We start from the raw sequence: 57,671 nt of genomic DNA, 5'->3' as shown, positions 1-57,671 counted from the left end.
GGCCTGCGCGACAAGATCGTCAGTCAGACCCGCGATCCGATCCCCGGGCTGCCGACGGTTGTGATGATCCCCACCACCGCCTCCGCCGCCGAATTCACCACCGGTGCAGGCGTCTTCGACCCCGAGAAGAAACACAAGAACGGCCTGAACAACCCTTCGCTGGTCCCTGATCTCGTCGTGCTGGACCCGGACCTGATCGCCCATACCCCGCCCTTCCTCTGGCTCTCCTCCGCCATTCGCAGCGTCGACCACGCGGTGGAGGCCCTGGGCGGTTGGCGGGCGACACCCTATACCGACGCGCTGGCGGAAAAGGCGCTGGAACTGCTCTTCGACGCCCTGCCGCGCTGCCATGCCGACCCCGCTGACACCTCGGCCATCGGTGACGTGCAATCCGCAACCTGGCTGGCGGGCACGGCCTGCACCGGTGCCGGGACAGGGATCAGCCACGGCATCGGATACCTCTTTGGCGCGAATTTCGGGGTGCCGCACGGGGTCTGTTCCTGCATCACGCTGCCTTACGTGATGGCGTGGAATGCCGAAGCTGGCGGCAAGGCGGATCGCGTCCTGTGCCGGGTGGCCGGGGCCTCCGGTCCCGAGGCGGTGGACCGGCTGATCCGCACCCTCGGCCTGCCGCGCGCCCTGTCGGAGGTGTCGGATGTCAGCTTGGCGGAGGCACAGGCCCTTGCGCCCAAGGCGTTGGCCCTGCCGCATGCGCCGCGCAATCCGAAGGTTCTGGACGACGAGGCGAAGGCGCGGGAGTTGCTGGAGCGGATGTACTAAGTCCTTCCGTCGCGGTCGTCATCCACGGATCAAGTCCAAGGATGACGCCGCCCGGATGTCGGTTTGCCCCCCGGAGGAGGGACCTGCGCCGCCTTAGGCCCCTTTGAAGACCGGCTGGCGCTTCTCGACGAAGGCTGCCGCAGCTTCCTTGTGGTCCGCCGTTTCGGAGGAGTTGGTGTGGTTGTCCGCTTCCAGGTCCATCACCTCGACCAGCGACCCGCCCCCGGCGGCGAGGTTGAGGTTGCCTTTCATTCGGCCGATCGCCAGCGGTGCGCCCGAGGCCAGGGGTGCGGCGAACTCCAGCGCCGCTTCCAGCGCGGTGCCTTCGTCCACGGCGCGGTTGGCCAGGCCGATACGCTCCGCTTCCTTGCCGGAAATGATGGGCGACAGAAGATAAAGCTCCTTCGCCTTTGCGGTGCCGAGGATCTGGGTGATGAAATAGGTCCCGCCGAAATCGCCCGACAGCCCGACCTTGGCAAAGGCCGTGGTGATCTTGGCCGTGTCCGAGGCGATGCGGAAATCGCAGGCCATGGCCAGCGACAGACCGGCCCCCGCCGCCGCGCCTTCGATGGCGGCGATGGTCGGCTTGGGCATCTCGTGCAGCATCCGGCTGACCTCCATCCGGTCGCGCAACCCCTTGCGCTTGGCATAGAAGGACATATCCGGATCCTGGCCCTCGCTCATCGCCTTGACATCGCCGCCCGCACAGAACGCCCCGCCAGCCCCGGTCAGGACAACGGCCCGGACCTCGGGATCGGCGGCGGCCTTTTCCAGGGCCTCTTCCAGCGCGTAGAGCATGGGCCGCGTGAAGGCGTTCTTCCGCTCCGGCCGGTTCATCGTCAAAATCTGCACGGCGCCGCGGCGCTCGCTCAGCAAAACTTCACTCATGTCATCCTCCCTGATTTGCGGAACATACTTTCGCAGATCGGAACAAGTGTCCAGAGACTCAGGGCAGGATGGTCAGCCAAAGCCAGACGGTCAGCAGCGAACCGGAGGTCGTCACCAGCACCGAGGAGGCCGCCACCCGCTTGGCCCTGTTGTAGAGATTGGCGAAAACATAGGTGTTGATCCCCGGCGCCACGGCGGCCGTGATCAGGGCGGAGCGGAACTGCGCCACGTCCAGCGCGGCATAGCGGCCGAAGCCCCAGACCAGCGCGGGATGCACCACCAGCGTGATCAGACAGATCATCAGAACCACGCGCAGGTCGCCCTCGATCCGGTATTGCACCAGCACCCCGCCAACCGCAAAGAGCGCGGCCGGGACGGAGGCGGCCACCATCATGTCCACCGCATCCGCGATCGGCAGGGGGATGGTGATGCCGCCCAGGTTGACCACGAAGCCCAGCATCAGCGCGATGACCAGCGGATTGCGCGCCAGCTGCCGTGCAATCTGCGCCATGATGCCGAAGGGGTTCAGCCCCGACCCGCGCGCCCGCACGACCTCCATCATCGCGATGCCGAGCGTGTAGCAGAAGGGCGCATGGATCGCGATGATGGCAAAGTTCGCCTCCAGCGCGTCAGGGCCAAAGGCGCGTTCCGTGATCGGCAGTCCCAGCATCAAGGTATTGGAGAAGAGGCAGCAGAAGCCGATCACCACTGCGTCCTCGAGGTCGCGTTTAAAGATCAGCAGCGCCGCCAGAAAGCCGAGAACGAAACAGATCAGCGCGGCGGAATAATAGCTGAGCAGCAACGGCGCATGGAACTGTTCGCCTATGTCAAAGGTGCTGACCGCGCGGAACAGCAGGCAGGGGAAGGCGTAGTTCTGCGTGAACCGCATCAGCCCGTCGATCCCAACCTCGGGGAAGCGGGCAAATCGGGTCGCGGCATATCCGGCCCCGATCAGCAGAAAGACCGGGAGGATGACCGTAATCAGCGATCCCATCAGATCTGGTACACGATCTGCATGCCGTCATAGGCGGGTTCGATGTGGTCCGGGGTTTCCTCGGCCACGGTCGCATAGTCCAGGTCGATATGCATGTTCGTCAGCACCGCCCGTTTCGGCGCGGCGCGGTCGATCCAGGCCAGCGACTGTTCGTAATGCGAATGGGTCGGATGCGGATCGCGCCGCAACGCATCCAGCACCCAGCAATCCAGCTCCGCCACCGCTTCCCAGGCCTCGCCGGTCATCTTGGCCACGTCCGGCAGATAGGCGAAATCGCGAACCCTGAAGCCGAGCGCATCGATGGAGCCATGGTTGACCCGGAAGGGGGTAAAGGTGATTTCGCCCCCGTCACCCGGAATGATGAAGGGCCCGTCGATGGTTTTCATGTCGAGGATGGGGGGATAGGGCGAGCCCTCGGGCTGGACAAAGGCATAGGCGAACCGGTCATAGAGCGCGGCCTGCGTGGCGCCATCCGCCCAGACGGGTAGGCGCTTGCGCATGTTGAAAACGATCATCCGCAAGTCGTCCAGCCCATGCACGTGGTCGGCGTGGGCATGGGTGTAGATCACCGCGTCCAGCCGCCCCACTCCCGCATCCAGCAACTGCATGCGCATGTCCGGCCCTGTGTCGACCAGCACACGGGTCGTGCCGCCGTCCTTCTCCTGCTCCACCAGCAGGGCGCAGCGGCGGCGGGTGTTCTTCGGGTTCTCCGGATCGCAGGCGCCCCAGTGCCCGCCCAGGCGCGGCACCCCGCCGGAGGAGCCGCTGCCGAGAATGGTAAACCGCAATTCGCCCATCACGCGGCCTCCGCCCATTGTGCCGCCTTGGTGAAAAGCCGGTCGAAATTCGCCTGTGTCGCCGCGGCGAAATCTTCGTAGGACAGGCCAAAGACCTCTGCCCCGACCTTGGCCGTATGCACGGTATAGCCCGGCTCGTTCCGTTTGCCGCGATAGGGCGGCGGGGCGAGGTAGGGACTGTCGGTTTCCACAAGCACCCGGTCCAGCGGCGCATCGGCAAAGATGTCGCGCAGCTCCTGCGATTTGGGAAAGGCCGCGATGCCGGACATCGACAGGTAGAAGCCCAGATCCAGCGCCGCCCTTGCCAGGTCCGCCCCGGAGGAGAAGCAATGCATTACGCAGGCAAAGGGCGCGTTGGCGTGTTCTTCGGCCAGGATGCGGGCCATGTCTTCATCCGCCGCCCGGGCGTGGATGATCAGCGGCAGGCCCGCCTCCGCCGCCGCCGCGCAATGCAGGCGGAGCGAGGTTTTTTGCGCCTCGGCGCTCTCGGACGTGTAGTGGTAATCCAGCCCGGTTTCGCCGATGCCGACGAACTTGGGGTGTTTGGACAATTCCACCAGCTGATCCACGGTCACCGGCTCATGATCCGCCACCGACATCGGGTGGACGCCGAAGGTGTGAAAGACCTGCTGATGCGCCTCGGAAATCGCCTGCACCTTGGGCAGGGCGGGCAGCTTGGTGCAGATCGTCACCATCCGCGTCACACCCGCGGCGATGGCGCGCGCGATCACGGCGTCGCGTTCCTCATCAAAGTCGGGAAAGTCGAGGTGGCAATGGCTGTCGGTAATCTGAACGGAGGTCATTCGGCCCTGTAATCAGGCGGCCTGACCGCCCGCAATGCTCTGGAGTTTGAAGACGGTATCAAGGATCAGCGCGGCAGGGTCAAGGTTGACCGCCTCGCCATGTCTCAGCCGCGCGCCGACCTCCTCTGCCGCCTGCGCCCAGGTGCGGCCGGCAACGGCGTTTGGCGACAGCCGCGCCAGCACCTCCGCCTCTCCCGGCGCGGCCTCGACCGCCGGGGTCTGGCCGGTCACGCCAACCCGCGCCAGCCGCGACAGGGCCAGATCGATCAGGTGATGCAGCAGCACGCGCCGCTCCTCCGCACCACGGGCTGCGGCGGTATCGGCCAGGGCCTGGGCCCGGGCGGCATCAAACCGGGGCAGGGTGCCCAGAAGGGCGATGAGGTCGGCATAGAGTTGCAACCCGTCCAGCGTCATCAGCCGCACGGCTTCGCCGACCGATCCCCCCGCCAGTTCGGCCAGCGCGGGGGTATTGGCACCGGGCTCGATGTCGGCCTGCGCCAGTGCCTGTTCCAGTGCCTCGGCGGGCAGGGGGGCCAGGCGCAATTCGCGGCACCGCGACCGGATCGTTGGCAAAAGGCGCGACGGCTGATGCGAGATCAGCAGCAGGACGGTCCGTGCGGGCGGTTCTTCCAGCAGCTTGAGGATCGCATTGGCGGCGTTGGTGTTCAACTCGTCCGCGCTGTCGATGATGACGACCCGGCGTCCGCCGTCGACCGAGGAGAGCGAGAAGAAGTTCTTCAGCGGCCGGGCCTCCTCGACCCGGATCACCTTGGAAAACTTGCCCTCGCGAAAGTTCTTCTCCCGGTCCTTGTCGGTCGTCCCCATGCCGCCCCGGCGCAGCAGGAAAAGCGCAGGTTCCGCCCCCGCCGCAACACGCCGGGACACCGGGTGATCGGCAGGGATATCCAGCGTCTCGGGCGGTGGTGGCGCGCCGAAAAGCCCGTCCACTTCCGCAGGCGGGGTGGCGATCAGGAACCGGGCGATCCGCCATGCCAGCGTCGCCTTGCCCACGCCCTGCGGCCCGGTGATCAGCCAGCCGTGGTGCAACCGACCGGAGGTATAGACATCCAGAAACGCCTTCTCCGCCGCATCCTGTCCGATCAGGTTGACGGTGTCGCGCGGATGCGGGACGCCTTCGATACGGTCTGGTTCGGGGATTTCGTCGGTCATCGGGTCCGGTCAATGGCAGCGCGCGAAGTATGAGGGCCATGCGCGGGGAAGGAAAGGGGGCGGTTATCCCGTTGTGGCGGGCAGGGCGGCCTCCACCGCCGCGCGCACGGCGCGGGCCACGACGCCCGGTTCTGCATCGCCGTCGATCACCCGGAACCGGTCGGGAAACTCTTTGGCCAGGTCCAGAAAGCCCGCCCGCATCTGCCGCTGCAGATCGGCCCCGAAATCTTCGAACCGTTCCTCGATCCCCTGCCGCCCCTTGGCGCGGGACAGGCCAACCTCCGGATCCATGTCGATCAGCAGGGTGAGGTCCGGCTCAACTCCGATCATCAGCCTATGCAGTTGATCCACTACGCCGCGCAGGTCGCCGCGGGACAGGCCCTGATACATGCGGGTGCTGTCGGCGAACCGGTCGCAGATCACCACCGCCCCCCGCTCCAGCGCGGGCCGGATGGTGCGTTCCAGATGATCGCGCCGCGCGGCGGTGAACAGAAGGATCTCGGTCTCCGCCGACCAGCGGTCTGGATCGCCCTGCAACACAAGGGCACGGATTTCCTCCGCCCCGGGCGAGCCGCCGGGTTCACGGGTGTGGACGACATCGCGGCCCTCGGCCTGCAGCGCCTCGGCCAGCAGGCGGGCCTGGGTGGATTTGCCAGACCCGTCGATCCCTTCGAAACTCAGGAACAGGCCCGGACCGGTGCCTGCCGCCATCAGGAGGCGGCCTCCGCCTCGGTTTCCCCTGCGGGCTCTGTCACGGGCTCGGCCTCCGGATCGCTGCCCAACTCGGTCAGCAGGTGATCCAGCGCCGTGGTGATCCGCACCATGAAGCCCCCCTTGGCGACACTCTCGGCCGCGACAAGCGGCACCCGCGTCTCGGGCAGCCCGTCCGGGGAGATGATCAGCTCTGCCACCTGGTCGCCCTTGGCCACCGGCGCGGAGATCGGGCCGTTGTAGACCACCTCCGCCGGGATCTCCTTGGAATTCAGAACCGGCACCAGCGCGATCAGGTCGTCCCCGGTGGTCAGCGCAACGGTCGGGGCCTGGCCCATGAAGACCTCGGCCTTCATCACCGTTTCGCCCGCCTTGAGCAGGGATTTCTGCGTGAACTGGCGGAAGGCCCAGTTGACGATCGCTTCCGACTCCTGTGCCCGCGCCGCCTGTGTGTCCAGCCCGGACAGCACGAAGACCACGCGCCGGTCGCCCTGCTTGGCCGACCCGACCAGCCCATAGCCCGCCTCTTCGGTATGCCCTGTTTTCAGACCATCCGCGCCAATTCCGAGCCCCAGCAAGGGGTTACGGTTGGAACTGTTCTGCGGCGCCCGCCCGTCAAAGGCAAAGGTCCGTTCGGCAAAGAGCGGATAGAAATTCGGGAAATCCTCGATCAGATGTGTGGCCAGCAGGGCCAGATCCCGCATCGACATCCGATGACCGGCCGCCGGCCAGCCATTGGAATTGGCAAAGGTCGAATTGGTCATGCCCATCTGCTGCGCCCGCTGCGTCATGTAGCGCGCAAACCCGGCCTCCGTCCCGTCGGGCGACAGGGCCTCGGCGATCACGGCGCAGGCGTCATTACCCGACAGCACGATGATACCCCGGATCAGGTCCTCCACCGACACGCGATCGGTCGTGTCGAGGAACATGGTCGACCCGCCATAGCTCATTGCATGGGCGGACACCGGCAGTTCCTCGTCCAGCTCCAACCGCCCGTCGCGCAGCGCCTCGAAGGCGATATAGAGCGTCATCAGCTTGGACATCGAGGCCGGGGGCAGGGGCGTGTCGGCGTTCTTGTCCAGCAGCACCGTGCGTGTGGTCAGATCGACCACATAGGCCGCCTTGGCCTGCGTGTCGAAAGCCCAGGCCTGACCTGCGACCGTAATACTGAGAACGAGGCCCAGGGCCTGTGCGAAACGGCGCAGCAGCGCGCCGGGGCGAAAGGATCGCGTCATCTGTCCTCCTTCAGGCGGTGCGCCTGACCGCCCGGCGGGGGTCAGTTCGTGACCGCATAGGCATCGGTGAAGCCCGCCGCCTTGACCTTCTTCAGAAGCACGGCACGCTCATCGCTGTTGGTAGCGGGTCCGACGATGACCCGCCAGAATGTCTTGCCCTTGGAACTCTGTTTCAGAACCTCGGGGATGATCCCTGCCTGCCGCATCGCGACAGCAGTATTCTTGGCGTTCTGCTCGACGCTGAAGATGCCGATTTGCAGATAGGGTTTGTCAAGCGTGGAGACCGGCCTCGGCGAAGGCGCGCTGGCCACGGGGGCGGGGGCAGGGTTTGCCGAAGGGGCCAGGGCTTCGGTCGTCACTTCGGCCGCGGCAAGATTGGCTCCCGCGCCCGTACTCATGCCCGCATCCATGGTCTCGACGGGTTTGTCCTTCTTCTGCCAGAACCAGCGGCGTTTCTTCTGTGCCGGTTCGTCTTCGGCCCCGGCGACGGGCGTGGCGGTCTGCTGCGCCTCGACCTTGTCCAGCGCGGACGACGCCGTGTCGACGGGATCCAGCGCGGCGGTCTCGACCGCCTCCGGTGCGGGCATTTCCGTGGCCGCGACAGTGGTTTCGGGCGCGGGCTCCGTCGCGGGGGGATTTTCCGCGACCTCTTCGCGGCGCAGCGCGGTGACGTTGAGGGTCTGCGGTTGACCCGCCAGCATCGACAGGGCCTCCGCCGCATCGGAGGAAACCTGGAAGCGCGGCCCGGACCGTTCCAGCGAAGGACGGAACAGAGCGCCGATGACGAACTTGCCGTTGGCTTCATTGCGGATCAACGCGCGCTCGGGTTCGGTCACATCGGGATGCGCCACCCAGACCCCGCCAAGCGAGGGGCGCCCGTCCCAGAGACCGGCTTCGGTGGCCTGAAAGACCTCCGGTGCCTCGACATCCCGCTCGACCAGCCGGGTCGACGCCCCGGCCCCGCCTGAGGACGGCGCGGACTTGAACAGTTCTCCGCCATTTTCCATGCAGCCCGCCATCAGCGCTATCGCTGACACGGCCAGAACCGCACGTGCCGCAGCCCCGCCGGTTCGATAAACCTCGATTGCCATCTTTCGCCCCTTTATCGGCGCGCCCTGCGCGCGGCCGGAATTCCGACCCTGCCCTTTGTTTTGGCGCATCCTATCCTTTGCGAGGCGTTGTGAAAAGTCTGCCGAAGAGAATAGGCGAATTTTCCCACTCACGTCTGAGCGAGTGGGCCTCACGTCTCAGACGCAACAGCGCTTCCAGAATCGCAAAGCCCCCGCTAGACCACCCCGACCGGAGGAGTGGCAGAGTGGTCGAATGCACCGGTCTTGAAAACCGGCGTGCGTGAAAGCGTACCGTGGGTTCGAATCCCACCTCCTCCGCCACTTGCCCCTGCGAAAGCGTTCTCTCGATCCGGCTGCGGCCGGATTTTTTCGCGTTTTCAAAGGGGTTTGCAGAACCGGCTGAACACCACCGTGCCAGCAATCGGCACAAAATCCGTTCTCTCGGCGAGCTTTTCTCTGAATCTCATGACTTCTGCCATTTGGTGAATTTCTTAGGGTGCGTTGAAAAGGAAGCATTTTCTGGAGCCATGACCTGAGCACTTCGACGCAGGTGGCGTTCGGCGAGAAAGAACAGAAATCGAACCTTCGCTTCTTGCTGACCAGGCCGAAGCGATCAAGTTTCGGAGTTATTTTGTATTCCACCGCACCAGAAGAAAGGGCGGATTGGGCCAGACTCTAGTTCCTCGTGGAGGAGAGATTCCGGGAGGCACAGCAAAGTCCGCGTAGTGATCAACAGACCGTTGGACATACCACATGAAGTGGGGCTATGTAAATAATTGAGCAAATCATGAGAAATCTCGCCCAATCAGGCAGAGACGGAGGAGGCAAAAATATGGGAACCAGTGAAGAGGCATTTCATTTTGTCGACCTCTTCGCTGGGCTGGGTGGCTTTCACGTCGCGCTCGAGGAGTTGGACGGGCGTGGTGTGTTCGCTGCAGAGAGGGAGCCTAAACTGAAGGCCCTCTATAAGGTCAATTTCGGTGTCGATGCTTGGGGTGACCTCAATGAGTTGAGCAGCGACGAAATCATAGCCCTCAATGTGCCCGATCACCACGTACTTACTGCAGGCTTTCCTTGCCAACCGTTCTCTAAAGCAGGAGACCAACTGGGCTTTAAAGACACAAATCAGGGTAATCTCTTCTTCAAGGTGCACGACATTTTGCGCGTCAAGCGGCCACTCAATTTCATCTTGGAGAATGTTCCAAACATCCTAAAGCACGACGGCGGTCGCACTAAGACTACGATCATTCGCTTGTTGGAGGAACTCGGCTACTCCGTCGCTGTTGAGCACTTCTCGCCCCACGATTTCGGCATTCCACAGGTGCGAGACCGCGCATATTTTGTAGGGTCGCTACAGGGTCTCGATAATTTTGATTGGCCCACGAAGCATAGAGGTCCAACCGAAATCCAATGGGTGCTGCGCCAAGAAGGGCATTCCGGGCGCGCCATCCCGGAACAGACGCTGCGAGCCATTGACATGTGGGGCGACTTCCTAAGGTGCTCTCCGGCTTCGCTGAAGCTGCCTTCTTTCCCAATCTGGTCGATGGAATTTGGGGCAACCTATCCCTACTTGGACGAGACACCGGCAGGGGTTTGGGTTCGCAGACCTGTCCGAGGTCTTAGCCGGATGGGTTTTAAGGGCAGCTTCGGCCAGTCTCTCGACTGCTCGCTCGACGAACAACTTACGAGGATACCTAGCCACGCTAACCGCCCAGGCGACTTGAATTTCCCGCAGTGGAAGCGGACTTTTATCAGGCAAAACCGCGAATTCTACCTAGCCAACCGCCACTGGATCGACCCTTGGATCTCAAGATGGAGCCCACAAAGCTTCTCGTCTAGCTTCCAGAAGATGGAGTGGAACGCGCAAGGTGAGAACCGTGACATCGACGACTTCGTGCTGCAGGTGCGTGCGTCAGGACTACGGATCAAGCGTCCCACTACCTCCCCAAGTCTTGTCTCCTTCACGCAGACCCAAGTGCCCATCCTCGGTGCCAACCTGGCCGGTGAACGTCGTTACATTACGCCAGCCGAATGCGCTGAACTTCAGAGCCTCGGGGGTATCCAACTGCCAGCGTCCGACGTCGACGCGTACAAAGCTTTGGGGAACGCAGTGAACGCTCGCGTTGTCAAAGCAATTGCCGAACGGTTGTTGCACGGGGTCATCCGGCCCACGTCGAGCATAACCTCTGACCTCGAACCCTTAAGAGCTGCTGAATGACAGATCACATCGAACAAGAAAACGACTTCGACGAGGAAGACCAACGGGTTCTCTTCCTGGAGAGCATCGCCAACGGGCTGGCAACCCTATCCGAGGCTTCTGACACGCCCGACGGCGTTCGCTCGGTTTCGTCAATTTTCAGCAGCAGTGACGTCGACTTCGCCTCTGCCTCGTGGATGAGCAAACTGGCTGAGGTTCAAGGCTGGCTGAGCCTAAGCGAGGACCTTCCGCTAACAGGCGGCGAACGATTCCTTCAGGCACTAATCGCTGAGTTCAACCTTGAACCGACCGACCTCCTTGCTCCCGGAAGTGTCAACCCGCCGCTGAGTCTTCGCGCGCTTGAGCGCCTAAACGAGCGTGTCGAAAAAGCGGTACGACTCCAGGGAAATTTTCTCGAAGAAATCGAGGCCAAGGGCACTAACCGCGCAACGGCAACCCAGTCATGGGCTGACGCTTGGGCCGAGATCGACGGGATCGAGGAAGTGGTAAGCCCAGAGCCTGTCACGGCAAAGGCCGACGTATGGCCGATCTACCAACTCACCATGAGGGCGCCCAACCTAACGCCGTCGTACCAGCGTGGTGATGTATGGACCAACAGCGACCGTCAGTCGTTGCTGGAGTCCATCCTGCGTGGCGTACCTTTGCCATCCATCATTTTGCTGCGAACCGGACCTTCGACACCGCATGAGGTCGTTGACGGCAAGCAGAGGCTCACGGCCATTCTCCGGTTTGTAGGAAAGCACCCTGTCGCAAAGCAGAAGGTTGCGGAGGTCACAGCTCGGCACAAAGACAAAAGATTCAACGAACAAGGACGTCTTGATGACCTGGGTAAGAGGAATCTGACAGATCTTTTCAACGACGATTACCCTGCGTTTCGCCGTGCCTGGAAAGCGCTAGAAGGCAGCCCACTTAAATCCGCAGATGAGAACGAATACTACTTCCCATTCAAGCTGCGAACGACAGGAGACGGCGGGCTGGTTGGCTCCTACCTTGAGCCTCTCCGCGGAAAGTACTACACGCAAATCAAGGCGCAGGTGATCGACGTCGCTGGTGAGCAAACCACCATTGAGTACCTGTTCGAGGGAACGGCACAGTACAAGATTCCCGTCATCGAATACACTAAGGCCAGTCAAGCCCAGATCCATGAAGTCTTTCGCCTCTACAACAAGCAGGGTGTGCACCTGAATGCTGAAGAGATCCGTAACGCCGTCTACCACGAGGTTGAACTTACACGCGCGACCCTAGCCGCCGCCGGCGACGCCGACCCAAACACTGATGTAGCCAAAATCTCCGGGTCGCTTGCCGGCATCCACGATCTTGACCGCCTTGGTGAGGCGCTGACAGACTACGGTTTTGGCGGTACGCGCTACAAGCGCACTAAGGTTCTCGCATGGGTCATCTCTGTCTTGGTGCATGACACCAAAGAAAAAGACTTGGCATCGACTAGCCGTAACATCGACCAGTTGCTGATCGCGATCCAGAAGAACAAGCAGCACCCGCTAGCCGACTCATCGACATTAAACAAGCTGTTCACGCTGCTGCTACACGCTGTCGAACTCCACTCAGCGCACGATGAGTTGTGGTCTGATCAGTTCAAGGATGGCGGCAAGGGCGCCAAGTGGCAGGAACTCCAACTCGTAGGTTCACTGGTCGGCATTGCCATGGCCTTAGCGGCCTCGCCAGACGACATCGAGGATCGCATCGAGGCTAACGCTGATACTATCCGAACAGCGAGCGAGCAAGCTGAGGACTGGGAACGTCCCGAAAAGACGCAGACGAAAACCCAGTGGGATTACATCGCCAAGATTAGCAAAAGTCTCCTCGAACTATTGGAAATCGACCCTGATCAAGCAGCTGAGGCAGTGCGTCTGCAGTTTGGAACCTCTGGGTACGCGTCGTTGCAGCGGATGCGCATCGAACCGAAGAGTTGAGAGCGGTGCCAGGACATTCCCCACTCGTCGAGCACGTCTACTTCAATCCACCCGCTCCCCAAGAGGTGGACTCTTGGTGGGCAAGGTACAAGGCTCAACTCGCCGGCTTGACCGACACAGCGCGTGCCGCAGTTGAGGCAGACTCTCGCTACATTTTGCAGCGCGGAATATTGGCGGCCGACACCGCGAAGCCCGACGAGTGGTCATTCCGCCGCTCGCGCACGGGACTCGTCATGGGCTCAGTTCAGTCTGGCAAGACCGCTTCAATGCTGGGCGTCTCAGCCTTGGCCATCGACAACGGTCTCGACATTATCGTTGTACTCGCCGGGACCCGCCTCTCCTTGTGGCGCCAGACTTATCAGAGGCTGCTGCAGCAGTTGGACTCTGGCGAGGAAAACGCACAGAAAGTTAAACGCCGCCTGCTGTGTCCTGCGCCTGGCATCGCTCTGTCAGAACAGGCCCACTCGCTGACAACCACCTACCGTTTGTCGTCTGCACAGGTTCGAAAACGGCTGCGTCAGGGCATGCCTCTGATCATCGTGGCGATGAAGCAGACTGACCATCTACATGCCCTGGCAGCAAGCCTCCGTGACAACGTTTTCAAAGAAGTTAACGAGCTTGGTCGCACCGTCCACATGCTCGTGCTTGACGATGAGGCCGACGATGGCTCGATTCTCGACGCCATAGTTGAGTCCTCGCAGGACCCCATTTACGGCAACCTGAAGCAGATCCCGCGTGCGATCGCCAACCTCTGGGATCCTCCACAAGGTTCGCCTGAGAATCTCTTCTCGACCTACATCGCCTACACGGCGACCCCCCAGGCCAACCTCCTTCAGGAGGACCACAACCCCCTGGCACCACGAGACTTCCTGATCTCTCTTCGCACGCCGCTTGACGTCGGCCATCCCGTAGATACCACCGACCCTGGCAATCTCGATGCCCCTCGCTCATCGACTTACCCCGAGGCGGCTGGGATTCGTTCTTGCTACACCGGCGGTGAGGTTTTCTATCGCCGCGCGAAAGCAGCTAAACTTTGCGTGCCCACAACCGACTCCGTGCAGCAGGACCTCGCCGACGCCGTCCGAGCGTTTTTGGTAGCGGGGGCCATCCGCCTATACCGCTCTGGCAAGCTCGGCCCAGCGTCCGCACTCGCAATGCAGTTCGACACCAGGGAAGAAGCCCTTACTAAAGTGACTTCACCGCACTCGATGCTGTATCACCCCTCTGCTGCAATCCAGCACCACTTCAAGGGTGCTGAGGACCTCTTGATTTGGGCGGGGATTCAGGATCGAGCCACGGCTCGAGGTATCCTGGAAGCTGGAGATACCGGGCTTCCGCAAACCTTGGTGGAACTACTGCTGGCAGACCCCGCCCAATGGGCGCAATGGCTCGAAAAGTATCGTGCCTCCGCAAAAGTAGTCGAGGAGGAGTTCGACGGTCTGCCACCGGCGAGTTTCCCGGACTGGCAGACTGTCGAAGATCTATTGGTTAGGGAGGTGATACCTGGAACTAGGATCGCCGTGGTCAACAGCGACCCTAACGCTGACGATCGCCCTGTCTACGCACCGATCCAGGATGCAGAAACCGGCAAATGGAAAGCAGCTCGTGACCTTTGCACGATCTTCGTCTCAGGAAATGTAATGGCCCGGGGGCTGACACTGGAAGGGATGACCACAGCGTTGTTTCAGCGCTCGTCGGCCAACCCGTTGGCAGACACCCAGATGCAGATGCAGCGCTGGTTCGGTTACCGAGGGTCATATATTGAGATGTGCCGCGTCTTCGCCTCCAGCGACCAACTCTCCCTCTTCAGTGCTTATCACGATGTCGACGAAGCGGTTCGAACTGCCATCATTGAGCGTATGATGAGCGACACGCCCAAACCTACCGTCTTGCAGGGGCTCAATTTCGAAGCCACAGGCAAGATCGCAGGCCTGGGTAACCTTCCACTATCACCGGGTGCTCGCCCCTTCGTTACGGTCATCAATGACAGCCACCGGGCGGATCCCAATGCAGACGTCGTGGCTGGCCTCTTTGTTCGGCCATCCGAATCCAGCGACCTCACTGTTGCCAATGTGCTGCGGGGCCGAATCCTAAATGATCCACTCGAACTGACCGAGGCCGCCGAACTCTTAGATAGTCTTACTTTCGCGGATTACCGTCCTGGAAACGAGGGGCTTTACGCGGAATTCTGGAGCGATATCGAAGCCCGTGCAAACGCAGTCGCCCCACTAGCGGACACACCTTTCTATCGACCCCCGGTAAGGCATAGCGAGGGAGACCAGCCGAGGCGAGCCTGTCCCTATGCGATCGCCGCTTATCTTCGACTTTGGTCGGCCAGCCTCTCTCGGTCGATTCCGGGCCTATTTGTCACCGGCCAGCCCAACGATCTGTGGTCCTACGCTGACCTGACCCGCAAGAACGCCGAGCGACCACGTTTCTGGATCGGCATTCGATATGGAGGCGGTGCTACCATATCCAAAAGCCCGTTGGCACGGCTTCCATTTAAAATACGCGCCACCACAAAGAGGGTAGCCGGAGGCGAACTCAAGACCACTTGGGGTGCGAGTGACCCCAACGCCGGTCCGGGCCAGTATCGCGGCGACGTCTATTTCGACTACTACCACCGTAGCGCTGAAGTGCCGTCGAGCAGCAACACAGGATGGCGACCCAGCGGTTCCGACGGTCAAATTCTCTTTTACGTCAATCAGCATTCGGACGACGAGCATCCCACGGTCGCCGTTGGAGTCTGTCTTCCTGCGGGAGGTCCAGAGCAGTTTTCCGCCACCCGTGCTGGCGCTTCCATCGTTTAGAAGGAACTCTCATGACCAGCTACGAAGCAGTTCTAAACCAGATCAACACCGTTCCGGCGGGCACAAATGGAGATGACCGAGCCATTACTTGGTTGACGGATGCGAAGGTGGTCGGGATCGCTAGGAATAGTCGCGGCCATTTGGAGCTGTTCCTTGCAGGCGACGAGTTAAGGCCCCGGACCGGCGCGGTCAAGACTGCGCTTCACTACCACTCCTGGCACCGTGAAACTCTGCCTCCGCTGAACGCAAACCGCATTTGCTTGCCTGCGCTGGGGCATTTCGACCAGGTCGGTGCATTTATTGCCGCTGAACTGCTGCGCGAGAAGGCAGATGCCAATTTGGAGCGCGCCTTTGCCGTCACCGAGCCGCTGATCGAACTTGCCATTAAGCGCTTGGAAATCTCCGAGAATGCGATCCTCGGACTTATCGGGGAACTGCTACTACTCGACGCTCTTTGCCGACGGGCGACCGATCCTCAGGTCGGACCAATCGTGCAAGCTTGGGATGGTTGGCGCCGCTCGGCAAGGGACTTCATATGGGAAGGCACGGGCGTAGAAATAAAAACCACTACTGGCACCACCTCAAGTCATGCCATCCATGGCATCCACCAGATTGAACCTACCCCTGCCAGTGATGACACGGCAGGTGAAACGCATCTGCTCCTCGTAAGCATCGGCCTGTGCCAAGCCGATCTCAATGCGCCAGCTTTGTCGATCCCTTCCTTGGTGGAGAGCATTCTGGAGCGTCTCATCGCCACCGGAGCTGGCGGCTTGGTCGACGAGTTCCTCAAGCGCGTGTCTGTTTACGGCACGGAGTCCGGCATCGGGTACGAGCATGCCACGATGGTCAACGAAGCACCGTTTACGACTAAATTTGGCGTGACCTTTGTTCGTGGGTACGACATGGCAGACCCAGGAGTTGAGGTCCTGAGGCGCGATGACGTTATCACCCATCAGCATGTGGATGCCCAGTCGGTCACTTTCCGCATGGAGCTTCCCGCTATGATCAGCTCGAAAAATCCCATCGTAGGTGTCCGAGGCGTCGTGGAAGCGATCCTGAGACTGCTCAGTTAGGGACTGTTCACTTCTGAGCAAAGCTGACCCTCGAAGGATTGGTTGGCCATGGCTTGGATGGCCGTCCTACGCGCGGCCCTAGATGTCAGCTTCAGTGAAGCTGCGGAGTAGCTAATCGTGAAACGGCCAACGGCAGCTGAGGGCCGTTCACGTTGTTTCTTTCTTCGAAAACTGTTGTTTCCCCCACTCAACTGGAAAAGGCTCCAGCACCCTCACCAGCGTCACTTCCCGCCCCTGTTGCCCGTCTAGGATCGCCTCAACGATCTCGGGCGCGAGCAGGGTCAGACGCAGGACGCGTGTCATGTACGAGGACGCAATCCCCTCGTGTTCCGCCAGTTCTGCTATGGTGGCGAACTCACCCGAGTCCAACATGCGCTTCCACCGGAACGCTCGCGCGAGCGCCTTGACGAGAGTGCTGTCGGTCCGGCGCAGTCGGGGAGCGCCCTCTGGAAGTTGCATCTCCTTTCGCCCGCCGCGCTTCACGACGTGGAATGGTATATGCAGCGTCACGGTGTCCGGGATCGACGTTCCGTGGGTCATGCCGCCGCCTCGATGCCGCCAGCCAGCACCTCGAGGGCAAGGCCGCTAAGTCCGTCGACGCGGAGGCGCACGTTGAGCCCCTCCGTGCCGATGTCCACGCGCTCGACCAGCAGCGCCATGATGCGCGTCTGCTCCGCAGGGAAGAGTTCGTCCCACAGTGGATCGAGTTGCCGCAGGGCCTCAAGGGCGTCGGCTTCGCTGATTTGGTCGCCGTGGTCCTGTGTGGCTTTCCACGTTCCGGCCACGATCTCGGGCTGGCGGAACACGACGCGTAGATGGTCGATGACTGCCGCTTCGATCTCTCCAGCGGGCACGCGGCCGATCGGGCAGGCACCGGCGCCGTGCTTCAGTACTGTCTGGCTGACATAGTAGCGATAGAGTTTGCGACCCTTTCGCGTGTGGGTCGGCGAGAAGGCGGCCCCGTCTGGGCCGAAGAGCAAGCCCTTCAAAAGTGCAGGCGTGTCGGCCCGTGTGCGGGCGGCGCGCTTGCGGGGGCTCTCCTGCAGGATGGAGTGTACTTGGTTCCATGTCTTCTGATCGATGATCGCCTCATGTTCGCCTGGGTAGCTTTCGCCTTTGAATGGCGCTTCGCCGAGGTATGTCCTGTTGTTCAGCATCCGGTAGATCGCTTTCTTGTCGATTGGCCTGCCGGAGCGGTTCAGGATACCTTGCTCTGCTGCTTCCTTTGCCAGGACCGTCCCGGACCCGACTTCAATGAAGCGGGAGAACAACCAACGGGCATGGTCCGCCCTCTCGTCATCGATCAGTAGTTTTCGATTTTCGACCCGGTATCCAAAGGGCGGCACGCCACCCATCCAGATCCCTTTGCGACGCGACGCTGCGATCTTGTCCCGGATACGTTCGGCGGTCACCTCGCGCTCAAACTGGGCGAAGCTGAGCAGGATGTTGAGCGTCAGCCGCCCCATGGACGTGGTGGTGTTGAAGGACTGCGTGACAGACACGAATGTCACGTCATTGCGATCGAATACCTCAACCAGTTTTGCGAAATCGGCTAGCGAACGGCTGAGGCGGTCGATCTTGTAGACCACGACGACGTCGACGAGCCCATCTTCAATGTCCACCATCAGCTGTTGTAGTCCGGGGCGCTCCAGCGTGCCGCCCGAGATGCCGCCGTCATCATATTGATCGCGGACCAAGACCCATCCCTCTGAGCGCTGGCTAGCGATGTATGCCTCGCAGGCCTCCCGCTGTGCATGAAGCGAGTTGAACTCCTGCTTCAACCCTTCCTCGGAGGACTTGCGGGTATATACCGCGCAACGCAGCTTGCGGACGACCGGTTTAGTCATGCGCGCCTCCGATGGTTCTTAAGCCCGAAGAACACCCAGCCGTTCCAGCGTGTACCAGTGATGGCGCGGGCAATGGCCGACAGCGACTTGTAAGGGCGACCCTGCCATTCGAAACCGTCGGCGGTCACGGTGACGACGTGCTCGACGCCTTGCCACTCGCGCAGCAGCCGCGTGCCGGTGATCGGGCGATCGAGGTTGGCGCGCTTGCTGCGTTTCGTCTTGTCGCCGCCGTCCAGCTCTTCGCCCAACTTCTCCAGACGCCGGATCGTCTCGGGCTTCAACCCACCATAGGCCAATTCCTGAATGCGGTAGGCAAGGCGGCTTTCGAGATAGCGGCGGTTGAACGGTGGCGGCTCGGTGTCGAAAAACTCGCGCCATTGCTGTTTCAGGTTCGGCGTCGGGGTGGTTTTCAGCGCGGCCAGGCGGGCAGGGATGGGATCAGGGTTTGTCATGCGGACCTCCGTTGGGAAGGTGCAGTACTGCTCGGGGCGTCCGAGTTGTGTAGGGGAGATACGTCAACCGGTTCGGATTGTTCGGAATTTCTCTGCTTCAGGCGGAGCAGGCCGAGCGCGAGGATGCGGCAGAGTTCTGCCCGGCGCTCGGTAGCGGACATGTGGAATGGGCTCAAAGGGTTCATGCCGAATAAATGCCGACCAAATTAATTTAATGGGACAGCCTTGTAATCATATTAGTCAGTTCACACTTCTGTGACCTCAAGCAGGAGATCATGAATGGCCAGACCCAAATCGTCCATTGGACGAAACACTCGGGCTTTGCTTGAAGCTACCCCCGCATTCATTGCGTCACGCTTCATCAAGACCCTTCTCGAAGATATTCCCACTGCGGAACCCTCGCAGTTCGAGAATGCAACGGACGAGGAAATGCAATCGCGACTGCCACTTGATTGCCTTTCAGGATTTCACAAGGAAATCCGCGATGTTGTTGAACAGGAAAGCACCAAAATCACAGAGCTATCCCAGAAGCGCGGGCCAAGTTCACTCGACAGCATCGTTCGTCAAACCGGAACACCCGATACCGTCTGCGAATTCGATGCACAGAAAGATGAGTTTTGCCGGAGCGTCTGGACCTACTTGGAGCGACCCTCGCTTTTCCAGAACGGCCTCAGTTTTCATTATGCGCGAAGAGACCGCAACAAGGGCAATGTCCACTCCTTGTTCTCACTCGGAGACGAAACGGCCACCATTGACGCGGCGGGCATAGAACCACAGCGTCTTGCCAATGCTCTGAAAGCAAAGCTGGATATGCCGGAAACGCCAGACTTGTCGATCTTCGACCTGGAGCCAACTGCCCGTCATCCTGCTTCGGTCATGATTATCAGTCGCCGCGGCGATGCACTAACCGCGGTCTACGAGCACCGGCAAGGGATGCGGCGATCCATCTACTACAGACCTGAGAACGAAATCACTTTGATATACACGCCATCCCAACAAATCCTTGAGGTTTGTGGCAAACGGTTCAGTGTCCGGCACATTTCGGCCAATGCATTTGCTGAGGCGGTGTTTGGCCGCAATGTGACCACCCATCCCCTTTCTGAGAAAATCTTTGACCTCGGACGGTTCGCGGAAAGCTTTCTGCTCGATCTCCCAAATGTAGAGGGCGGTGAAGTTCAGTCTGCGGTCGTGACGGAATTCGAGCTGCTGCTCGGAGACTACCGACGGCGCCTCAACCTTTCAGTCGCGCAGGAGGACGATATCAGCGCGGTGGCGGATCGGTGCCTGAACCTAGCTGCTGGCATTCGGAATTTTGAATCCTTCAACAAAGTGCGCATCGCCGTCGAGTTCCAACCAGATGACGCATTTAAATCGAAGCGGATCGACATCTTGGTCCGGGGGACGAATGGCACAAACATCCAATCCCATCCCGATCCCGAAATCCGGGATCTCGGTTTGAAGCTGCTGGAACACTGGGGGATGATCCGCCAAGTGAAGCTGATGACACCGCAGAAGGCGGTCGAACTGCTTGATGGAATGGTGAGACTCTTCGAATTCGGCGAGCCGAAGGTGTCTGGACTTCAACTTGACCGGATGGGGCTGAATGTAACCGCGCTCCAAGACGCTGGCCTTATCACCTGTAAATCCCGTCAGCCAACAACACTGATGGACGAGGATGACGCCGTCATCGAATTGGACATCGAAGAAGGATCCGGCGAAACAGTCGAATTCGTTGACCCGGTCTCCCGCCAACGATTGCTAAGGCCTGCTCAGGATTACACCTGGTTTGCGATTAACGAGGATCGTTTGATTGATCAGATCGTCGAAGGGCTCGGTGCAATCCTCAATCGCCGCTCCTTCGAACAGATCGACAAGAACCTTTTTAGATTGGGTGAGTTTAGGGAAAATGACCGACGCATTCCTGTCTTCCTCGCGCGACGGCTTGGTGAGGCAAAAGTGTTTTCGAGCCATGATGTCAAACTCCGGGCGCATCATGGGGCGGGGGCTGGGATCGTAGTCCACGGTTCGGATTTTTCACCTTGGTATGTCGGCCCGAATGTAGCAGTCCGATTGGCAACGGTATGGGCTGAATCGGACGACAAGCGGGGGCTGGACAAAGCTGCGCTGCTGGGCCGTTTCCATGACAAAAGCACGTTGGTCGCAAACTGCCAAATGGCAACGGTTGTCCGTGCCAGCGATCATAATGGCGCTTTCATCATGCCTGGGAAGACCGCCTTACAGTTGGGTTCAACGCCGCAGATGATCTTTTTCGAACGGCTTGCAGCCGCCTACAATTCTGGAATGGGAAACGTTCATTCCAAAGTTTTGGTGGAGGGACTGAACGTTGACACCCCGAAAAAAGTCTTCACTGGAAAGATGCGGGAACTTGTATTCGCTGAATACGTCGAGAAAGCAGACGCGCCCCGACACTGGAGATTGAAAGGTTAATCTCCACGGTTCCTCCACAGTAGGACCCAAGACACTCCACGGAAATCTCACGGACAAGGTCGGCATCAACCGAAAGGAGCCGACATATGTCCGCCAAGACTGCCAACCCTAACGTTATAGCCTCCAGCGACGACTGGCGCTGCAGCAAATGCTTCAAGTTGCTGGGCAAGAAGTCGCAGGGATATCTCCACATTCACTTCGCGCGTGGTCACCAATACACTGTGGCGACGCCAGTGACCTCGGTCTGCCGCTGCTGCGGTAAGCTCAACACCCTGCACAGCTAAACCCTTACGCGATCGGTCTTCGGGCCGGTCGCTTTTCCATTTGTATCGAGAGGCGCGCGACGCCCTGACCTGGCCATGATGAGGCGCCCGACGCCCGGCCCTAAGGCAGGCGTCTCATGCGAGCCCAATGGCACGCGCTTCATGCACAACTACTCCGGGCGGCGAACCGTCGTTCATTCGAAACCCAATACAGACAGATGATCGGAAACGGTTCTATGCTGTCCCCTTTCTGCGATCCTCCGGCTCTGCTCGCCCACATGCAAAGGGACGGTGATTACGACGGAAAGAACGAGATTCTGCGCAGTCTCGTCGTCCAAAGTCAGAACGATCATCCCGATGTGGCGACGACCGTGCTGTTGCTGGCCCTTTGGCCGGGATTGGATGCCGTCTACGGGCGTCTGCAACGGTACTACCGCCATGATCCGGAGCTGCTCGCCACAGATCTGATCGAGCGTGCCACCAACCAACTCCTCAATCTTAACCTGGATCGCGTCAAACGCATTGCCGCCACGGTGATCCGGAATGTCGAGCGGGACACGCGGCGGGACATCCAGGCCGAGTGGCGTCGCCCGGACAAGGTTTGTGAAACCGACCTCGTATTGGACGATGTACTGGCCGCTCCGCCGTCAGATGACGGCCGAGAACTCCATTCCGATCTTTGTCGTGAGTTGGGGCAGGACGGCTCCATTGTATTCGCAGTGGAAGTGCTGGGCTTCAGCCAGAAGGACGTGGCCCAGGTTCTCGGGTTGTCCCACGACGCCGCCAGGAAACGTCACCAGCGCAGCTTGGCCAAACTGAGAACGCTGATGGATCTCGACTGATGGTGGGTTTGTCCCATTCTAACAGCGGCAGCGGCTTTTGCTTTGTAGCCCATGGATGGTCCGTGGGAGCAACGGAGCAGGTCATGCAGGAAGATGACAAGTTCAACCGGGTCCCGGGGCTCTACCGCCTCTGGGATCTCGCGCTGGTGATTGACCGCGATCACGACCACCAGGTCTGCTACGCGCAGCTCGCTGAGGATGGTACGCCGCTCTTTTCGGTTTTTCGCCGTCAGGTAGTGCCCGCCAGCATGGAGGCAGCGACATGACGATGGATTGCTTGGGCGACCGTCATATGACGCAGCGCGAACTCTCCCGGCGTTGGCGCGTCAGCGTTCGGTCGCTGGAACGCTGGCGGGCAGAAGGCAAGGGGCCGTGCTGGTTGCGCCTTTGCGGGCGGGTCGTCTACCGCGCCGAAGATGTTCTGGCTTTCGAGAACGCCGGTTTGAACCGACCGTCCGGCGGATAGGCCCAGGTGGTGGAGCACCCGCTAGAGGCTCCACCTGACAATGAGACAGACGCGAGGGTGGCCAACGGCCGCCCCGCAGGCGCTGGATTTCCGACCTATCACGAGATCGCGGAGCGTCTGTTGGACAACGGTTACGAACCGCTCCCGATCATCCCGGGCCAGAAGAGGCCGGCACCGTCCCGTTGGACCAAATTACGGATCGACACGGCGCAGGTTGACGCCTGGGCCAACGCGTATCCCGAACATGGTGTCGGCATTCGCACCGGGTCCTGCTGCGGGCTCGATATCGACGTCCTCGACCCGGACCTCGCGCACCAGCTGCACAGGCTGGCTGTCCAACGCCTTGGTGACGCGCCCTTGCGCGTCGGGCGCTGGCCAAAGCGGTTGCTGCTCTACAGGGCGACTGAGGCCTTCTCCAAGCTACAAATACCCTCTCTGGAAGTCCTGAGTGTTGGGCAGCAGTTCGTCGCCTACGGTCTGCATCCTGACACGGGGCAGGGGTACCATTGGCCGCTCGGCCCTTCGCCGTTGGAAGTGCCGCTGGAGGACTTGCCCGCGGTGACAGAGGCCGATCTCCACGCGTTTCTCGCGGAGGCGCATGCCATGCTGCCGCGAACAGGGGGAACGACTGCAGCACGACGGCGCGGCGGTCAGGGCGGCCACTCACGCCCGGTCCGCAACGAAGACGGCCTGGTCGTCGATGGCCGCGACGCCTGGCTCTCCACCATCGCCTTCCATGCCGTGCACGACGCGCTCGAGGCGGGGGGCGGTCTGGAAGTCGGATGCCTGACCAGCGCCGTTTGGGACCGCTTCACGGCCACGACCGATCTCTCGCGCGGCGCCAAGGATAGTGCCCGGTGTTGGACAGATACCGATGCCCTGAGGAAGGTTCGTGACAAGTTGCGGCTACACGCGGAGGATCGGCTCCCGCCGCGCGACGAAGAGGCCATCGACACGGCATTCATCGAGCCGGAACGGGGCGTGATCGAGGCGAGGGGCGATCTTGCGGCCGTTCTCAAGTCATTTTGCAAGGACGTCCTCAAGTGGCATGAAACACCTGTCGGCCCAGCCCCCCGCATCGGCATCCGTGCCGTCGTCGGCCTCGGCAAGAGCCGCATGAGCCGGGAGCATCTCCTCCGATTGCGACACGATTTGACAGCCAGCGAGAGGCCTTCCCGTATTCTGGTTTTTACGCCATCGCATCGCCTTGCCGAAGAGGCCGCCGAAGCCTGGCAGGGCGATGACACTACCGTTGCCGTGCTACGGGGCTACGAGCGTCAGCATCCGATCCTGAAACAACCGATGTGCCGCGATCTGGACGCCGTCAAGGCGGCGTTGGCAGCGGGTCTGGAGCCGCAGGGGGCCGTGTGCTCCCGCGGCGAGGATCGGTGTCGGCATTTCAACGGGTGTCTAAAGCAGAGGAACCGCTCGGAGGTGTCAGACGCGGATGTGGTCGTCGCGCCCTATGATGCGCTCTTTACCGGTTTGCCGATCGAGGCCGCCTCCATCGGCGCGATCGTGATCGATGAGGGCTTCTGGGCCCGTGCGGTCTCGACAGACACGGTCGGCACGGTCGAGGGGCTTGCATCCGGTCATGTCGACAACCTCGGGACTGGCATGGACCGCAACCGGAATGCCGCGCTGGAAGCCGACCGTCAGGTTTTCCGGACAAGGCTCCGAGCGGCACTGGCGGACCCAGGTCCGGTCACGGCCACGAACTTGGCCCGCGTAGGCCTTTCGGCGGAGGAGTGTCGCATCATGGCTGGCCTGGAGGAGCGGCGCTTGCGCGATCCCGGGCTTGGCCCTGGTCTCTTCGGCGAAGCCCGTCGCAGGGCACTTTTACAGGCGCATGCCAATGCCGGGATCCGAGTGTCCGTGTTGATGTGGCGCGCCCTTGGCGACCTTCTCGATAGCGGCAAGGATTGCGACGGTCGTGTGGTCGTGGGATCGGTCGACACCGCGACGATGACCCGACCGATCCGCCTGACCCGCCTCGCCAGGGTCCATCCGAATTTCCGGGACAAACCGATCCTGCATCTCGATGCGACGCTCCGCCCGGAGATCGTCGGCAAGCTGCTTCCGGGGATCGCGATCCACGAAATCGACGCCCGGGCTCCGCACATGCGCATTGCTCATGTTTCCGGCCGGTTCGGAAAGTCGGCAATCGTTCCGGACCCGAGGATGTCCGCCGAGGAGCAACGACGACGCTCGAAAAACTTGTCCGCCTGTATTGACTACGTCCGCTGGCAGGTATTGCGGTACGCGCCCGGGCGCGTCCTGGTGGTGACTTACAAGGCCATCGAGGAGCACTTTGCAGTGCTGCCTGGAGTTGAGACGCTGCACTTCAACGCGCTGGCCGGACTGGACAGCTTCGGTGACGTCGCGGCGCTCATCGTGATAGGTCGGCCGCTTGCGGACCAGGACGCTCTTGGGCCGCTTTGCGCGGCATTCTCAGGCCATGTGCCGAAGGGAGGCTACGTCCATCAACGAGACGGCATCCGGATGCGAGACGGATCGGTCCGGAGTGTGTCCATAATTGAGCATGAGGATGACGAGGCCGCAGTTTTCCGGGCAGCCATCTCGGATGACGAGGTGATCCAGGCCATCGGGCGGGGCAGGGGTATCAACCGCACGGCCGCGAACCCGTTGGACGTGCACCTGCTGGCGGATGTTGCTCTGCCGCTGGTGCACGACCGCCTGGTGACCTGGGACAGCGAGCGGCCGGATATCCTACAACGCATGATGCTGGATGGTATGGCGGTGGACAGTCCGGCGGACGCGGTCGTATTGCATCCAGATCTCTTTGAAAACGCTGAGCAGACGAAGAAGGTGTTCGAGCGGAGCGGATTCAAGGGACATTTCCCTATATATACTTATAGGGGTTTGTCCCTTAAATCGGCGCGTTACAAACGGGTTGGACGGGGGCGGTCGTGGCAGACTGCGCTGTGGATAGATGGAGGGGGGGACACCTCCCGACGTTGGCTGGAAACCACGTTGGGCGAACGCTTGGATTGGTCGCCTAATGTCTAGGATCGTATTGGTTTATTCCAAGGTCTGCTTTGCGGACAAAGCAGCCGTTCATGATGAACGCTCGAATGATGGCTATCGTTTCACCATCTGTGCATATACGTTCGAAGGGAAGAAACGATGAAACGATGCTATGCAGATTATTAATCTCATAAAAGCACTATTCTCCCGACCAGCTTCCGATCCGAAAGTCGTTCGTCCAAGGGTCATCGAACCCACGTCGAAAGAAATGAATCGTGCGATGCTTAGGTTAGACGAACTGGCGAAGCCTGCAATTTTCGGTGAGATCGGTGGAGGCAAACCCCAACAGGAAAACCGAGCTGCGAGTTGGTGGGGTGGTAATTTTCTAGGTGCCCCGGGTGAAGACGTACCTATTTGCAACCAGTCGGGTAAAATAATGCACCCTGTATTGCAAATTCGTGTTGATGAGTTGCCAGAGATTCCGCCCGCCTTTGAAGGATTTGCACTCATTAATATCTGGATGGACCTGCAATCTTCCTCTTTCTGGGGAGCGGAAAACGGGAACGGGTTTCTTGTTCGGGCGTACACCGACTTTGAGAACCTTGTTCCTCTTGGGTTCGGTTACAGGGAAAGCTCTGACCTACCAACCTTTCCAATATTCTGGCGTGAAAGGATTCTTGAACAACCAGTCTGGCAAGACATGGTAGATGAAGTCCCCACAAATGTTGCGCAAGCGAATGCAGATGATTGGTTTTCTAAGAGCAAATACTGGTCTGACAGATATTTTGAACTGCGCAGTAGGTATCCGGTCAAAGTTGGAGGTTGGCCAACATGGATTCAGGGTTCTGACTGGCCCAAAGATGCGCAATTTCTCTTTCAAGTCGACTCGACGTTTAAGGGCAAAATGTCTTTCGGTGACTCAGGTTCATTCTACTTATTCAAGACTTTGGATTCATGGGTGATCAGGGGGGATTGCTACTAGAACCGCCGTTTGCTTATTGCGCAGCATCCGGCACTCTGGGCTCGATCCTGTCGTTCGCCGCACGGACCACCGACGCCAGCTGTAGGCCGGTAGCTGACCTGATCGCGATGGGCGGCAAGCGGACGTTCTCTGCTGAGCAGGCCAAGGTCCGCTTGGCGGACGAAGCGGACACCAAGGCACGTTTAGTAAACGTCGGCTCTCACTCAAGACTATTGATTCAATCTGCCTGTGCGCGCTATACGCGCTGCTGAGATAGGCGATGGCGTCGCCACCGACGATCCGACTTCGGACATCTCAATCTAACCATCCTGAACGCCGGGAGCTTGCTTTGCCGTTTTTTGGCGGTGAGGGATGACCTGAGCGATAAGGCGCACTCCCGATCCGACCAATCGGCCTGAACAGGAGTGAACTGATGGACGGAATTTCCAATTTCGCAACTACGGGACCGCGCCCCGATTTCTATCGTTTCCACCAGGGTGATAAGGTGCTACCTTTCACTGATGCCGAATACGAGGCGCGACTGGCTGGGTTGCGCGCCATCATGGCAGACAAAGGCATTGATGCCGTTGTACTGACCTCCATGCACAACGTGGCCTACTATTCTGGCTTTCTCTATTGCGCGTTTGGGCGGCCCTACGCGCAGGTCGTCACCGCAACGGAGACCGTCACTTTCAGCGCAGGGATCGATGCGGCGCAGCCTTGGCGGCGGTGCTATGGCGACAACATCACCTACACCGATTGGCAGCGGAACAACTATTGGCGTGCTATCCTTTCTGTAACCGGTTCGGGCAAAGTGATCGGGTTCGAAGGCGACCATATCTCCATCGCGCAGAAGGCGCTTCTGGATGAATTTCTTGCTCCGTCTAACGCGGTCGACATAGCCCCGGCCACAATGACCCAACGCTTCCACAAGTCTCCGGCGGAGCTTGAACTGATCCGTTCGGGCGCGGCGGTGGCCGATGTGGGCGGCTATGCGATCCGTGATGCGATCAAGGCTGGCGTGCGCGAGATCGACGTGGCCATGGCCGGTCGCGATGCGATGGAGCTTGAGATCGCGCGGCGCTTTCCAAATGCCGAATACCGCGACACCTGGGTCTGGTTCCAGTCGGGGATCAACACGGACGGGGCGCATAACTCGGTCACGGGGCGTGCGTTGCAGCGCGGTGATGTCCTCAGCCTCAACACCTTCCCGATGATCTCGGGCTACTACACGGCGCTTGAGCGCACCCTTTTTGTTGAAACAGTAGACGACGCCAGCCTGAAGGTATGGGAGGCGAATGTCGCGGCCCATGAATACGGCATGAGCCTGCTCAAGCCCGGTGCGTCTTGCGCTGAGGTCACTCACGCGATCAACGACTTCTTTGCCGAGCGCGATCTGTTGCAATACCGCACCTTCGGCTACGGTCATTCATTCGGTATTCTTAGCCACTACTATGGCCGCGAGGCAGGGCTTGAATTGCGGGAGGATATCGACACGGTTCTGGAGCCCGGCATGGTCATCTCAATGGAGCCGATGTTGACAATTCCCGAAGGCCAACCCGGCGCAGGGGGATACCGCGAACACGATATCCTGATCATTACCGAAGACGGAAACGAGAACATTACTGGCTTTCCTTACGGCCCTCAACACAATGTGATCACCTGATTTCAAAGCTTGGTTTGGTCAGCAATCCGAGCTGGCCAACCCTAAAGCGGTCATTCGAACGTTGCGCAGAATTCGGCAAATTGGGCTCTTTTCTGCCGTTCTCCGCTTTGCGGCATCATACGCTCTTGGCCTGGACATGGTCTACACCAACGGTCCTGACCCGCCGTTCAGTCCCTGGCCGATCGCCGCGGTGCAGCTTCACCAGACCGGACGTTCATGGCATCGCGCAGCATAGTACAGGGCCCCGAGCTCAGCAGTGCGGACAAAGGGTGCATTCGCTGCGGATGCGCAGATGGCTGCTTCAGGTTTGGCGCACCGATAGGACATTGCAGCAGGTCGCGCCGGTTAGTCCGTATAGCTTTGGCAGGCATCAACTCCGTTGGCTGTCGAGGCAAGTAGCTGATCTGCATCACGGATGAGATCGGCGACCCGCCTGTCCGCCAGACGATACCGAACGAAGCGGCCTTTGCTGCGGCGACTGACCAGCCCGCATTCCAGCAGACAGCGCAGATGGTTCGAGACGTTGGGCTGACCCAAACCCGTATGCCCGACGATTTCCTGCACGTTGCGTTCGTCCGACACCAGCGCATCGAGGATCGTCAGACGGCTGGGATCGCTTAGGCCCCGGAAGAGCTTTGCCCGCAGTTCCAGTGTATCGGGTGCCGAAAGATCGTCTTGAATGTTTTGCGCTGTCATATCATTATCCACTGATACGTTAGCAGCGTACCTTTTCGCCCGCCACCACAAAAAGGATCGCACATGAGCCAGCCCGATAACAGCAAGTTGGCGACAGCCTCCTCCCCGATCCGAATGCGGGTGCAAGGCATGGACTGCGCGAAAGATGCCGCCGAGATCGAGCGCGCGGCCCGGTCTGCGGGCGTGGCCGAAGGCGACGTGAAAGTGTCCGCCGCCACCCACATCATGACATTGCGGATCGCGGACGGCGATCTGCCGAAAGTGCGGCCCGCGCTCGACGCGACCGGCTACGGTTTCGAGAAGATCGAGGACGGCGATACATCGTCCGATCCGGCCTACAAGGACCCGAGCTATCGCCGCGCGCTCTGGATCGTGGTCGCGCTCAATCTCGGATACGGCGTGGTCGAAATGTTCGGCGGGTTCCTGTCCGGTTCGCAGGCGCTGAAGGCAGACGCGCTCGATTTTCTGGGCGATGGTGCGATCACGTTTCTGGGCCTGCTCGCCATCGGCTGGAGCCTGACATGGCGGGCGCGGTCGGCGATGATCCAAGGCGTGTTTCTGGGCCTTCTGGGCCTTGGCGTTGTCGGCAGCACGCTCTGGCGTGTCCTCAACCAGACCACGCCAGAAGCCGGGTTGATGGGAGCCTTCGCGGTAGGTGCGCTGATCGTAAACATCCTCGCGGTGCTGCCGCTGCTAAAGCACCGCAAGGGTGATGCCAATATGCGAGCCGTCTGGCTGTTCTCTCGCAACGACGCCATCGGCAACCTCGCCGTGGTCATCGCCGCCGGGCTGGTCGCGTGGCTTGGCAGTGCATGGCCCGACCTGATCGTCGCGTTCGCGATCGCGGGGCTTTTCCTGCATTCGTCGTGGATGATCATCCGCGATGCCCGGAGTGACTTGGTGGAAGCTGACTAACTCCATCATGGTGCGACGCGCCGGACGAAAGCCGACATTCGCGCGCCCCGCAGCATCGGTGAGTCTGGGCTCAAACCTGCCATTCGCCGCTCCTGTACTTACTGCGACTTTGCGGAAGTAGCTGTCATCCAGTTTGACCTGCTGCTCCTACTTGCACGAAGCCTATCGAAACTCGGGCTAAGGTCTTGTGCTAGATCGAGGCCACTTTGACGGCCCCTGTCGCGAATTGTCATTAAATGTCGATATTACATTGGTTTATGGGGTCCGATATACTTCGAACAATGGCGCCAGGAGCGCGCCGTATTTCGAGGCGGGGGTATGAGCCAGCCATTCGGGCCAGAAGCAGACGAATTACGCGGTGCCGTTGCCATCCGGCAGCAGCGGGTAGATCAACTGATCCCCTACGCACAGAATGCGCGGACCCACAGTGACGCCCAGGTCGCACAGATCGCGGCGTCGATCCGGGAGTTCGGTTTCAACAACCCGGTGCTGGTGGACGGAGAGAACGGCATTATCGCCGGACACGGTCGGGTCATGGCAGCCCGGAAACTCGGGCTCGATGTCGTTCCGGTGGTGGAACTCGCGCATCTCTCGGAGGCACAGAAGCGAGCCTACATCCTGGCGGACAACAAGCTGGCAGAGCAGGCGGGCTGGGACCGCGAATTGCTGTCTCTGGAACTCGGTGATCTGAGTGACCTCGGGGTCGACCTCGGGGATCTCGGGTTTGACGGCAAGGAACTGGACGAGTTGCTTTCGCATGACCTTGGCGACGAGCGTGAAGAGGCGACGCCGGACCCACCGGCCAACCCCGTCTCTCAGACCGGCGACCTCTGGTGCTTGGGCGCGCATCGTCTGCTCTGCGGAGATGCCACTGATGCCACGGCCGTCTCTCGCCTGCTGAATGGCGTGAAGCCGCACCTGCTTTGCTCAGATCCGCCATATGGCGTGAACTACGATCCCGATTGGCGCAACCGGGCAGGGGCCTCTGAAACCAAGCGTACCGGGAAGGTGATGAATGATGACCGAGCCGACTGGCAGGAGGCCTGGGCGCTGTTTCCCGGCGACGTGGCCTACGTCTGGCACGGCGCTCTGCATGCGTCGACGGTGGCAGAGAGCCTGGAAGCATGTGGTTTCGACATCCGCGCGCAGATCATCTGGGCCAAAGACCGGCATGTCCTGTCGCGCGGGCATTATCACTGGGCGCATGAGCCCTGTTGGTATGCCGTCAAAGGCAAGGGACACTGGAGCGGAGATCGCAAGCAGTCGACCCTGTGGTCCATTCCAAGCCGTGATCAGGATGCCCAAACCGTGCATGGGACGCAGAAGCCGGTGGAATGCATGCGGCGGCCGATCCTCAATAACTCCAGCCCTGGGCAGGCGGTCTACGAGCCCTTCTCGGGATCAGGGACGACGATCATCGCGGCAGAGGCTACATCGCGGGTCTGCTATGCCATGGAACTCGATCCGGCTTATGTCGATGTCGCCGTACAAAGATGGCAGGCTTACGCGGGGGAGAAGGCGACGCTGGAGGGAACGGGGCAATCGTTCGAGGCCGTGGCAGGCGAGAGGGCAGGGCAATGATCGGGGCGTCAGTCGACCCCCGGGGGGCGTCATTTCTTCGGCACCTTTCGCCTCGGGACCGGCGCGGGGAGGCAATTATTCACCTCCGCGAAATTGGCAAGGGGGTATCCAACGCCCCGTTCGGGCGGTTCTTACGCCAATTCCGTAGCTTAGAGCCGCAGATGCTTCCTGTTTTGATCGACCAACTCGGGGGCTGCCCTGAGGTCTCCTGCTGTAATGTCCAGGGGAGGACGTAGTGCTATGCGCGGCCGCAAGCCCAAGCCAACGGCACTGAAGCTCCTTGAAGGCAACCCCGGCGGTCGCCCCATCAACCATGACGAGCCAAAGCCGACCCGCTCCCGTCCTACATGTCCATCGCATCTCTCACCAACCGCCAAGGCCGAGTGGAAACGCATCGCCGAAGAGATGGAGAACGTCGGGCTGTTGACGCGGATTGACCGCGTTGCGCTGGCCGTCTATTGCCAGGCCTATGGCAAATGGGTGGAGGCCGAACGCAAGCTGGCGGAGACACCGCCGCTCCTGAAAATGCCGTCCGGCTACATTCAGGTCTCGCCCTGGGTGACGATCAGCAACAAGCAGGCGGAGTTGATGGCCAAGTACATGGCAGAGTTGGGCCTGACCCCGTCTGCCCGCTCGCGGCTGTCCGTGTCAGGGGCACACACGCTTCAGAGAGACGATCCGGCATGGGAGTTTCTCGGTGACTGACCAAGCGCCTCCCGATCGCCAGAGCCGGTTGATGTCTGCCATCGAGTCCCTGGCCAACCTGATCATCGGGTTCAGCCTTGCCGTGCTCCTGCAAATTGTCCTGTTTCCAGTGATGGGGCTGGCGGTCACGGTTCCGCAGTCTCTGGGGATAGGGTCAGTGTTCACGCTGCTGTCGGTCCTGCGCAGCTACGCGGTACGGCGGCTCTTCGCGAGGATCGGAGGTTAATCATGGGACGGCCACCAATCACTCTTTCCGAGGCGCAGATCGTGGAAGTGGAGACTTTGGCCGCGCTCCTGAGCCAGGAACAGATCGCCGACTACTTCGGTATAAGCCGCACGACCTTTCGGGCTATCTGTGACCGAGATGAAGAAGTTCGCGCGCGTTATAAAAGGGGAAAGGCAAAGGCTATCGCACATGTCGCGCACGGGTTGCTTCAGCGAGCCCGGGCAGGCGACACCACCTCGTCAATCTTCTATCTCAAGACCCAGGCCGGTTGGCGGGAAACTGTCGGTGCCGATCATGCTGGCAATGTTGAGACTGGCGGTCGCGACGCGCTTGGTAAACTGCTGGATACAATCGCCGATCGCCAAAACCGGATAGGGGTCGAGGACCGCGACCCTGGCCAATCCCCTATTTCGGTACCGAGCGAGTCCGGCTGATGGCGATCCGGGGGCCCAAACCGCGTGCTACGGTGGCGCCGAACCTCCAAAAGGGTGGAATTCCGCGCTGTCCGGATCATCTGGACCATGTGGCTCGGAAGGAATGGCGTCGGCTTGTGCGGCCACTGTTCGAAGCCGGGATCGTGACTACGGCAGACCGGGCTGCTCTGGCCGCATACTGCCAGTCCTACAGCCTCTGGGCAGATGCGGTGCAGAAACTCCAGGAGACCCCAAAGCTCATCAAGGCGCCATCCGGCTATATCCAGCAATCGCCCTGGATCAGCATCGCCAACAAACAGTTAGAACTGATGGGGCGCTACATGGCCGAGCTAGGGCTGACCCCGGCCGCACGGTCGCGGCTCGACGTGGGAACCGACGCGGCGCATGAGCCCGTGACCCGGATCGAGCTCGTGGCGGTTAGCAGGGACGACGACGGCAACCTGGTCAAGCGTCCGCTCCACGATCACGCCCGCCGGGCTGCTGAGCCGCAAAAGCAAGACCGCACAATAACTTACCAGCTCGACGAGCGCCTTTGAGCGTTCCAATGAGCCGACGGCTATCGTACACATCTGCGCAACCAACGTTAGGCAGGTGTGTACATGGTCAGCGAGACTGCCCCAACTCTTCGGCTAGTCACCTATGAACGGGTCTCTACCACTAGGCAGGGCCGCTCTGGTCTCGGCCTGGAAGCGCAGCGCAAGGCGATCGACGACTTTGCCGCGTCAAAGCGCGCTGAAGTCTTGGAACGCTTCGTGGAAGTCGAGAGCGGGCGGAAGAACGACCGCCCAGAATTGGAGAAGGCGTTGAGCATGGCCAGGCTGACCGGGGCGACATTGGTGATCGCGAAGCTGGACCGGTTGAGCCGGAATGCTGCCTTTCTGCTGACCCTAAGGGACAGCGGGGTCCGCTTCCTAGCCGTTGACATGCCCGAGGCCAACGACCTGACGATCGGGATCATGGCGCTGATTGCCCAGCAGGAGCGCGAGGCAATCAGCCTACGGACCAAAGAGGCTCTCGCAGCGGCCAAGGCCCGCGGCGTGAAGCTTGGCAATCCCAACGGGGCCGCTGCGCTTAGGAGGGCAGGGAAGGGCGGTACGGCGCTTCGGGCCGCTGTGTCAGCCAATGCAGACCGCTATTCCGAGAGCTTGGCGGAGATCGTTGCGGACATACGCTCTGAGGGAAAAACTGCGCTTCGGGATGTTGCTGGAGAAATGAACCGTCGAGGGATCCTGACTAGACGGGGTGGGCGTTGGCATGTGTCGAACGTCCGCAATCTGCTGATAAGACTAGAGATGTAGTCCGCGACTAAATGATCACTAACGATCCACAGTGCATATTTGGAGTGGCACGGGGCGCAGGGCGGTCCGCGGCAGGTCTGGCGGGCAGTTTCGGGCCAATATGGTCCAGAATTTCGTTTTCAGCTCAAACCCCCGTCGCGGTCGGGCAGGTCGTGCCTGAAGCAACCCTTCAAACGATGCACGGCGGAGATTCAAGATGCGCGCAACCGCTAGGGCTGGTTCTGCTCTGGCCGCTCCGTGTCCTCCCCTCGCGCAGCGGCTTGCTTTGAGCGCCTCGCATAGAAATCCCTCACGGCGTCTGTGACCCCATAACGTTCCACGTATTCCAAGAGCAGTTTTTCCAGTTCTTCTGCCAATTCGGTTTCAGTCATCATGCTGTCCTGTTGCGCCTCTCGACAGCCTAGATTGAAATCGTTAGCGAAGTGTAAAGAACGGCGAATGTTTCTCACAGCCGTCGAGCGTTTTGGCAATCAGGTCACGAAACGCTGGTCAGTGTCCTGCAGGGGGATTTCGACCGTGCGCCATCCTAGGTCATGTGCTTTTCGGCTTCGGAAAACACCTCCAGAACTTCTGCACTAGCACGGTGGCTGCTTTGAAGCGGCGTCGTGTTTCGATATTCAGTGTTGGTGTTTGCAAACCGACCATGAGCGTGCGCCGCACTCCAAACGCACGACAGATCAGCGGCCATTTTGCCCGCCAGCGATGCATGGTCAGGACCCATGGACGGAAAATTTCGCCGGACTTCGTTCTCCCGCACGCAATCTGATAGATGCCCATATGTCTGAGCTACGGTCCTGGTATCGGCATGTCCCAATTGTTTGGCGACGACTTCAAGGGAAACACCCTTGCGAACCAGTTCACTTGCGTAAGTGTGGCGCAGCCCGTGGAACACGAACCCCGGCGGAAGTTTCGCTTGTGTTACGGCACGACGGAACAAGGGTGTGTGCTGGCGCCTCCAAACTTTTTCTCGGTCCGAGAGCAGAACGCGATCGCGCGGCGCCTTGCCACGGCAACAGTCCAGGAAGAACGCCATTCCTTCGTCCGGCAGAAACACGAAACGGGCCGGACTGCGTTTGAACTCAGAAACTCTGATCCCATACCCTTGGAAACCAACGTCCTCCACACGAAGGTTGGCCAGTTCTCCGACCCGACATCCAGAGTAGAGAGCCGCGAGAACCAGTCGTTGGAGAGCTGGCGTGCAGTTCTCGAGCAGCCTTTGGCATTCGGTACGGTCTAGAAAGATCCGCCGCGGAGAATGGATAACCGGCACTCGTTTCAGGCACCGCCAGGGCCTCTCAGTTTCGATTTCGCCGTTTTCCCAAGCTTGACGGAAGGCCATCTTGAGAATGGTGACCAGCGAATTGAACGTCCGCTTCCGCTTTCGAAGATCATCAGCCGACAACTCCTCTGGTCGCATCCGTTCGCGATAGTGCGAGAAGCCATGTCTAGGAGGTTCCTCCAAGACCTTGGTTGCAAGCAATCGCAGGTGCTTGGCGTTAAACTCTTCCAAGGGGATATGGGCTAGATTTGGCACCAAGTGATGGTTGATCGCCGAGAGGGTATTGTAGTGGCCCCCCGGAGTTCGCGCCAATTTGGTCCATTCCGTGTAATCGCGAAGTGCATGGCCGACGGAATAGGCGTTTCCGATCGGGCAGATACTGACGCTTGTCGTCCGATGTCGTCGGCGCGGGCGTGACGCGTGGGCGCTCACATCGGCTGACTGAAACCAATCCAAGGCGGCAGCGATCGCATTGTCGAAGGAGGCCTGATGGTCCGTCCCGATCAAGGCGGGACCAAGACTTTGTTGCAGGTATCGCTTGTCAGCGGTCAGGTAGCGCGCCGTCCAAGTGCAAACCCGCGCATGAGGTCGATAGATCCCGATATGTCGGCCTTCAAGAAGGCGCTCGAAGTAGGCGCTTTCTCTAAACGGCAACTCCTCAACGATGGCGCGATCTCGAAAGCGGCAAGACGCGATCCGCCTCGCCAGTTCAGGATAATTGTCTTTGAGGTTGGTGATTTCGGTCACTGTCGGGTCCTCCAATTGCTGTAGCAACCGTGACCTTACACGACGCGTCTTTGGTCCGAGTTGCTCAGTAGAGGCAAAGTCCCCAAAACGGCTTACTTTGAACGGCAGTATGAGGCGCGCCGTAGCCGCGACTTTGCGGCTGGAGTTTCTAGGTGCCTGTAGCGCCCACCAGAATAGCGCTGACAATCCAAGGCATGCCCCGCAGCGATGACGGCCGCACCAATATCCTGCCCATCCGCGTAGCAGATCCCGACCCATCGGTCGTGCGTGCGGTCACCATTCAACTCGCAGTTCACCGAACGTCCGCGGAGAAAATTGAGCATCCACCGCTTGGCATCCTGACCAGCCCGACTGTTCAGTTCGGGCGCGTCCACACCGTTTAAGCGCACTGGTGTGCCGTCGACTACGATAGTGTCAGCATCGCGGACGTGCAGAGATTGTGCTTCGGCTGAGACAGGCAGAAAAAACAGGACGGAGGCGATCAAGTGCTTCATGCTGCGATCGTAGGTCGACGTGCGCTGATGGGCAACAAAGAGACAGCAGGATCGGTCCGAAGCGGACCTTCGCGTTTTCCACCGAATACTAGGGACTGACGAGCCGATGACACACTACGCGGTGTCATCGGCCCCTGCTCACATCATCACGCCCAAGGCGTGACGAGGTATTTCTCACCCGTTTTCATCGCGCGATAGTCCGTTACCGCTTCCTTTGTCAGCATCTCGTCGAGGTTGACGCGCGTCTTGTAGTGGCTGGCAAAGGTGGTCGTGAGTGTGTCGAGCACGCGCTTGCGCATGCGGCTGACTGTTTCCCGTCCGGCCGACTGGAGAAAGGGGAACAGGAGCCAGCCCGAAAGGGTCCAGCCGAAGCCGTAACTCGGAGACAACATCGTCATGCCGGTGTCCAAGCGCCCGTAGATGAACATCCGCTTCTGCTGGTTGGAACCGTAACGCGAGTATTCGGACATGCGGCTCACCGCGACCTGCTCCATCGCCTTGAATGCCGTGTCGACCGATTTGCCGCCACCGATAGGATCGAAGCCGTAGAAGGCGCCGGTGTCCGCGATCGCCGACCGGAGTTGGTCCATGAAATCGTCATTCGAAGAATTGACGGCATGGGTGGACCCGATCTCCCGGAGAAGCTCGGCCTGACTATCCTTCCGAACGATGTTGACCAAACCGATGCCATCCTCCTTGCAGATGCGCGTCAGCATCTGGCCGAGGTTGGAGGCCCCGACCGTGTGCAGTATCGCGTCCTGATCGTCCATCTTGGCGTTCTCGACGAACCCCAGGGCGGTCATCGGATTGACGAACGCGCTGGCCCCGTCCTCGGCCGAGTGATCGCCCAAGGGCAAGCACGCGGACGCGTCGGCGATACAGTATTGGCTGTAAGCATTGCCCGGAACACAAGCGACGCGCTGTCCGACCAACACTTTTGCCGCGTCACCGTCACCGGCGGCGACAACCGTGCCAGCGCCTTCGTTGCCCGCAGGCAGTTTCAAACCGTGACGCGCTTTCGAGCCAATATTGAACGGCTCCGGCACGGTCGCGACGAACTTCCCCGGCGAATAGCTGGCGTTCTCTAGGTCTGCTGCGCCAACCAAGATCGCAAGATCCGACGGGTTGATCGGCGCCGCTTCCATTTTCACAAGCACCTGGTTGCCTGTCGGTTCCGGGACGCTCACCTCTTCGATCGCCACGGTGAGCGTGCCGTCTGGATCCAGCGTGGTGAACAGTTGCTTGCCGGTGGTTGCCATTGCGGGTGCTCCAAGTTTCGGTGTCGCTATTTCAGGGTCGTCTCAGGAACCGGGGGGCGTACCCCCGGTCCAGATCCTTCACTGGGTGTCTGTTTGGACGGACATTGCCTCAGGCGACCGGATAGTGCCACCGCCATTTCATGCCCGAACTGCCCCAGGAGATGGCAGCTATTACTTGCCGACCCCTTAAAGACCTGACGGTGTCCTCAGGTCAGAATGAAAAAGAACAGCTTCGGACGTGAAACTTCTCAATAGAGACATTGTCTGAAACGGCAGGGAATGCCCGGTTTCTGCCCCTACTGCTGGCTGTCATTCGCGGCCCATAGCCGTCCTTTGTCGCAAGTGCCGAGAAAGACCGGTTGACCGCCTTATTTGCTATTCAGCTTCTCCCTGAAAGCCCCTGTACCTCGTGTGTCTATTCGAACACAAGTTCAGGCAAGACCACTTCCCAACTTTCGCGTTTCAGCAAGTGGTAAAAACGCTCATCGGCATCTTCTTTGCGCCATCGAATTATGGCCGCGATCTCGCCAGCAACGAGTTTCTTGCCGGTTGGTGGTGAGAATGACTTTGCCATCCGTCCTAGGGCTCGCCCCTCGACATCCTCAATCTGCCAACGCCCCCCAACCTCGGAGAGGCTGATTGGCGCGCCGACCTGTGCTTCGGTGACTGCTTCGTGCACAGCGTGCCGATCGCCTTGGCGTCCAGCGAATGACAGATCGACCATCTTCATTTCGGGCGATTGAAAGAACCGGCGCGGGCCGGGAACTGTGGCAAAGTCTGGCACCACGTGCCGCGTGACAACGGAGATTGACCCGGTTGGCAGATACTCGTGATTGTCGTTGCTCATAACAATCAGATTGCGCCGCGCGCGTGTCATGGCGACATAGAACAATCGCCTCGGCGCGTCTTGATCTTCGTTTCGCGAGGGGCGTTCCCAACCGCCATCCAGAATCACAACATCGTCGAATTCGAGGCCCTTGGCGCGATGCGCAGTCAACAATTTGAGACCACGCTGCTCGCCCCATGAATCCTTCGACCATTCGGCAAACCATTCGATCACGTCTGGGATCGGGAGCATTTTGCCGTCAACATCGCGAGCAAGCTGGCCAAGTCCCTCGCCGATCCGATCGGTCCATCGACTTGCGGGTATCGCGTTCAGAGTTTCGATTAGATCGCTCAAGCTAATCATGGCCCCTTGTCGCTTACGGAGTTCGCCGATGAACCTTTGCATTTCGCGGGTGCGCCAGACACTTGGCAGGCTCTCGTTTGCCATTTCGACGGGAATTCCCAGGGCATCGGCGAAGTCCCGGACTGGCAACAGCTTGCGCCAGTCGCGGGAAATGATTGCGGCCTTCTTCCAGCTCCAATCAGGGATCAGTTTTGAAAGACGTATCAGCTCGTTTACCGCCGCAAGGGCCTGAGCGTCATTGCCAGGCGGGCAACCGAGGATTTGGACCCTCCCCTGCGCAACCGGGTCCAGAATTTCCATGATACCCCCGGCCGGGTTCTTCTGCCGCGCTCGCTCGACGGTGATCCCATGCCCCGTTTTCATACGTTCACGAGATCCCTCAATCACGGCGTTCGCTGCGCTGATGATGTTCTTGGACGAGCGATAATTGTCTGTAAGAAAAACCGGCCTGGCCGAATAATCCTCTTCAAATTGGCGAATGTGGCGCACCGATGCACCGGCAAACGCATAGATATTCTGATCGTCGTCGCCGACCGCGAACAGGCTGATCCGTTGATCCGGATCATCAATGCTGCGACCGGCAACCGCAGCGATCAAAGCGTATTCCTCAGGCCCCACATCCTGATACTCGTCTACAAGAATCCACCGGAAACCCTGGATCAAGGTCTCTCGCAAGGCTTCGGCCTCGACTTTGTCCAGCCCGTCGCCGCGCAAGAGACGTGCGGCGTCGTCCAGTAGCGTATCAAAGTCGGGTTCGTCACCCGCGATCCGCCCGGCGAAACTTGCGCCCACCAACCGCATAGCCAAAGCATGGATGGTTAACACCGTCACAAAACGCGCATCTTCACCAATCAGTCGACGCAAACGTTCCCGAATCTCGGCGGCCGCATGGCGATTGTACGCGAGCACCAGAATACCGTTTGGATCTTCGCGCTTGATCCTGACCAAATAGGCGACACGATGAACCAAAACACGCGTCTTGCCCGACCCAGGCCCGGCGAGTACCAGCACGTTAGTCTGTTCACGGTCGTCACGCACGATCTGCTCTTGTGTCGAGTTCCCTAGGTTATCGACGATCTCGGCATAGGATTGGGACGTCGCCTGTCGCCTGAATTCCGACATTCTTCCCGGCATCCAGGCTTTCATGAAGTGGGACTGGTCCAATGCAAAATAATCATGCGCGAGCCGCTGAGCCTGATCGATTTCGTCGATGCCTTTGGAGGCATAAGCCGCCATCACGTGAGTTTGGACAGTCTGTTCGCTGTAGTGGTCTTCGAGAGGCGCAAAATGTTGGGAGGTAAAGCCGCCGCCTTTCGGATTGATGTGCAACGTCATGGCCGAGCGGAACACTGACAATCCCTTGCCCAGAGTCACCACCTGTTGTTCGTGCAGCCACAGAAGCGCCCGGTCCATCAACTTTGCAGGATCATTTACAGAAGTCCGCAACAACGCGTCGCTATTGATCGCTGCAAGAAGGTCGCCGAGCGTGGTCTCAACAGGAACATCTTTGCCGCGCACCCCGGATTGAAGCTTGTCTGTTAAGTGCAATACCAACTGCTCGGCCGCCTGTCTGCGAAGCTGTGCGGTCTGCTCAATCACAGCCCATGACCTCTGCATTCGCACCAATAGACTGCCTTTGGAGACCTTACGCAGGCCGATATTGCCTTTGCCGCCATCCATGTCGCGACCATCCTGTGCGATCCCACGGAGCAAGCCTTCGACAATATCGGGACGCACGGAGGCGTGTCCATGCTCTCGCAGCCCCTGAGCGACCGAGGCCAGATGGCAGGGCCAAGCTTCGTCAGTAACTGCATCTGGCGATTGCTCTCTTAGGATCGCGATCAGATCAGCTTCCAATCGAGCTGCCGCTTCGAACCGTTTCACCGAGGCGTTCTCAATGCGCACGTGCACGAAAATGGTTATGTTCGTATCATCCTTTGCGATGCCCAGGGCCTCGAGATCCGCCAGGGCTTTGCGTACACCCGACACAGTCAGCCCGCTCACCCCACAAAGTTCATCCGTGGTAATACCCTCTTCCTGTGGCGCGTTGATGATGTGCTGGACAATGGCGGCCAATTCGTCGCACCGCCGACCGGTGATTTTGGCGGAAGCAAGGATTTTTTTGACCTCACTCATGCTTCTTACCAAAAGCGAGGCAGGGAAGACCTGCACCCGGTTCTCTTCGCGGTTCAGAAGGTGCGCCTCTTCCAGCCAAGCGACGGCAGTCTTCACCCGGGTATCGTCAGTATTGCTGTCTCTCTGGAAATCTCGGTCTTTTTCTTCGTGAACAATCTCACCCGGTGTCGCAACGATTTCGCCGTCTCTTCCGGTGCGCGTTTCAAGCCGCCGAAGTGCTTTCAGAATCGCTCCGATTTCGTGCCGCGCAAGACGAGACCGCGCACTGAGGCTGAACTGCCGGTCTACGTCCTCCAAACTAAAAAGAAGGACGCAGCTTGCAGGCTCGCGGTCCCGTCCGGCGCGCCCCGCCTCTTGCAGGTAATTTTCTAAGGACCCCGGCACGTCCCCGTGAACGACCAAACGGATGTCCGGCTTGTCCACCCCCATCCCAAAGGCGTTAGTGGCCGCAATCACCCGAAGATTGCCGACACGGAAGTTTTCCTGGATCTCGCGCTTGTCATCGGCGCTAAGGCCCGCATGATACCGTTCAGCGGCGATGCCCTGTTGTTTCAAGAATTCCGCGACACGTTCTGTGGCGTTTCGGGTCGCACAGTAGACGACCGCTCCCGACACGCCCTCGCTGGGAAGCTCAGCCTCGATCGTGTGGAGGATATCGGTCATCTTGGTAGCCCGCTGCGTCGGTAACACCTGAAAGCTGAGGTTTGACCTCGATGCACCGCCGTCGATTAACGTTAACTCGGCCCCCAACCGTTCTTTGAAATGATTTCGGATGTCCTTCACGACGTCCGGCTTTGCAGTTGCAGTCAAACAGAGTACCGGAGCGGGTTCGTCGCCCGAGCCTTCCTTGATAAACCGTGAAACGTATCGATAGTCGGGCCTGAAATCGTGCCCCCATTTGGAAACGCAATGCGCCTCGTCCAGCACCCACAGCCCGACCTCGCGCTGTGCCAGTACGGACCGAACCGTAGTGCTTCGCAGTTGTTCCGGTGAAATCAGTAGGATCGCAGCATCTCCAAGGCGCACCTTGTCGAGCGCATCCTGACGCTCAGGCAGAGACAAGAGCCCATTAACCGTAACCGACGAAGAAATTCCTGCTCGCACCAATCCTTGAACCTGGTCCGCCATCAGCGCAACAAGCGGCGATATGACGACGGTCAAGGCCCCAGTCTTATCGAACCGAGACAGCGCTGGGATTTGATAGCAGATGGATTTACCCGTACCCGTCGGCAAGATGCCCAATAGGTTATCGCCCTCCATGGCGGTCGCGACGATCTTTTCTTGAAGCGGGCGTCCGTCCTCGTCGACCGGTTCCGGGCGGAAACTTGGAAAGCCGAACCAGCGCTCGAGCGCACGGCTAGGATCATTGTGCTCTGCACAATAGGCGCAGCGCGGATCGCGGCAATTCGTGTCCCTCAGATCCTTAACGAGCCGCGCTGCGTCACGGAACTGCGCCCGCACCCAAGGCGGCATGACAGAGTCCCCTCCAGCAACCGATATCCAAGAAAGGGCATATGCCATCGGCCAGCCGAGCCCGGTGTCTTGGAGCTTTTCAAGCACTGCGTTCAGCTGCGCACTGCAGGCTGCGTCTCTGAGTAGGGTCCGAATTGCCTCATGCGCTTCCGACTCTGTTGGGTTGGACGCTGCACGCACCTCGCGGAACACCCGATCAAAACCCGCGCTACCGGGCCCACGGCAGCAAAGCCAGTGATAGGCCGTCAAAGTCTCCGGTGACAAAGCGTTCAACGATACGAAGGCTTCGATCTGGTTGCGAAGGACGTCGAACACAAGGCGCGCGTCGAACTCGGGATCGTTGACGTGGCCACTTTGAAGTCGTCCATCTCGGTAGTGTTTGACTAGATGGTGATATGGATTACGAGGAAACGCCAAAGGGTTAAGCCACAGCGTGTCAATCGGTCCCTCCGCTAGCTTGGCGAAGCGCGGCGAGACCGCCATGAGGTGCGGGAGGTCATGGCGTAGGATATTATGCCCAATGACATGTGCGAAACCGGCGCAAAAAAAGTCGAGTTTTTCAAGTGCGGACTTAGAGTCGCCTTTCCGATGTACTATACCTTCTGCATCGCCTTCCGGCACAGCTGCAAAGGCGAATATCACTGCAGCCATGGGATCGACCTCCAGGTCAATCGAAAGACAGCGCCTTAAGATATTGGACGGTCCACGCGGTATTTGGATTCCGCTATTTTCCGAAAGATCAGCCTTTGGCTGTTCGGACAACTTCGGTCGGCTCCGGGCAAGGGCTTTGGATATGCCGCGGGAAATCATGTTCTTCATACTGGTATTATTTTAATTTTCCCATCGGCCAGGACCTTCGACAGCCATTTGACCAAAAATGGTCTCCCTACACCATGCAAGATTTGCGGGCTGTGGCCATTTTCACTTGTCTGCGGGCACTGAGATCCCTCCAGCCGAACGTAGCAGCCGGTCAACGACAGAGGCGGTTCGGTTTGTCTTAACAGTTTCGAGCCGTTTCGTAAGTGGTCCAAGACTTTGCGGCAACAAATTGATCAAGTCGATCTATCTGGTTTGCCTCCATACCACTTCCTGTTGGCGGCCAAGGCGTTGGGCTTCTTCCAGTTTCCACCGTCTAGCAAGGAAGATCACTTTGCAGGTTTCAAGGTGGTCCTCACTCAGAAAAACAGGCATCAGTTCAAGGCCGAACGCCGCTCTTTGTAGGGTCCGTTTTTGTGCGCACGGCTGGCGTTGCTTCAGGCCGCGGCGACAGTCTCCTTCCCGCCCTAACGACCAATTCCGCTCAATGAGCTGCTGCCAGTTTCATCGTCGCGATCTTATCTTCATGTCCACGGAACCGGCAGCAGCTCAGTTTGAGGAGATCAATCCCTGACGAAGTTCCGTGGTAGGGCGACGCGGGTTCACCGTGTCTTGCATTGGGCCAAGTGGGCGTGCCGAAGTGGTCTCGTCTTCGGCACGCCCCGAATGGAACGCGGCCGCCTGCGCGACCGCGCGGTCGGCGAAAACTCGAGCCGACCTGGTGGGCTCCGAGCGGGTTCGCCGCCATCCCCACCGCCGCGCTCGATCCGGCCCACAGTCCGGCGTCTCCCGCGGTCCCCGCGCTTATCGGGTCCGGGTCCCCTTCATGCGTCGCGAACGGCTACTCGGTTTCGGCGGCTTGGGACGGAGTGATCTCGGTGATGGTCTGAAACTCGCCGAGGAACTCGGGATGGTTCTGCGCCAAATAGCGAACGACCCGGGCGTTCCCGAGCAACTTGCCGACATACCCCTTGATTACGGTCAGGTGCAGATGATCCTGGCCGTAGTTGTCCTGGATCGAGGCGATCCCCTCCTGCAGGCGGGCCAGTTCCTGCTCCATGCGCGCCATGGCCTCAGGTGTGATGCCCTTAACCTTCTTCGGCTTGGAGGGCTCGACCAGTTGGGCCTGCGGCGTACCTGCGAGGATCGCGTTCACATATGCAACGGAATAGTTGTTCGCGTTGACCAGCAACTCGGCCGCCTCGATCTGGCGCATGGTCTTCATCTTGCGCAGCGCATCGAATACGGCGTTCGTGCAGGGCTTGTCCTTTAGGATTGCGACTGCTTCTTCGCAGATGCCGTCCAACAGGCGCGCCTTGCGTCGGATACTGCTCATGTTGAGGTCGAGGGCGAGCGCGATCTTTTCCTCAGGCACGCCGCGCTCGATCGCCTTGCGGATCATCTTGTGTTCCTGGATCGGCGCAAGGCGGCTGACCTGCCGATTGTAGGTGAACGCCTCGTCGTCAGTTGATACGAGACACTCCACCTCGCTTTCGTCCGCGTCTTTCAACGCCTCGATCCTCAGGTGGCCGTCCAGCAGCAACCAGGTCCCGGACTGGTCGGGGTTCCGGACGACGACGGGCGGCTCGACGATCCCGATCTGGGAGATTGAGGCCACGATCTGCCGATACTTCCGGCTGGATTTCGTGGACTTGCCGAGGGCGCGGAGCGGCAGGACGGCATCGATGGGGAGGGTTACGCATTCGTCCTCGAAACCGAACGTGACGCTCTTCGGGGTGTCGCATGCCTCTTGCTTCATGCCGGTGCCCCGTCAGCCACCGACCGTGCGAGATCGGCGGGCATCGTCTCGAGTCCCTCCGCCCTGAGCAGAGTCATGAAATGCTCATCCGCGCAGAGCGATCGGAATGCCTCGCGCACGAATATCAGCCGACTCTGGGTGAGCTCTGCTTTTTTGATCAAAAGCTTCTGGCGTGTGGCTTCCTGCTGATATGCCCGGACAAGGCCCTCGCTCGTCAGCGCTCGTTTCGGAGGCTTGCGTCCGAGCGGACTACTGTGGAGTTGCGGACCGCGCAGTTCGCGCTGCTGGATAAGGCGGCGAACAAGGGCGAGCTTCCGTCCCCGCAGCTTATTCTGCGTGTAGGCGTCCATCAGCGCCTTCTGCGCTCCCTTCGCGTCTGTCTTGGAGATCTGGATGGCGAGGTTCAGCGGGAGAACACCGGTCTCCACGGCCGAGACCAAACGCTCCTCGCCTTTCTCCAACAGGCCAGCGATCATGTTCACATATTCGGTGGACACGCCGATCTTTTCCCCAATCTGACGGTCGTTGTAGCCGCGCTTGCGAAGCGCGCCGATCTCGCGCATCAGGTCGATGGGGTTGTGCTGCCGCCTTGCGCAGTTCTCCACGAGGCTCATGACGAGGCAATCGCTTTCGTCGGCCTCGATCACGATGGCCGGAATGCGGTCCTGATTCAGTTCCATGAAGGCCTCGAGGCGTCCCTGTCCACAGACAAGGTCGTATTCCTGAGGGTCGGTCCCGGCACGCGGCGTCACGGTGATCGGGCGCTTCAGGCCAATGTGCGCGATGTTCTCTACCATTGCCTCGAAGGTACGACGGTTGCGGACGCGCGGATTAAGAACCCGGATCCGTTCGGTTGGGATCAGAGTCACCTGCTTCTGGCTGGTCGGCTCCATGTCGTCGGGCATCACGCCACCTCCGCGATCCTGGCCCGCGAGGCGAGCGCGTAGAAGAAATCGAGCGTGTCGAACCGGTACGCATCCAGAGCGAGCCCGTTCTGCTCGGCGAGTTTCAGTTTCCCAAAATTCATGTCGATGCTGGGCAGCACGTAATAATCGCGCGGCGTCTCGTTCATCTCGTCCATGCGCGCGGCGATCGTGATGTCTGGAACCAGGCCTGTGTCGAGGCGGATGCGCCAGCGTAGCGATCCGGCCGCCGTCGCCGTGCATCGGGCCAGCACGATAGACACGGTGAACTCGTCGTTGACGCGAAGAAGATCGGTGTCCAGATCCTGCACGGCTCGCCCACCATGCTGCGCGACCCCGGCGATGATATTGGCCACCACCTGCGGATGAGCCTGTCGTAGAGCGCGGTTGATCTCGACGTAGCTGTAGTCGCGGTCTGGCTCGTAGCCGATTAGCCGATAGGCGCGCAGCAAGCTGCCGAAGCGGTTGCGATAGGCGCTGGAGGACGGGAGGTCGTTCTCCTCGTCGATAATCAGGCCGGACAGCATGCCCTGTCGCTGTAGGATCGTGCGAAGGGCGTCCAGAAGTTCCTCGTCCGAGAAATGGCGGTTGCGGGCATCGACGATGTTGCGGGCGCGTAGAAACAGCGCCTGTTCCACTATGGCGGGATAGGCGCCTTCGGCGCGGATCCACATCTCCCGCGGGTTCACCACGCGGCGCTGTTTCAACTTGAACGACACTTTGGCGAAGACATTGTTACCAATGTATTTTTCATTGGTTAGCACCTGATGGACGGTCGCGCGGCTCCAAGGCCGGTCTAGATCGGTGCGGCGACCTTCGGCGTTGAGGACCTCCGCGATCTCGCGCTCGGGACGCCCCTCGTTCACGAACATCTCGTACATGCGCTGGACGATCCGCTGTTCCTCCTCGGGGCCGGGGACCAGGATCACGCGGTCGGTCTGCAGGCTCTTCTGCTCGCCGCGGGACAGCTCGCCCTTGGGGTTGCCGTGCTCGTCGATCAGTACCCGTCGGAGCCCGTAACCGGCCGCGCCGCCTTGACGATAGCCAAGCTCTACCAGGCGGCACTGCCCGGCGAAGACCTTTACCGACAGTTCGCGGCTGTACTCGCCGGCCATCACGCGCTTCACAGTCTTCAGGAGGTTCGAGCCGATGCTGCCATCGTTTTCGAATTGCTCGCCGCAGTAATGGACCCGGATGCCGGCGCGGGAGCAGACGTGCTCGTGATAGGCGCCCTCGTCGGCGTCCTGAAACCGCCCCCAGCGGCTTACGTCATAGACTAGTATGGCTTTGAAGTCGGCCTGGCCTGATCGAACTTCGCTCATCAGTTTCTGCAGCGCCTCGCGACCATCGAGTCGGAGACCGGAGCGTCCGGAGTCCTCGAAAATGCGCAGGATCTGCAGGCCGCGGGCGGTGGCATAGCAGCGGATTACATCGAGCTGGTTCTCGGTCGAATACTTCTGGTGATCGGTCGACATCCGAACATATGCGACGGCGGGCACGTCGGGTTCTGATTGGCTGGCGACATTCTCCCTGCTTTCCTCACGCCCTCGCATCTGCCCGGCTCCAGTTCACGTCGCAACATTCCGGTCGGTATGTTCCGAACTGTTGCGCATGGTGCCGCGATCATTCGAGCATGCCAGCGCCGGAAAAATGTTTCCGGAAAAGGGCAATTCCTTTCCGTGTCCGGCGCATCGGCCGGACGCCTGCGGCGCGCGGCCGCCCACGTGCTCGATAATCTGCGGTCCTGTTTCGAAGTTCATATCGGCCACCTTCAAGTGAATGGTCCGTTCCCACAGACGGCCAAACAGAACCGCTGCGGAAACAGTTGGATTCTGCCGTGTTCATGGCTCACCAAAGATCTAGCGGAGAGAAACATGAAGATGCGCGTGAAGATGGGCACAGTTGTGCCGAAGATGGGCACAGTTGTGCACCTCGATGAGATCCCCGGCGACTATCGTGCCGCCATGGCCATGGCATTGCACGCCGAACTCGGATCAACCCACCGCGCGATCAAGTCCGCGATGCGGTGGACTGGCGCCAGCGAGCGGACCGTGAAATACTGGTTCGCGGGAAAGCGGGGGCCGAGCGGCGATCACCTCATGTCGCTTGCACGTCATTCCGATTCCGTGCTGATCGCACTGCTTTCGCTGGCAGATCGGTTGATCGTGGAGGAGGCCGAGGACCGTGAGCGCCTATAGGGGGACGTGTCGCGCGCCCTCGCTACCCTTGCATCGTGTTCGATTTTGGTTATCTTGAATACGAACGGAGCAGGGAGAGCGCTATGCCTCGCACGACCACCATGACCGTCCGCGTTAGCGGCGCCCTCAGCGAGTTTGTTGCGACCAACGTCGGCGAGGACGGCGTCTATGAAAACGTCAGCGAGTACATCCGCGACCTGATCCGTCGCGACAAGGAGCGCGCGGAGCGCGAGGTGTTCGATCGTCTGAAGGCCGAATTGAAACATGCCTTCGCCGCGCCCGAGGACAGCTACAAGCCGCTGACCGCCGCCGAAGTGATCGCCCGGAACCGGACCTGAACCCATGGCGATCCGGGTCCAGGAGGCGGCCTCACTGCGCCTCGACGAGATCTACCGATACACCCGCGACCGCTGGGGCGAGGCGCAAGCCGATATCTACATCACCGGTCTGTTCGCCGCCTTCGAGCAGATCGATACACGCGGCGTCATGTCGAGGCCCGTGCCGGCCGAGATCGGAGTGGAAGGGTACTACATCCGCTACGAGCGGCATTTCGTGTACTGGCGACGGCTTTCAAATGGCGACATCGGTATCGTCACGATCCTTCACGAGCGGATGCATCAGATGGATCGCTTCAAGGAAGATTCTGGGTAAATCTTTGTCCAGATTTTTTTCTGGATAGAGGCCGTGCTGCGGCCGACGGGCCAGACTTGGAGAAGGTTCGACCGCAGGTCCACCCCCTCCGCCACTATACCCCCCCCCCAAAAAAAAGCTCCGTCCGTTCCCGGCCCAGGAAAGCGTCAACGTCGGGATGCCTCCGTGAGGGGTGAAGAGTTGAGTTCAACCGACGCGAGTCTTGCCGGAATCGCCCGACACTGATTCCGAAAACCACGGTTACCTTTACGGCAAGAATAAGAATGTCGGACCGGAAGGCCGGTCAGTCGATGCCAGTTGCAGTCATATTTTCATGGCTCAAAGCACCAGAAGCCATAGTGATTTCCCAAACAAACAAAGGACATAGTTGTGGCTTTAGACTGATATTACCCCACGTAAAGCGCTCACGTTCGGGGTACGTTGTCCAGTTTTGCGAGTGTCCCTAGTGCTCGCTCTGGTTGTTCGCGAACCGGAACCTGTTCTTTGGCAACCGATCTGGCAGTCGCAACAGAAGCGCTGGAATTGGAGAATCCAATGTTGAACGTTCTCATGGACTTGGCAGAAAACCTTTCGTCCGTCAGGGAATTTCGGAAAGACCCCCATGCCTTCCTCGATGCCTACCCTGATCTGACCGGGAAGGAACGAGAGATGCTTCTTGAAGGCGACTCCCGGAAAGTGGGCAGCTATGTCAGCGGCAAGGTCAACGCCGAGACGACCATCGTCGTGATCTTGATCGCCCCGGCCGCCAACAACTATGCCACCACTTCCGTTTCGCCGGACGGTCACCGGAACTTCTGGGATCATGTGAGCGAGCGGAGCAACGTTCTGGCAGCTTAAACCGACCACTCAACTCAAAGGGAAGTTAACATGTTGATTTTTTTGAATGAGATGGCGGGGTCTTTCGCGGAACGGCGCGCCTTTGAAAATGATCCGCAGGGATATCTGGCCCGGTTCCAGGATCTGACCGACCACGAACGGAACCTGATCCTGTCTCGCGACTCCTTTGCGATCGAGACGTACATCAAGAACGGTCTGCTGGCGGACGACGCGGAGATCATCCCGGTCCATGCCGCGACAACGGTTGCGGTGATTGCGGTTCTGATCGGGGTCATCTCGCCGGAGGAGGACCACGAGTCCCAGCAGTTCGACCGCCATACCGATTTCTGGTCCCATGTCGCGTCGCGCGGCACGGCCTATGCCAACTGAGGAGGACAGAATATGCTACGCACACTTGTAAGAGCCACCGCAGTTTTCCTGGTCATGGCCCTTCCGGCCGCTGCCCAGGACACCGGGGTCGACGAAGAAATGCAGCAGATCGCTACGGCGGTTGAGGGTTTGCACGAGAAAGCGGAGGCCGGGAATGCCAAGGCGGCGTTCTACCTCTCCTCGCTCTACCACGTCGGGATGTTCGTTTCGCCGGACCGCCAAAAGGCGATCGACTATCTTCAAGCCGCCTCTGACGGGGGCGACCCGGATGGTCAGTACTATCTCGGCTTGCATCACATCAACGGCGTGGACATGGAACGCGACGTCGAGGCCGGCACGGAGCTTATCCGCGCGGCCGCGGAAGCCGGTCACCATGCCGCCAAGATTGCGGTGGAACAGCATCTCGACAAATGACGCGTTTGTCTCTGCGCTTAACCGTTGCGCCCGTTAGGGCACACCGCGGATGCGCCTCGTCACCGGCAAATCCTCCTTGCCGGTGACAGTTGGCCCCGGTGATCCGGTCATAACACGCAAAATATTCCCATATTCAAGGAGACTCCCGCATGGCATCCCTGACCGTTCTGGGCACAGGCATCATGTTTCCGTCGCAAATGACCTTTGAGGCGGCCGAAGCAATCCGGTCTGCCGATGTGACTCTTTTCAATGTCGGCAATCACGCATTGGCCGTCGCCTGGCTAAAGGAGAACGCCAAGTCCCACGTGGATCTTTATGATTTCTACGGCGACGGAAAGAGCCGCCAAAAGACCTACGACGAAATGGTGAACGCCATCATGGGCGAACTCCGCGCCGGGCGCGACGTCGCCGCGGCCTTCTATGGTCATCCCGGCGTCTTCGTCGGACCCGGCTTCCAAGCCATAAAAGACGCCCGCAAGGAAGGTTATGACGCCCAGATGCTACCAGGCGTGTCGGCCGTGGACTGCATGTTCGCGGATCTGGAATTCGACCCGGCCGTCTATGGCTGTGCGATGGTCGAAGCATCGGACTATGTGCTAATGGAACGCACCTACGATCCCCGGATGCCGCTGATCTTGTGGCAGGCCGGTGTTGTCGGCGACATTTCCTTCAACGCAAAGGGACATGCGACGGCCGAAAGTGAAGACATGCTGAAACGTCGCCTTCTGCGCGACTATGCGGCGGATCACCCGATCATCACCTATGTGGCTGCGACTCTTCCTGGCATGACCGCCAAGACGCGCACCGCCACAATCGGCACGCTGGAAAAGCTTGAACTTCATGCCTCCAGCACCTGCCTCGTACCGCCTGTCTACAGCGGAAACTTTGACGCGGAACTGGGCGAGCCTTTCCTCGAGCTCATGCGCGCTTCGATCCGGGAAGAAGAAGCCGCCTGAAGCGGTAGCCCGACCCAAGCGGGCCGCGTGGATGTCTTCGCACCAAGGCCGGGGCGCGGTGGCCCGCGCCTGGGTCGTGGATCGATCCACCCCAAGGGTGGGATATCAGGTGGGATAGGTCAAACGGCATCCATTAACTGATTGACCTGACTGGAAATCGGATTTCCACCTCCTCCGCCACTTGCTAAAATTTTCGAGTGCACCGCGTAAATTCGCGTTGGGCGACGGCCTCTCTCGGAACGGGGCGTTTCGAAGGCGCGCAGCACGCCGATGACGTGAGCACCGGTTGCTGGGGTGAAGGCGCAAATAGAAAGTCAACCGGGGCACTCTTACTGACACGGTCATGCAATCCGCGCCTCCCAGACGGCCACTATAGGTAGAATCGCCTACGCTGGGACAGAACAGGCGACCGTCGAGGTCGAGAATAGCCTTGCATGCAAGGGAGCAGCGGGTTTCGGCCAGGTTTTCCGCCGTCACGGGAGGGGGACCATTGCCCTACGAAGGATCTTTGTCGCGTTAACTTTTTTCGGCAAGTTTCCGCTTTTTTGAGTGTGAGGTGTGCGCGAAAAACCGTCGAGATTGTGTAAATGATTTCATAAAGTTGTGAGTGAATTATTGCCGCGACCTATCCAGAACCGACCTGTCCAATCACAGCTGGCACAAAAAAAAGTGACCTAAAGTCAACTTCGGGGGTAACCTTGGGGCATGGTCGAAGAAACGTGGCGTGTTGCGCCACGTGACCGGGAAGAGATTTTTTGATCGGAACACCGATTTGTCGGCGTAATTGATCAACCAAATTCTGGGACCAGAACCCGAGATGCAATCCGAGGTTGTGGTGGGCATAATTTGACGGGAGGCAGAAATGCGTGATTTTACGCAGAGGCCGAACTTTGATTTCCGCGAAGCGCAGAATGCGCCGATGCCGGGAGCCCAGGTCGCGAAACATCGAAAACAACGTGGACAACCGCTCCTTAGAAGTACAGCGGTCACGGCTCTTCTGACAAAGCCAAAGGCACGCAAGCAGGTGCTCAAAGCTGAGGTCGAACCGCTCGAACAGCGAATCCTGCTATCGGCGGATCTTGCCCCATTTGCGGTGGCGATGATGGCCGATCAGACGGACCTGACCCTGACGCTGGATGCTGGTACGGACATGATCCAGGTCCACGACACGCTGACCGGCACGCTGGTGGCCGAAAAGGCGCGGGCGGAAACCTCCGCGGTCGAGATCGAAGGCACAGATGGCGATGACATCCTGCGGATGGACGAGGCGGGCAGCTACATCTTCCCTGGCGGCATTTGGTTCTCTGGCGGCAACGGCGCCGACCAGATCATCGGCGCCGACGGGTTCGACGCCACCTGGATCATCGACGGGATCGACAGCGGCTCTGTCGAGGGGCTGACCTTTGACGGGGTCGAGACCCTGACTGGCGGCGCGGATAATGAAGACACCTTCATGCTGTCTGCCGGGACACAGATTACAGGAGCGCTGGAAGGCGGCGCGGGTGGATTCGACCTGATCGAGATTGACGCCGGCGGACTTCCCGTCGGGTTTACGCCGACGGGTCCTGACGCCGGCGGGATCACCATAGGCGATCTGACGACCTTCTATACCGGTATGGAGCCGGTCGACACCACCGGCACCAGCGGGTCGGACCTTGTCTTCAACCTAGACAACACGGCCAACGACAGCATCACGCTGAGCTTCGTGTCGAACGCTGGCGGCATCGATAAGTTCGCACTGGATGGCCCGGGGATCGAGACGCACAACTTCGACGTCGGTGCTAGCACGACGTCGGTCACCATCAATCTGCAGGGCGGCGCAGACGATATCACCGTCAGCGGGGTCTCCGGCACGCACCTGGACGGCAAGCTGACCATCGATCTGGGCAGCGGAGACGACACGATTACCCTGGGCGACAACTATGGCAATCTGACCGTAATCGGCGGGACCGGGGACGATGACTTGGTCGTTGATCTGGGGGCGGGCCATACAACGACAGTCCTAGGCAACGAAGTCTCCTCGCTGGACCTAGGTGTTCCGATCGGTACGGCCACACTCAGCCCGATCGGCGACTTTGTCTCGATCACGGGCGACAGCATCGTCCTGGATTCGACAACCATCACCGATGCGATTGACAAAGTCTTCGATACATTCGCCGGGGCTCTCGAAACCGCTGGCGACGCGCTGACCCTGATCGAGGCGCTGCCGTTGATCGGTGGCTCCAACCTTGTGGGGCAGGCCGATGTCACGCTGACCCGCGCGCTGGACCTCTATGATACGTTCGACAATGCGCGCGCGCAGATCCTGGGTGAGATCCAGGCCGCCGCGGCGGATGGCATTCTGCTGACCAGCGAGATTGAGGCGGCGATTGAGTCCGCGACGGCGGTTGTCAGCGGCATCGCGCCCGCGGTCTCCAGCCTGATTGCGACCTCCGCCTCCGATATTCTGGATGCGGTGAATATCGCCGTTCCGGCCAATGCGGCGAACTACTTCGGCTTTGATGTTCAGGCCAAGGTGCGTCTGGAAAACGGCACTCTGGATCCCGTCAACGTTTCGTTCAGCATTGCAAATGAGGATGTATTCAACGCCATCGGCGATGTCGTGGACGGGGTCGCGCTGGATGGGTTGTCGGCTCTCAATTCGCTGATCAGTGCCGCTTTGGGGTCGAGCGAGCTGTCGGGCCTTGTCGTGCCGACGGTGAATGCGGGCCGGATCGCCTTCCAGGCCGTGTCGGATACGGTTGAAGAGGTCAGCGTCAAGGCGTCCAGCGCGGATGCGACGAACCTGGCCAATGCGATCCTCGGGTTCGACGCGGTCAGCTATGCGGTGTTGAGCTACGACCAGATCCAGAACCGTCTGACGGGACTGGGCGATCTGGAGTTCAGCTTCGATCAGGTCGACCTGTCGATCCTGGACGACGCGCATTTCGATCTGGATTTCGCGTTCGAAGCGATCCGTCGCACCGATTTCGCATTTGATTTCGGGGCCGAGGCGGAGTCCATCGGGCTGAGCTTCGATGCCTCCGAAAAGCTGCAGATGGCGACCGCCCTGGTCTTTGAAGCCGGGCTGAATATCGACGTCTCCGATGCGCTGAACCCCAGTTTCTCGGGCAGCATTGATGACTTCGGACTTGGGGCCGAGATCGAGGCAAACAATATCACGGTCGAAGCAAGTATCGGTGTCGTCGAAGGCTCCATCGCCGGGGATGTCGCCTTGGATATCGCGCTGGTGGACGGCGGGCCCGTCTCCTTCACCTTTGCTGATCTGACAACGGGTGACGTGGGCTCGACCCTGTTGGGTCTGCTGGCGCTCGACATCGCCGGGTTCGACTATAATTTCAACAACGACACGTACATTTTCGAAGCGACCGGCCAGCAAGGCTATTCCGCAGACCTGACGCTGACGGCCTCGGCCAATCTGATGGGCGGGGTAGGCGCAACCCTGGATATCGACATCTCGGGCACGCTGTTTGATGGCACTGCACCGACCGTGACCCTGTCGGGCGGGTTCGAACAGGACTTCCTCGACTTCAACAACCTGACCCCGACCGAGATCGTGCGCGCCGTCGCGGATTTCGTGCTTTGGCTGCAGGATGCTGCTGACAGCGAGCTGCTGTCTGGCATTGATATCCCCTTCCTGGAAGGGGCGCTGGATGATGTTTCCCAGATCGGCAAGGTGGTTTCTGACGCGCTGCTTTACGATTACGGCGGGGATTCCAAGAAAGACGGCGACGACCGGCTTGTGACCGACCTTAACAACGCCCTGCTGGCTGCGGGGCTTGATGCCTATCTGCGGTTCGAGGGCTTCGGGTCAGGGTTCCGGCTGGACTGGATTAATCCGGACGTGACCAGTGTCGAAGTGATCGGCGGGTCGAACCTCGGAGGACTGGGTCTTGCCTTGAACGACCTGTTGACGGACGGCCTGGTCTTTGACGGCGCCACCCTCGGCGCCTTGGCCGGGAACCTCAGCCTGGTCGGCACTCTGCTGGCAACGATCCGGGTCAACCTGAGTGGCGGCGGCAAATTCGACGGCAAGTTCGAGCTGTCGGATACGGTTCTCGCGGGGAACACCGGGATCGGTGATGACGTTGCCAAGCTGATCGACCGGTTCAATGCTCCGACCTTCAAGTCGATCCAGGACTTCATCGTCCGGCTGGATGATATCGGCGTTCTGGATGCCGTCGGGTTCAATGCTGCTGATCTGTCGGATTTCTATGACGAAGCCAGCGACCAGCTACTCTACAATGTCAGCCTTGGGGGTTCCAGCCTCTTCGATGTTGAAATCCCGACTGATTTCGAACTCGACCTGGGCAATCTGCTGAACATCAACTCCGCCTCGCGGCTGGTGATTTCCGGCGGCGCGTCGCTGGATATCGGCCTTGGCTTTGACCTGTCGACCGGCACCAATGGCGGCGGCCTGCCCGGACCTGCGGGCGATCTGGAGCTGGGAACGCTGCTGGAAAGCATTGGCGTGTCGCAGAAGGAAGAGAATGCCATCACGGCCGACGTCGCGCCTGAGGCGAAGACGGACATGGCCTTTACCCTGATCCTGACCGAAGGCGGCGGGCCGGATCAGGTCTTTGAAATCACCCTCACCGATGTCGATCTGCGCAATGCGAGCCCGGTCAATTCCGCCGCTAATTTCGCAACATATCGCGCCGATATCCTGGCGCAGATCAATGCCGATCTGCCTGCGGATATCACCGCCTCCTTCGTGGATGAGGTTCCGCCGGAAGCGACCCCGACGATTGCCGAATACGCCCGGCTGACCTTCACCTACACCGGTGGTGCAGCAGCGCATACTCTGGAAATCGACAACGACGCCGAAGACTTCTCCTCCGACCCGGCCGCAGCGCTTCTGGGTTTGTGGAACACAGGATCGAGCAACGGCGTCCTGTCCGCCGCGGAGGCGATTCAACCCTTCAACGCGGCTGGTGTCATTGGCGGCGAAGACCTGACGTTCCAGATTGAACTCGACAGCGGTGCGAAGACCTACGAGATCAACCTGCCTGTCACGGCGACACTGTCGGTGCAGAACGGCCAGCTCATCTCGATCAACAGCTCCATCGTCAGCCTGGTCGCGGATGTGAAAGCTGCGCTGGTCCAAGCGAAAGACCTTTCGGATGACTCCATCGACGATATCAGCGGCGATGTAACGGCGGCCTTCCAGGGCACGCGGCTTGTCCTGACGCTGACCGAGGGCTCGGCCTTCACCGACATGGAACTGACGGCGCCGGTGCCGGAGCTTGGCTTCCTGACGACGCTGGTCGCGGACAGCGCGGACCTTCTGCTGACGGTGGATGACAGCGGTTCCGCGGATGATGTTCTGATCAAGGTGGCTTTTGACGGGGCGCTCAGTGTCGGCGATGCGCTGGTTGATATCCGCGAGGCGATCGAAGATGCCCTTGGTTTGACCGCGGGCGATGTGACCGACGATCCGCTGGATGATTATGCCGTCTACCTGACTCCCGATGATCCCTCCACCGCCAAGAGCGAGGCGGGCAAGAGCATCTCGGTCAAGATCTCCGACGGGACCTATAAGCTGAAGGGGATGACGGCGATCAATGGCTCCTCGACGGCGGTCGATCTGGGATTGATCGGCGCCGATGTGAACCCGAACAACGTTGGTGATGTGGCCGATGGCATTGTTCAGGGCGCCGACATAGGTGGAATCCGTCTGATCGACCGTTTCTTCATCAAGTCCGACGTCGCCCCGGGCGCGACGCAGAGTGACCTGGCGTCGCTGGAGTTCTCGGCCCAGGCCGGACGGCTGGTGAATGACCTGCAGCTTGCGGGCGACGATATCCTCTACTCCTCGTCGCTGGACCTGCGCACCTTCGTCGAAGGCGGCATGATGGAAGACTGGCTGGAGATCGAGATCCTCGATGTCGCGGGCATCACGG

Annotated in this window: 46 protein-coding genes, 1 tRNA gene and 1 pseudogene (2 of these 48 running past the window's edge); 28 read left to right on the top strand and 20 right to left on the bottom strand. The window is 60.0% G+C overall.

What is annotated here, in order from left to right:
• A protein-coding gene (locus ACFC2Y_RS03855) for an iron-containing alcohol dehydrogenase (RefSeq protein ID WP_375175371.1) crosses the window boundary here: on the top strand, positions 1-780 show its 3' portion. 360 nt of this gene lie to the left of the window's left edge; only the last 780 of its 1,140 coding nucleotides appear in the window; its start codon lies off the left edge, out of view; its stop codon occupies positions 778-780.
• Between the two features lie 93 nt (positions 781-873).
• Here the strand turns inward: ACFC2Y_RS03855 and ACFC2Y_RS03850 are convergent, their stop codons facing one another.
• The 8 genes from ACFC2Y_RS03850 to ACFC2Y_RS03815 all read right to left on the bottom strand — a co-directional run bounded on the left by ACFC2Y_RS03850 (position 874) and on the right by ACFC2Y_RS03815 (position 8,469).
• Positions 874-1,668, bottom strand: coding sequence for an enoyl-CoA hydratase-related protein (locus ACFC2Y_RS03850; protein WP_375175372.1), 795 nt, complete (start codon positions 1,666-1,668; stop codon positions 874-876).
• A 58-nt stretch (positions 1,669-1,726) separates the two neighbouring features.
• On the bottom strand, positions 1,727-2,662 hold the full coding sequence (locus ACFC2Y_RS03845; protein ID WP_375175373.1) for an AEC family transporter: 936 nt from the start codon (positions 2,660-2,662) through the stop codon (positions 1,727-1,729).
• Positions 2,662-3,459, bottom strand: a complete 798-nt coding sequence (locus tag ACFC2Y_RS03840; protein ID WP_375175374.1) for an MBL fold metallo-hydrolase — start codon at positions 3,457-3,459, stop codon at positions 2,662-2,664. Before ACFC2Y_RS03840 ends, ACFC2Y_RS03845 begins: the two co-directional genes overlap by 1 nt.
• The gene (locus ACFC2Y_RS03835) at positions 3,459-4,262 is read right to left on the bottom strand and encodes a TatD family hydrolase (protein WP_375175375.1); all 804 of its coding nucleotides are present in this window, start codon (positions 4,260-4,262) and stop codon (positions 3,459-3,461) included. Before ACFC2Y_RS03835 ends, ACFC2Y_RS03840 begins: the two co-directional genes overlap by 1 nt.
• 12 nt (positions 4,263-4,274) lie before the next feature.
• Entirely contained in the window at positions 4,275-5,432 is a 1,158-nt protein-coding gene (locus tag ACFC2Y_RS03830) for a DNA polymerase III subunit delta' (RefSeq protein WP_375175376.1), read from the bottom strand.
• A gap of 63 nt (positions 5,433-5,495) precedes the next feature.
• Positions 5,496-6,143: a dTMP kinase gene (tmk, locus tag ACFC2Y_RS03825; RefSeq protein WP_375175377.1), complete on the bottom strand. Its 648-nt coding sequence runs from the start codon at positions 6,141-6,143 to the stop codon at positions 5,496-5,498.
• A complete protein-coding gene (locus tag ACFC2Y_RS03820) occupies positions 6,143-7,378 on the bottom strand; it encodes a D-alanyl-D-alanine carboxypeptidase family protein (protein ID WP_375175378.1) in 1,236 nt (411 codons plus the stop codon). The genes tmk and ACFC2Y_RS03820 overlap by 1 nt, the downstream gene beginning before the upstream one ends.
• Before the next feature lie 41 nt (positions 7,379-7,419).
• A complete protein-coding gene (locus ACFC2Y_RS03815) occupies positions 7,420-8,469 on the bottom strand; it encodes an SPOR domain-containing protein (RefSeq protein ID WP_375175379.1) in 1,050 nt (349 codons plus the stop codon).
• A gap of 210 nt (positions 8,470-8,679) precedes the next feature.
• Between ACFC2Y_RS03815 and ACFC2Y_RS03810 the strand changes: the two genes are divergently transcribed.
• The 5 genes from ACFC2Y_RS03810 (at position 8,680) to ACFC2Y_RS03790 (ending at position 16,480) form a co-directional block, all read left to right on the top strand.
• A tRNA-Ser gene (locus ACFC2Y_RS03810) sits at positions 8,680-8,769 on the top strand.
• A gap of 511 nt (positions 8,770-9,280) precedes the next feature.
• Positions 9,281-10,666, top strand: a complete 1,386-nt coding sequence (locus tag ACFC2Y_RS03805; protein WP_375186404.1) for a DNA cytosine methyltransferase — start codon at positions 9,281-9,283, stop codon at positions 10,664-10,666.
• The gene (locus tag ACFC2Y_RS03800; RefSeq protein WP_375175381.1) at positions 10,663-12,597 is read left to right on the top strand and encodes a DUF262 domain-containing protein; all 1,935 of its coding nucleotides are present in this window, start codon (positions 10,663-10,665) and stop codon (positions 12,595-12,597) included. Before ACFC2Y_RS03805 ends, ACFC2Y_RS03800 begins: the two co-directional genes overlap by 4 nt.
• 233 nt (positions 12,598-12,830) lie before the next feature.
• Positions 12,831-15,407, top strand: a complete 2,577-nt coding sequence (locus tag ACFC2Y_RS03795) for a Z1 domain-containing protein (protein WP_375186403.1) — start codon at positions 12,831-12,833, stop codon at positions 15,405-15,407.
• Between the two features lie 11 nt (positions 15,408-15,418).
• Positions 15,419-16,480 (top strand): PD-(D/E)XK motif protein, encoded by a 1,062-nt coding sequence (locus ACFC2Y_RS03790; RefSeq protein ID WP_375175383.1) that lies wholly within the window; start codon positions 15,419-15,421, stop codon positions 16,478-16,480.
• A 147-nt stretch (positions 16,481-16,627) separates the two neighbouring features.
• Here ACFC2Y_RS03790 and ACFC2Y_RS03785 read toward each other — a convergent pair whose 3' ends face one another.
• From ACFC2Y_RS03785 to ACFC2Y_RS03775, 3 genes are read right to left on the bottom strand one after another with little or no spacing between them, the layout of a single operon-like run.
• On the bottom strand, positions 16,628-17,020 hold the full coding sequence (locus ACFC2Y_RS03785; protein ID WP_375175384.1) for a hypothetical protein: 393 nt from the start codon (positions 17,018-17,020) through the stop codon (positions 16,628-16,630).
• On the bottom strand, positions 17,017-18,327 hold the full coding sequence (locus ACFC2Y_RS03780) for a recombinase family protein (protein ID WP_375175385.1): 1,311 nt from the start codon (positions 18,325-18,327) through the stop codon (positions 17,017-17,019). Before ACFC2Y_RS03780 ends, ACFC2Y_RS03785 begins: the two co-directional genes overlap by 4 nt.
• Complete coding sequence (locus ACFC2Y_RS03775) at positions 18,324-18,779, bottom strand: DUF2924 domain-containing protein (RefSeq protein WP_375175386.1); 456 nt, start codon at positions 18,777-18,779, stop codon at positions 18,324-18,326. Before ACFC2Y_RS03775 ends, ACFC2Y_RS03780 begins: the two co-directional genes overlap by 4 nt.
• 279 nt (positions 18,780-19,058) lie before the next feature.
• Between ACFC2Y_RS03775 and ACFC2Y_RS03770 the strand changes: the two genes are divergently transcribed.
• From ACFC2Y_RS03770 to ACFC2Y_RS03745, 6 genes are all read left to right on the top strand, one after another.
• Positions 19,059-21,227, top strand: coding sequence for a hypothetical protein (locus ACFC2Y_RS03770; RefSeq protein ID WP_375175387.1), 2,169 nt, complete (start codon positions 19,059-19,061; stop codon positions 21,225-21,227).
• A 499-nt stretch (positions 21,228-21,726) separates the two neighbouring features.
• Positions 21,727-22,332, top strand: coding sequence for a sigma-70 family RNA polymerase sigma factor (locus ACFC2Y_RS03765; protein WP_375175388.1), 606 nt, complete (start codon positions 21,727-21,729; stop codon positions 22,330-22,332).
• 83 nt (positions 22,333-22,415) lie between these two features.
• Positions 22,416-22,598: a hypothetical protein gene (locus tag ACFC2Y_RS03760; RefSeq protein ID WP_375175389.1), complete on the top strand. Its 183-nt coding sequence runs from the start codon at positions 22,416-22,418 to the stop codon at positions 22,596-22,598.
• A gap of 320 nt (positions 22,599-22,918) precedes the next feature.
• Positions 22,919-25,828, top strand: coding sequence for a bifunctional DNA primase/polymerase (locus ACFC2Y_RS03755; RefSeq protein WP_375175390.1), 2,910 nt, complete (start codon positions 22,919-22,921; stop codon positions 25,826-25,828).
• A 130-nt stretch (positions 25,829-25,958) separates the two neighbouring features.
• Positions 25,959-26,768 carry a DUF1963 domain-containing protein gene (locus tag ACFC2Y_RS03750; RefSeq protein WP_375186103.1) on the top strand — a complete coding sequence of 270 codons (810 nt, stop codon included), beginning with the start codon at positions 25,959-25,961 and terminating at the stop codon, positions 26,766-26,768.
• A 412-nt stretch (positions 26,769-27,180) separates the two neighbouring features.
• Positions 27,181-28,413 carry an aminopeptidase P family protein gene (locus tag ACFC2Y_RS03745; RefSeq protein ID WP_375173708.1) on the top strand — a complete coding sequence of 411 codons (1,233 nt, stop codon included), beginning with the start codon at positions 27,181-27,183 and terminating at the stop codon, positions 28,411-28,413.
• A gap of 345 nt (positions 28,414-28,758) precedes the next feature.
• Here ACFC2Y_RS03745 and ACFC2Y_RS03740 read toward each other — a convergent pair whose 3' ends face one another.
• Entirely contained in the window at positions 28,759-29,109 is a 351-nt protein-coding gene (locus tag ACFC2Y_RS03740) for a helix-turn-helix transcriptional regulator (RefSeq protein ID WP_007803330.1), read from the bottom strand.
• 63 nt (positions 29,110-29,172) lie between these two features.
• On the opposite strand from ACFC2Y_RS03740, the gene ACFC2Y_RS03735 reads away from it, so the two are divergent.
• The 7 genes from ACFC2Y_RS03735 (at position 29,173) to ACFC2Y_RS03705 (ending at position 34,268) form a co-directional block, all read left to right on the top strand.
• Complete coding sequence (locus ACFC2Y_RS03735) at positions 29,173-30,024, top strand: cation diffusion facilitator family transporter (RefSeq protein ID WP_007803328.1); 852 nt, start codon at positions 29,173-29,175, stop codon at positions 30,022-30,024.
• A gap of 318 nt (positions 30,025-30,342) precedes the next feature.
• Positions 30,343-31,605, top strand: coding sequence for a site-specific DNA-methyltransferase (locus tag ACFC2Y_RS03730; protein WP_375173707.1), 1,263 nt, complete (start codon positions 30,343-30,345; stop codon positions 31,603-31,605).
• A 240-nt stretch (positions 31,606-31,845) separates the two neighbouring features.
• Complete coding sequence (locus ACFC2Y_RS03725; protein WP_375173706.1) at positions 31,846-32,310, top strand: phage terminase small subunit P27 family; 465 nt, start codon at positions 31,846-31,848, stop codon at positions 32,308-32,310.
• Positions 32,311-32,341: 31 nt separating this feature from the next.
• A complete protein-coding gene (locus ACFC2Y_RS03720) occupies positions 32,342-32,536 on the top strand; it encodes a hypothetical protein (RefSeq protein WP_375173705.1) in 195 nt (64 codons plus the stop codon).
• Positions 32,537-32,538: 2 nt separating this feature from the next.
• Complete coding sequence (locus tag ACFC2Y_RS03715) at positions 32,539-32,970, top strand: hypothetical protein (protein ID WP_375173704.1); 432 nt, start codon at positions 32,539-32,541, stop codon at positions 32,968-32,970.
• Positions 32,970-33,506 carry a phage terminase small subunit P27 family gene (locus tag ACFC2Y_RS03710; RefSeq protein ID WP_375173703.1) on the top strand — a complete coding sequence of 179 codons (537 nt, stop codon included), beginning with the start codon at positions 32,970-32,972 and terminating at the stop codon, positions 33,504-33,506. The genes ACFC2Y_RS03715 and ACFC2Y_RS03710 overlap by 1 nt, the downstream gene beginning before the upstream one ends.
• A gap of 63 nt (positions 33,507-33,569) precedes the next feature.
• A complete protein-coding gene (locus tag ACFC2Y_RS03705) occupies positions 33,570-34,268 on the top strand; it encodes a recombinase family protein (protein WP_375173702.1) in 699 nt (232 codons plus the stop codon).
• Between the two features lie 526 nt (positions 34,269-34,794).
• Here ACFC2Y_RS03705 and ACFC2Y_RS03700 read toward each other — a convergent pair.
• The 8 genes from ACFC2Y_RS03700 to ACFC2Y_RS03665 all read right to left on the bottom strand — a co-directional run bounded on the left by ACFC2Y_RS03700 (position 34,795) and on the right by ACFC2Y_RS03665 (position 48,103).
• Positions 34,795-36,294, bottom strand: coding sequence for a tyrosine-type recombinase/integrase (locus ACFC2Y_RS03700; protein ID WP_375173701.1), 1,500 nt, complete (start codon positions 36,292-36,294; stop codon positions 34,795-34,797).
• Positions 36,295-36,386: 92 nt separating this feature from the next.
• A complete protein-coding gene (locus ACFC2Y_RS03695; protein WP_375173700.1) occupies positions 36,387-36,788 on the bottom strand; it encodes a thermonuclease family protein in 402 nt (133 codons plus the stop codon).
• A 146-nt stretch (positions 36,789-36,934) separates the two neighbouring features.
• Complete coding sequence (locus tag ACFC2Y_RS03690) at positions 36,935-38,047, bottom strand: zinc-binding dehydrogenase (RefSeq protein WP_375173699.1); 1,113 nt, start codon at positions 38,045-38,047, stop codon at positions 36,935-36,937.
• Positions 38,048-38,462: 415 nt separating this feature from the next.
• Positions 38,463-43,496 (bottom strand): RecQ family ATP-dependent DNA helicase, encoded by a 5,034-nt coding sequence (locus ACFC2Y_RS03685; protein WP_375186104.1) that lies wholly within the window; start codon positions 43,494-43,496, stop codon positions 38,463-38,465.
• Between the two features lie 1,006 nt (positions 43,497-44,502).
• A complete protein-coding gene (locus ACFC2Y_RS03680) occupies positions 44,503-45,420 on the bottom strand; it encodes a plasmid partitioning protein RepB C-terminal domain-containing protein (protein ID WP_375173698.1) in 918 nt (305 codons plus the stop codon).
• Positions 45,417-46,325 carry a plasmid partitioning protein RepB C-terminal domain-containing protein gene (locus tag ACFC2Y_RS03675; protein ID WP_375173697.1) on the bottom strand — a complete coding sequence of 303 codons (909 nt, stop codon included), beginning with the start codon at positions 46,323-46,325 and terminating at the stop codon, positions 45,417-45,419. The genes ACFC2Y_RS03680 and ACFC2Y_RS03675 overlap by 4 nt, the downstream gene beginning before the upstream one ends.
• Positions 46,325-47,896 carry a recombinase family protein gene (locus ACFC2Y_RS03670; RefSeq protein WP_375173696.1) on the bottom strand — a complete coding sequence of 524 codons (1,572 nt, stop codon included), beginning with the start codon at positions 47,894-47,896 and terminating at the stop codon, positions 46,325-46,327. The genes ACFC2Y_RS03675 and ACFC2Y_RS03670 overlap by 1 nt, the downstream gene beginning before the upstream one ends.
• Before the next feature lie 15 nt (positions 47,897-47,911).
• Positions 47,912-48,103 carry a hypothetical protein gene (locus ACFC2Y_RS03665; protein WP_375186105.1) on the bottom strand — a complete coding sequence of 64 codons (192 nt, stop codon included), beginning with the start codon at positions 48,101-48,103 and terminating at the stop codon, positions 47,912-47,914.
• Positions 48,104-48,217: 114 nt separating this feature from the next.
• Between ACFC2Y_RS03665 and ACFC2Y_RS03660 the strand changes: the two genes are divergently transcribed.
• The 9 genes and pseudogenes from ACFC2Y_RS03660 to ACFC2Y_RS03620 form a co-directional block, all read left to right on the top strand.
• Positions 48,218-48,541, top strand: a complete 324-nt coding sequence (locus ACFC2Y_RS03660) for an XRE family transcriptional regulator (RefSeq protein ID WP_375186106.1) — start codon at positions 48,218-48,220, stop codon at positions 48,539-48,541.
• Positions 48,542-48,624: 83 nt separating this feature from the next.
• Positions 48,625-48,879: a type II toxin-antitoxin system ParD family antitoxin gene (locus ACFC2Y_RS03655; RefSeq protein ID WP_375173694.1), complete on the top strand. Its 255-nt coding sequence runs from the start codon at positions 48,625-48,627 to the stop codon at positions 48,877-48,879.
• Positions 48,880-48,883: 4 nt separating this feature from the next.
• Positions 48,884-49,192, top strand: a complete 309-nt coding sequence (locus ACFC2Y_RS03650; protein WP_375173693.1) for a type II toxin-antitoxin system RelE/ParE family toxin — start codon at positions 48,884-48,886, stop codon at positions 49,190-49,192.
• A gap of 483 nt (positions 49,193-49,675) precedes the next feature.
• The gene (locus tag ACFC2Y_RS03645) at positions 49,676-50,029 is read left to right on the top strand and encodes a hypothetical protein (RefSeq protein ID WP_375173692.1); all 354 of its coding nucleotides are present in this window, start codon (positions 49,676-49,678) and stop codon (positions 50,027-50,029) included.
• Positions 50,030-50,059: 30 nt separating this feature from the next.
• The gene (locus ACFC2Y_RS03640; protein ID WP_375173691.1) at positions 50,060-50,398 is read left to right on the top strand and encodes a hypothetical protein; all 339 of its coding nucleotides are present in this window, start codon (positions 50,060-50,062) and stop codon (positions 50,396-50,398) included.
• Positions 50,399-50,410: 12 nt separating this feature from the next.
• A complete protein-coding gene (locus ACFC2Y_RS03635) occupies positions 50,411-50,812 on the top strand; it encodes a tetratricopeptide repeat protein (RefSeq protein WP_375173690.1) in 402 nt (133 codons plus the stop codon).
• A 149-nt stretch (positions 50,813-50,961) separates the two neighbouring features.
• Positions 50,962-51,768 (top strand): SAM-dependent methyltransferase, encoded by an 807-nt coding sequence (locus ACFC2Y_RS03630; RefSeq protein WP_375173689.1) that lies wholly within the window; start codon positions 50,962-50,964, stop codon positions 51,766-51,768.
• 862 nt (positions 51,769-52,630) lie between these two features.
• Positions 52,631-52,867: pseudogene (locus tag ACFC2Y_RS03625) on the top strand (LEPR-XLL domain-containing protein); the annotation flags it as partial.
• 3 nt (positions 52,868-52,870) lie between these two features.
• Positions 52,871-57,671: the 5' portion of a matrixin family metalloprotease gene (locus ACFC2Y_RS03620; RefSeq protein WP_375186411.1), read on the top strand. 16,415 nt of this gene lie beyond the right edge of the window; the window shows 4,801 of its 21,216 coding nt (coding positions 1-4,801); the start codon lies at positions 52,871-52,873; the stop codon falls past the right edge of the window.

Source organism: Pseudooceanicola sp. (genome assembly GCF_041987405.1).
Taxonomy (GTDB): Bacteria; Pseudomonadota; Alphaproteobacteria; order Rhodobacterales; family Rhodobacteraceae; genus Pseudooceanicola.
Note: the sequence above shows the minus strand (reverse complement) of the source record. Positions and strands in the feature narration are given on the sequence as shown.

Bases quoted from the DNA above. Each gene is read 5' to 3' on its own strand.
- ACFC2Y_RS03850 (WP_375175372.1), bottom strand. From the start codon at position 1,668: ATGAGTGAAGTTTTGCTGAGCGAGCGCCGCGGCGCCGTGCAGATTTTG.
- ACFC2Y_RS03845 (WP_375175373.1), bottom strand. From the start codon at position 2,662: ATGGGATCGCTGATTACGGTCATCCTCCCGGTCTTTCTGCTGATCGGG.
- ACFC2Y_RS03840 (WP_375175374.1), bottom strand. From the start codon at position 3,459: ATGGGCGAATTGCGGTTTACCATTCTCGGCAGCGGCTCCTCCGGCGGG.
- ACFC2Y_RS03835 (WP_375175375.1), bottom strand. From the start codon at position 4,262: ATGACCTCCGTTCAGATTACCGACAGCCATTGCCACCTCGACTTTCCC.
- ACFC2Y_RS03830 (WP_375175376.1), bottom strand. From the start codon at position 5,432: ATGACCGACGAAATCCCCGAACCAGACCGTATCGAAGGCGTCCCGCAT.
- tmk (WP_375175377.1), bottom strand. From the start codon at position 6,143: ATGGCGGCAGGCACCGGTCCGGGCCTGTTCCTGAGTTTCGAAGGGATC.
- ACFC2Y_RS03820 (WP_375175378.1), bottom strand. From the start codon at position 7,378: ATGACGCGATCCTTTCGCCCCGGCGCGCTGCTGCGCCGTTTCGCACAG.
- ACFC2Y_RS03815 (WP_375175379.1), bottom strand. From the start codon at position 8,469: ATGGCAATCGAGGTTTATCGAACCGGCGGGGCTGCGGCACGTGCGGTT.
- ACFC2Y_RS03805 (WP_375186404.1), top strand. From the start codon at position 9,281: ATGGGAACCAGTGAAGAGGCATTTCATTTTGTCGACCTCTTCGCTGGG.
- ACFC2Y_RS03800 (WP_375175381.1), top strand. From the start codon at position 10,663: ATGACAGATCACATCGAACAAGAAAACGACTTCGACGAGGAAGACCAA.
- ACFC2Y_RS03795 (WP_375186403.1), top strand. From the start codon at position 12,831: ATGGGCTCAGTTCAGTCTGGCAAGACCGCTTCAATGCTGGGCGTCTCA.
- ACFC2Y_RS03790 (WP_375175383.1), top strand. From the start codon at position 15,419: ATGACCAGCTACGAAGCAGTTCTAAACCAGATCAACACCGTTCCGGCG.
- ACFC2Y_RS03785 (WP_375175384.1), bottom strand. From the start codon at position 17,020: ATGACCCACGGAACGTCGATCCCGGACACCGTGACGCTGCATATACCA.
- ACFC2Y_RS03780 (WP_375175385.1), bottom strand. From the start codon at position 18,327: ATGACTAAACCGGTCGTCCGCAAGCTGCGTTGCGCGGTATATACCCGC.
- ACFC2Y_RS03775 (WP_375175386.1), bottom strand. From the start codon at position 18,779: ATGACAAACCCTGATCCCATCCCTGCCCGCCTGGCCGCGCTGAAAACC.
- ACFC2Y_RS03770 (WP_375175387.1), top strand. From the start codon at position 19,059: ATGGCCAGACCCAAATCGTCCATTGGACGAAACACTCGGGCTTTGCTT.
- ACFC2Y_RS03765 (WP_375175388.1), top strand. From the start codon at position 21,727: ATGCTGTCCCCTTTCTGCGATCCTCCGGCTCTGCTCGCCCACATGCAA.
- ACFC2Y_RS03760 (WP_375175389.1), top strand. From the start codon at position 22,416: ATGCAGGAAGATGACAAGTTCAACCGGGTCCCGGGGCTCTACCGCCTC.
- ACFC2Y_RS03750 (WP_375186103.1), top strand. From the start codon at position 25,959: ATGCAGATTATTAATCTCATAAAAGCACTATTCTCCCGACCAGCTTCC.
- ACFC2Y_RS03745 (WP_375173708.1), top strand. From the start codon at position 27,181: ATGGACGGAATTTCCAATTTCGCAACTACGGGACCGCGCCCCGATTTC.
- ACFC2Y_RS03740 (WP_007803330.1), bottom strand. From the start codon at position 29,109: ATGACAGCGCAAAACATTCAAGACGATCTTTCGGCACCCGATACACTG.
- ACFC2Y_RS03735 (WP_007803328.1), top strand. From the start codon at position 29,173: ATGAGCCAGCCCGATAACAGCAAGTTGGCGACAGCCTCCTCCCCGATC.
- ACFC2Y_RS03730 (WP_375173707.1), top strand. From the start codon at position 30,343: ATGAGCCAGCCATTCGGGCCAGAAGCAGACGAATTACGCGGTGCCGTT.
- ACFC2Y_RS03725 (WP_375173706.1), top strand. From the start codon at position 31,846: ATGCGCGGCCGCAAGCCCAAGCCAACGGCACTGAAGCTCCTTGAAGGC.
- ACFC2Y_RS03720 (WP_375173705.1), top strand. From the start codon at position 32,342: ATGTCTGCCATCGAGTCCCTGGCCAACCTGATCATCGGGTTCAGCCTT.
- ACFC2Y_RS03715 (WP_375173704.1), top strand. From the start codon at position 32,539: ATGGGACGGCCACCAATCACTCTTTCCGAGGCGCAGATCGTGGAAGTG.
- ACFC2Y_RS03710 (WP_375173703.1), top strand. From the start codon at position 32,970: ATGGCGATCCGGGGGCCCAAACCGCGTGCTACGGTGGCGCCGAACCTC.
- ACFC2Y_RS03705 (WP_375173702.1), top strand. From the start codon at position 33,570: ATGGTCAGCGAGACTGCCCCAACTCTTCGGCTAGTCACCTATGAACGG.
- ACFC2Y_RS03695 (WP_375173700.1), bottom strand. From the start codon at position 36,788: ATGAAGCACTTGATCGCCTCCGTCCTGTTTTTTCTGCCTGTCTCAGCC.
- ACFC2Y_RS03690 (WP_375173699.1), bottom strand. From the start codon at position 38,047: ATGGCAACCACCGGCAAGCAACTGTTCACCACGCTGGATCCAGACGGC.
- ACFC2Y_RS03685 (WP_375186104.1), bottom strand. From the start codon at position 43,496: ATGGCTGCAGTGATATTCGCCTTTGCAGCTGTGCCGGAAGGCGATGCA.
- ACFC2Y_RS03680 (WP_375173698.1), bottom strand. From the start codon at position 45,420: ATGAAGCAAGAGGCATGCGACACCCCGAAGAGCGTCACGTTCGGTTTC.
- ACFC2Y_RS03675 (WP_375173697.1), bottom strand. From the start codon at position 46,325: ATGCCCGACGACATGGAGCCGACCAGCCAGAAGCAGGTGACTCTGATC.
- ACFC2Y_RS03670 (WP_375173696.1), bottom strand. From the start codon at position 47,896: ATGCGAGGGCGTGAGGAAAGCAGGGAGAATGTCGCCAGCCAATCAGAA.
- ACFC2Y_RS03665 (WP_375186105.1), bottom strand. From the start codon at position 48,103: ATGAACTTCGAAACAGGACCGCAGATTATCGAGCACGTGGGCGGCCGC.
- ACFC2Y_RS03660 (WP_375186106.1), top strand. From the start codon at position 48,218: ATGAAGATGCGCGTGAAGATGGGCACAGTTGTGCCGAAGATGGGCACA.
- ACFC2Y_RS03655 (WP_375173694.1), top strand. From the start codon at position 48,625: ATGCCTCGCACGACCACCATGACCGTCCGCGTTAGCGGCGCCCTCAGC.
- ACFC2Y_RS03650 (WP_375173693.1), top strand. From the start codon at position 48,884: ATGGCGATCCGGGTCCAGGAGGCGGCCTCACTGCGCCTCGACGAGATC.
- ACFC2Y_RS03640 (WP_375173691.1), top strand. From the start codon at position 50,060: ATGTTGATTTTTTTGAATGAGATGGCGGGGTCTTTCGCGGAACGGCGC.
- ACFC2Y_RS03635 (WP_375173690.1), top strand. From the start codon at position 50,411: ATGCTACGCACACTTGTAAGAGCCACCGCAGTTTTCCTGGTCATGGCC.
- ACFC2Y_RS03630 (WP_375173689.1), top strand. From the start codon at position 50,962: ATGGCATCCCTGACCGTTCTGGGCACAGGCATCATGTTTCCGTCGCAA.